The organism is Pseudomonas sp. A0308, from assembly GCF_044218815.1.
Classification (GTDB): domain Bacteria; phylum Pseudomonadota; class Gammaproteobacteria; order Pseudomonadales; family Pseudomonadaceae; genus Aquipseudomonas; species Aquipseudomonas iridis.
Map to the genome: position 1 here is coordinate 2,981,525 of NZ_CP162581.1, position 51,667 is coordinate 3,033,191.

At 58.0% G+C, this 51,667-nt stretch carries 74 protein-coding genes and 1 pseudogene (2 of these 75 cut by a window edge); 23 read left to right on the plus strand and 52 right to left on the minus strand.

Annotation, left to right across the window (positions count from 1 at the left end; all coding sequences use genetic code 11):
* The 36 genes from AB4P92_RS13665 to AB4P92_RS13840 all read right to left on the minus strand — a co-directional run.
* On the minus strand, positions 1–371 hold the beginning of the coding sequence (locus AB4P92_RS13665; protein WP_395599540.1) for a tape measure protein. Its footprint begins 5,653 nt before the window's first position; only the first 371 of its 6,024 coding nucleotides appear in the window; the start codon lies at positions 369–371; its stop codon lies beyond the left edge, outside the window.
* Between the two features lie 67 nt (positions 372–438).
* A complete protein-coding gene (locus AB4P92_RS13670) occupies positions 439–696 on the minus strand; it encodes a hypothetical protein (RefSeq protein WP_395599541.1) in 258 nt (85 codons plus the stop codon).
* Between the two features lie 53 nt (positions 697–749).
* Positions 750–896 carry a hypothetical protein gene (locus AB4P92_RS13675; RefSeq protein ID WP_395599542.1) on the minus strand — a complete coding sequence of 49 codons (147 nt, stop codon included), beginning with the start codon at positions 894–896 and terminating at the stop codon, positions 750–752.
* A 107-nt stretch (positions 897–1,003) separates the two neighbouring features.
* Positions 1,004–1,354, minus strand: a complete 351-nt coding sequence (locus AB4P92_RS13680) for a hypothetical protein (RefSeq protein ID WP_395599543.1) — start codon at positions 1,352–1,354, stop codon at positions 1,004–1,006.
* A 67-nt stretch (positions 1,355–1,421) separates the two neighbouring features.
* On the minus strand, positions 1,422–1,892 hold the full coding sequence (locus AB4P92_RS13685; protein WP_395599544.1) for a phage tail tube protein: 471 nt from the start codon (positions 1,890–1,892) through the stop codon (positions 1,422–1,424).
* 56 nt (positions 1,893–1,948) lie between these two features.
* On the minus strand, positions 1,949–2,332 hold the full coding sequence (locus tag AB4P92_RS13690; RefSeq protein ID WP_395599545.1) for a DUF3168 domain-containing protein: 384 nt from the start codon (positions 2,330–2,332) through the stop codon (positions 1,949–1,951).
* Positions 2,325–2,828 (minus strand): HK97-gp10 family putative phage morphogenesis protein, encoded by a 504-nt coding sequence (locus AB4P92_RS13695; protein ID WP_395599546.1) that lies wholly within the window; start codon positions 2,826–2,828, stop codon positions 2,325–2,327. The genes AB4P92_RS13690 and AB4P92_RS13695 overlap by 8 nt, the downstream gene beginning before the upstream one ends.
* 3 nt (positions 2,829–2,831) lie before the next feature.
* Positions 2,832–3,023: a hypothetical protein gene (locus AB4P92_RS13700; RefSeq protein ID WP_395599547.1), complete on the minus strand. Its 192-nt coding sequence runs from the start codon at positions 3,021–3,023 to the stop codon at positions 2,832–2,834.
* A gap of 11 nt (positions 3,024–3,034) precedes the next feature.
* The gene (locus AB4P92_RS13705) at positions 3,035–3,340 is read right to left on the minus strand and encodes a phage head closure protein (RefSeq protein ID WP_395599548.1); all 306 of its coding nucleotides are present in this window, start codon (positions 3,338–3,340) and stop codon (positions 3,035–3,037) included.
* Between the two features lie 14 nt (positions 3,341–3,354).
* The gene (locus AB4P92_RS13710) at positions 3,355–3,654 is read right to left on the minus strand and encodes a head-tail connector protein (RefSeq protein ID WP_395599549.1); all 300 of its coding nucleotides are present in this window, start codon (positions 3,652–3,654) and stop codon (positions 3,355–3,357) included.
* On the minus strand, positions 3,655–3,873 hold the full coding sequence (locus AB4P92_RS13715; protein ID WP_395599550.1) for a hypothetical protein: 219 nt from the start codon (positions 3,871–3,873) through the stop codon (positions 3,655–3,657).
* 57 nt (positions 3,874–3,930) lie between these two features.
* The gene (locus AB4P92_RS13720; RefSeq protein WP_395599551.1) at positions 3,931–5,136 is read right to left on the minus strand and encodes a phage major capsid protein; all 1,206 of its coding nucleotides are present in this window, start codon (positions 5,134–5,136) and stop codon (positions 3,931–3,933) included.
* On the minus strand, positions 5,133–5,777 hold the full coding sequence (locus tag AB4P92_RS13725; RefSeq protein WP_395599552.1) for an HK97 family phage prohead protease: 645 nt from the start codon (positions 5,775–5,777) through the stop codon (positions 5,133–5,135). Before AB4P92_RS13725 ends, AB4P92_RS13720 begins: the two co-directional genes overlap by 4 nt.
* The gene (locus AB4P92_RS13730; RefSeq protein ID WP_395599553.1) at positions 5,761–6,975 is read right to left on the minus strand and encodes a phage portal protein; all 1,215 of its coding nucleotides are present in this window, start codon (positions 6,973–6,975) and stop codon (positions 5,761–5,763) included. The genes AB4P92_RS13725 and AB4P92_RS13730 overlap by 17 nt, the downstream gene beginning before the upstream one ends.
* 7 nt (positions 6,976–6,982) lie before the next feature.
* Positions 6,983–8,524 carry a terminase large subunit gene (locus AB4P92_RS13735; RefSeq protein WP_395599554.1) on the minus strand — a complete coding sequence of 514 codons (1,542 nt, stop codon included), beginning with the start codon at positions 8,522–8,524 and terminating at the stop codon, positions 6,983–6,985.
* Positions 8,524–9,000, minus strand: coding sequence for a TerS protein (locus tag AB4P92_RS13740; RefSeq protein WP_395599555.1), 477 nt, complete (start codon positions 8,998–9,000; stop codon positions 8,524–8,526). Before AB4P92_RS13740 ends, AB4P92_RS13735 begins: the two co-directional genes overlap by 1 nt.
* A 182-nt stretch (positions 9,001–9,182) precedes the next feature.
* A complete protein-coding gene (locus AB4P92_RS13745; protein ID WP_395599556.1) occupies positions 9,183–9,494 on the minus strand; it encodes an HNH endonuclease in 312 nt (103 codons plus the stop codon).
* Between the two features lie 4 nt (positions 9,495–9,498).
* Positions 9,499–9,672 carry a hypothetical protein gene (locus AB4P92_RS13750; RefSeq protein ID WP_232392819.1) on the minus strand — a complete coding sequence of 58 codons (174 nt, stop codon included), beginning with the start codon at positions 9,670–9,672 and terminating at the stop codon, positions 9,499–9,501.
* On the minus strand, positions 9,665–10,678 hold the full coding sequence (locus AB4P92_RS13755; protein WP_395599557.1) for a hypothetical protein: 1,014 nt from the start codon (positions 10,676–10,678) through the stop codon (positions 9,665–9,667). Before AB4P92_RS13755 ends, AB4P92_RS13750 begins: the two co-directional genes overlap by 8 nt.
* A gap of 185 nt (positions 10,679–10,863) precedes the next feature.
* Positions 10,864–11,232, minus strand: coding sequence for a Gp49 family protein (locus tag AB4P92_RS13760; protein ID WP_395599558.1), 369 nt, complete (start codon positions 11,230–11,232; stop codon positions 10,864–10,866).
* Positions 11,233–11,285: 53 nt separating this feature from the next.
* A complete protein-coding gene (gene lysC, locus AB4P92_RS13765) occupies positions 11,286–11,525 on the minus strand; it encodes an Rz1-like lysis system protein LysC (protein ID WP_395599559.1) in 240 nt (79 codons plus the stop codon).
* Complete coding sequence (locus AB4P92_RS13770) at positions 11,434–11,820, minus strand: hypothetical protein (RefSeq protein WP_395599560.1); 387 nt, start codon at positions 11,818–11,820, stop codon at positions 11,434–11,436. Before AB4P92_RS13770 ends, lysC begins: the two co-directional genes overlap by 92 nt.
* Entirely contained in the window at positions 11,817–12,143 is a 327-nt protein-coding gene (locus AB4P92_RS13775) for a phage holin, lambda family (RefSeq protein ID WP_232392815.1), read from the minus strand. The genes AB4P92_RS13770 and AB4P92_RS13775 overlap by 4 nt, the downstream gene beginning before the upstream one ends.
* Before the next feature lie 196 nt (positions 12,144–12,339).
* Positions 12,340–12,633, minus strand: a complete 294-nt coding sequence (locus AB4P92_RS13780) for a hypothetical protein (protein WP_395599561.1) — start codon at positions 12,631–12,633, stop codon at positions 12,340–12,342.
* Positions 12,634–12,987: 354 nt separating this feature from the next.
* Positions 12,988–13,536, minus strand: a complete 549-nt coding sequence (locus tag AB4P92_RS13785) for a hypothetical protein (RefSeq protein WP_395599562.1) — start codon at positions 13,534–13,536, stop codon at positions 12,988–12,990.
* The gene (locus AB4P92_RS13790; RefSeq protein WP_395599563.1) at positions 13,533–13,832 is read right to left on the minus strand and encodes a hypothetical protein; all 300 of its coding nucleotides are present in this window, start codon (positions 13,830–13,832) and stop codon (positions 13,533–13,535) included. Before AB4P92_RS13790 ends, AB4P92_RS13785 begins: the two co-directional genes overlap by 4 nt.
* On the minus strand, positions 13,829–14,395 hold the full coding sequence (locus AB4P92_RS13795; RefSeq protein ID WP_395599564.1) for a hypothetical protein: 567 nt from the start codon (positions 14,393–14,395) through the stop codon (positions 13,829–13,831). Before AB4P92_RS13795 ends, AB4P92_RS13790 begins: the two co-directional genes overlap by 4 nt.
* Positions 14,392–15,816: a replicative DNA helicase gene (locus AB4P92_RS13800; protein ID WP_395599565.1), complete on the minus strand. Its 1,425-nt coding sequence runs from the start codon at positions 15,814–15,816 to the stop codon at positions 14,392–14,394. Before AB4P92_RS13800 ends, AB4P92_RS13795 begins: the two co-directional genes overlap by 4 nt.
* Positions 15,813–16,634, minus strand: coding sequence for an ATP-binding protein (locus tag AB4P92_RS13805; protein WP_395599566.1), 822 nt, complete (start codon positions 16,632–16,634; stop codon positions 15,813–15,815). The genes AB4P92_RS13800 and AB4P92_RS13805 overlap by 4 nt, the downstream gene beginning before the upstream one ends.
* Entirely contained in the window at positions 16,621–17,394 is a 774-nt protein-coding gene (locus AB4P92_RS13810; protein ID WP_395599567.1) for a hypothetical protein, read from the minus strand. The genes AB4P92_RS13805 and AB4P92_RS13810 overlap by 14 nt, the downstream gene beginning before the upstream one ends.
* Positions 17,391–17,615, minus strand: coding sequence for a hypothetical protein (locus tag AB4P92_RS13815; protein WP_395599672.1), 225 nt, complete (start codon positions 17,613–17,615; stop codon positions 17,391–17,393). The genes AB4P92_RS13810 and AB4P92_RS13815 overlap by 4 nt, the downstream gene beginning before the upstream one ends.
* A 44-nt stretch (positions 17,616–17,659) precedes the next feature.
* Positions 17,660–18,268 (minus strand): hypothetical protein, encoded by a 609-nt coding sequence (locus tag AB4P92_RS13820; protein WP_395599568.1) that lies wholly within the window; start codon positions 18,266–18,268, stop codon positions 17,660–17,662.
* On the minus strand, positions 18,265–18,996 hold the full coding sequence (locus tag AB4P92_RS13825) for a Rha family transcriptional regulator (protein ID WP_395599569.1): 732 nt from the start codon (positions 18,994–18,996) through the stop codon (positions 18,265–18,267). Before AB4P92_RS13825 ends, AB4P92_RS13820 begins: the two co-directional genes overlap by 4 nt.
* Positions 18,993–19,526, minus strand: coding sequence for a hypothetical protein (locus AB4P92_RS13830; RefSeq protein WP_395599570.1), 534 nt, complete (start codon positions 19,524–19,526; stop codon positions 18,993–18,995). The genes AB4P92_RS13825 and AB4P92_RS13830 overlap by 4 nt, the downstream gene beginning before the upstream one ends.
* Positions 19,523–19,852 (minus strand): hypothetical protein, encoded by a 330-nt coding sequence (locus tag AB4P92_RS13835; RefSeq protein ID WP_395599571.1) that lies wholly within the window; start codon positions 19,850–19,852, stop codon positions 19,523–19,525. The genes AB4P92_RS13830 and AB4P92_RS13835 overlap by 4 nt, the downstream gene beginning before the upstream one ends.
* Complete coding sequence (locus AB4P92_RS13840; RefSeq protein WP_395599572.1) at positions 19,849–20,232, minus strand: DUF3077 domain-containing protein; 384 nt, start codon at positions 20,230–20,232, stop codon at positions 19,849–19,851. Before AB4P92_RS13840 ends, AB4P92_RS13835 begins: the two co-directional genes overlap by 4 nt.
* A 171-nt stretch (positions 20,233–20,403) precedes the next feature.
* Between AB4P92_RS13840 and AB4P92_RS13845 the strand changes: the two genes are divergently transcribed.
* On the plus strand, positions 20,404–20,622 hold the full coding sequence (locus AB4P92_RS13845) for a hypothetical protein (protein ID WP_395599573.1): 219 nt from the start codon (positions 20,404–20,406) through the stop codon (positions 20,620–20,622).
* 200 nt (positions 20,623–20,822) lie between these two features.
* Here AB4P92_RS13845 and AB4P92_RS13850 read toward each other — a convergent pair whose 3' ends face one another.
* Positions 20,823–21,116, minus strand: a complete 294-nt coding sequence (locus tag AB4P92_RS13850; RefSeq protein WP_395599574.1) for a Cro/CI family transcriptional regulator — start codon at positions 21,114–21,116, stop codon at positions 20,823–20,825.
* Positions 21,117–21,222: 106 nt separating this feature from the next.
* Between AB4P92_RS13850 and AB4P92_RS13855 the strand changes: the two genes are divergently transcribed.
* From AB4P92_RS13855 to AB4P92_RS13920, 14 genes and pseudogenes are all read left to right on the plus strand, one after another.
* Positions 21,223–22,017 (plus strand): S24 family peptidase, encoded by a 795-nt coding sequence (locus tag AB4P92_RS13855; RefSeq protein ID WP_395599575.1) that lies wholly within the window; start codon positions 21,223–21,225, stop codon positions 22,015–22,017.
* Positions 22,018–22,161: 144 nt separating this feature from the next.
* A complete protein-coding gene (locus AB4P92_RS13860; protein ID WP_395599576.1) occupies positions 22,162–22,536 on the plus strand; it encodes a LuxR C-terminal-related transcriptional regulator in 375 nt (124 codons plus the stop codon).
* A gap of 43 nt (positions 22,537–22,579) precedes the next feature.
* The gene (locus AB4P92_RS13865; protein ID WP_395599577.1) at positions 22,580–22,855 is read left to right on the plus strand and encodes a hypothetical protein; all 276 of its coding nucleotides are present in this window, start codon (positions 22,580–22,582) and stop codon (positions 22,853–22,855) included.
* Positions 22,856–22,932: 77 nt separating this feature from the next.
* Entirely contained in the window at positions 22,933–23,463 is a 531-nt protein-coding gene (locus AB4P92_RS13870) for a Rha family transcriptional regulator (protein WP_395599578.1), read from the plus strand.
* A gap of 139 nt (positions 23,464–23,602) precedes the next feature.
* On the plus strand, positions 23,603–24,037 hold the full coding sequence (locus tag AB4P92_RS13875) for a tellurite resistance TerB family protein (RefSeq protein WP_395599579.1): 435 nt from the start codon (positions 23,603–23,605) through the stop codon (positions 24,035–24,037).
* A gap of 2 nt (positions 24,038–24,039) precedes the next feature.
* A complete protein-coding gene (locus tag AB4P92_RS13880; RefSeq protein WP_395599580.1) occupies positions 24,040–24,201 on the plus strand; it encodes a hypothetical protein in 162 nt (53 codons plus the stop codon).
* Between the two features lie 44 nt (positions 24,202–24,245).
* On the plus strand, positions 24,246–24,962 hold the full coding sequence (locus tag AB4P92_RS13885; RefSeq protein WP_395599581.1) for a hypothetical protein: 717 nt from the start codon (positions 24,246–24,248) through the stop codon (positions 24,960–24,962).
* Positions 24,950–25,228: a hypothetical protein gene (locus tag AB4P92_RS13890; RefSeq protein ID WP_395599582.1), complete on the plus strand. Its 279-nt coding sequence runs from the start codon at positions 24,950–24,952 to the stop codon at positions 25,226–25,228. The genes AB4P92_RS13885 and AB4P92_RS13890 overlap by 13 nt, the downstream gene beginning before the upstream one ends.
* Positions 25,229–25,417: 189 nt before the next feature.
* A complete protein-coding gene (locus AB4P92_RS13895; protein ID WP_395599583.1) occupies positions 25,418–26,197 on the plus strand; it encodes a hypothetical protein in 780 nt (259 codons plus the stop codon).
* Complete coding sequence (locus tag AB4P92_RS13900) at positions 26,181–26,876, plus strand: hypothetical protein (protein WP_395599584.1); 696 nt, start codon at positions 26,181–26,183, stop codon at positions 26,874–26,876. Before AB4P92_RS13895 ends, AB4P92_RS13900 begins: the two co-directional genes overlap by 17 nt.
* The gene (locus tag AB4P92_RS13905; RefSeq protein ID WP_395599585.1) at positions 26,869–27,255 is read left to right on the plus strand and encodes a hypothetical protein; all 387 of its coding nucleotides are present in this window, start codon (positions 26,869–26,871) and stop codon (positions 27,253–27,255) included. Before AB4P92_RS13900 ends, AB4P92_RS13905 begins: the two co-directional genes overlap by 8 nt.
* On the plus strand, positions 27,252–27,458 hold the full coding sequence (locus AB4P92_RS13910; protein ID WP_395599586.1) for a hypothetical protein: 207 nt from the start codon (positions 27,252–27,254) through the stop codon (positions 27,456–27,458). Before AB4P92_RS13905 ends, AB4P92_RS13910 begins: the two co-directional genes overlap by 4 nt.
* Positions 27,455–28,603 carry a tyrosine recombinase XerC gene (xerC, locus tag AB4P92_RS13915; RefSeq protein ID WP_395599587.1) on the plus strand — a complete coding sequence of 383 codons (1,149 nt, stop codon included), beginning with the start codon at positions 27,455–27,457 and terminating at the stop codon, positions 28,601–28,603. Before AB4P92_RS13910 ends, xerC begins: the two co-directional genes overlap by 4 nt.
* 335 nt (positions 28,604–28,938) lie before the next feature.
* A pseudogene (locus AB4P92_RS13920) lies at positions 28,939–29,064 on the plus strand (hypothetical protein); the annotation flags it as partial.
* Positions 29,065–29,108: 44 nt separating this feature from the next.
* On the opposite strand, the gene AB4P92_RS13925 reads toward AB4P92_RS13920, so the two are convergent.
* Both AB4P92_RS13925 and AB4P92_RS13930 read right to left on the minus strand, forming a co-directional pair.
* Positions 29,109–29,789 (minus strand): RES family NAD+ phosphorylase, encoded by a 681-nt coding sequence (locus AB4P92_RS13925; protein WP_395599588.1) that lies wholly within the window; start codon positions 29,787–29,789, stop codon positions 29,109–29,111.
* Entirely contained in the window at positions 29,786–30,196 is a 411-nt protein-coding gene (locus AB4P92_RS13930) for an MbcA/ParS/Xre antitoxin family protein (RefSeq protein WP_042557176.1), read from the minus strand. Before AB4P92_RS13930 ends, AB4P92_RS13925 begins: the two co-directional genes overlap by 4 nt.
* A gap of 333 nt (positions 30,197–30,529) precedes the next feature.
* On the opposite strand from AB4P92_RS13930, the gene AB4P92_RS13935 reads away from it, so the two are divergent.
* Complete coding sequence (locus tag AB4P92_RS13935) at positions 30,530–31,456, plus strand: LysR family transcriptional regulator (protein WP_042557173.1); 927 nt, start codon at positions 30,530–30,532, stop codon at positions 31,454–31,456.
* Here AB4P92_RS13935 and AB4P92_RS13940 read toward each other — a convergent pair.
* The 6 genes from AB4P92_RS13940 to AB4P92_RS13965 form a co-directional block, all read right to left on the minus strand.
* Positions 31,373–31,690 carry an AzlD domain-containing protein gene (locus AB4P92_RS13940; protein WP_047299318.1) on the minus strand — a complete coding sequence of 106 codons (318 nt, stop codon included), beginning with the start codon at positions 31,688–31,690 and terminating at the stop codon, positions 31,373–31,375. The two genes, AB4P92_RS13935 and AB4P92_RS13940, sit on opposite strands and share 84 nt — an antisense overlap.
* Positions 31,669–32,385, minus strand: a complete 717-nt coding sequence (locus AB4P92_RS13945) for an AzlC family ABC transporter permease (RefSeq protein ID WP_042557171.1) — start codon at positions 32,383–32,385, stop codon at positions 31,669–31,671. Before AB4P92_RS13945 ends, AB4P92_RS13940 begins: the two co-directional genes overlap by 22 nt.
* The gene (locus AB4P92_RS13950; RefSeq protein WP_042557170.1) at positions 32,382–32,759 is read right to left on the minus strand and encodes a GNAT family N-acetyltransferase; all 378 of its coding nucleotides are present in this window, start codon (positions 32,757–32,759) and stop codon (positions 32,382–32,384) included. Before AB4P92_RS13950 ends, AB4P92_RS13945 begins: the two co-directional genes overlap by 4 nt.
* 79 nt (positions 32,760–32,838) lie before the next feature.
* Positions 32,839–33,585: a 2OG-Fe dioxygenase family protein gene (locus tag AB4P92_RS13955; protein WP_042557169.1), complete on the minus strand. Its 747-nt coding sequence runs from the start codon at positions 33,583–33,585 to the stop codon at positions 32,839–32,841.
* Positions 33,586–33,817: 232 nt separating this feature from the next.
* A complete protein-coding gene (locus AB4P92_RS13960) occupies positions 33,818–35,122 on the minus strand; it encodes an OprD family porin (protein WP_042557168.1) in 1,305 nt (434 codons plus the stop codon).
* 297 nt (positions 35,123–35,419) lie between these two features.
* Positions 35,420–36,088, minus strand: a complete 669-nt coding sequence (locus tag AB4P92_RS13965; protein ID WP_042557167.1) for a DsbA family protein — start codon at positions 36,086–36,088, stop codon at positions 35,420–35,422.
* A 256-nt stretch (positions 36,089–36,344) separates the two neighbouring features.
* On the opposite strand from AB4P92_RS13965, the gene AB4P92_RS13970 reads away from it, so the two are divergent.
* Positions 36,345–38,438, plus strand: coding sequence for a TonB-dependent receptor (locus AB4P92_RS13970; protein ID WP_395599589.1), 2,094 nt, complete (start codon positions 36,345–36,347; stop codon positions 38,436–38,438).
* A gap of 123 nt (positions 38,439–38,561) precedes the next feature.
* Here AB4P92_RS13970 and AB4P92_RS13975 read toward each other — a convergent pair whose 3' ends face one another.
* The 4 genes from AB4P92_RS13975 to AB4P92_RS13990 all read right to left on the minus strand — a co-directional run bounded on the left by AB4P92_RS13975 (position 38,562) and on the right by AB4P92_RS13990 (position 44,227).
* A complete protein-coding gene (locus AB4P92_RS13975; RefSeq protein ID WP_042557165.1) occupies positions 38,562–38,774 on the minus strand; it encodes a hypothetical protein in 213 nt (70 codons plus the stop codon).
* Between the two features lie 245 nt (positions 38,775–39,019).
* The gene (aguA, locus tag AB4P92_RS13980; protein ID WP_042557164.1) at positions 39,020–40,126 is read right to left on the minus strand and encodes an agmatine deiminase; all 1,107 of its coding nucleotides are present in this window, start codon (positions 40,124–40,126) and stop codon (positions 39,020–39,022) included.
* A 5-nt stretch (positions 40,127–40,131) separates the two neighbouring features.
* On the minus strand, positions 40,132–41,010 hold the full coding sequence (gene aguB / locus AB4P92_RS13985; RefSeq protein ID WP_395599590.1) for an N-carbamoylputrescine amidase: 879 nt from the start codon (positions 41,008–41,010) through the stop codon (positions 40,132–40,134).
* A 304-nt stretch (positions 41,011–41,314) separates the two neighbouring features.
* Complete coding sequence (locus AB4P92_RS13990) at positions 41,315–44,227, minus strand: aminotransferase (protein ID WP_395599591.1); 2,913 nt, start codon at positions 44,225–44,227, stop codon at positions 41,315–41,317.
* 147 nt (positions 44,228–44,374) lie between these two features.
* Between AB4P92_RS13990 and rfbC the strand changes: the two genes are divergently transcribed.
* The 4 genes from rfbC to AB4P92_RS14010 are packed head-to-tail and all read left to right on the plus strand — an operon-like array spanning position 44,375 to position 48,602.
* Complete coding sequence (rfbC, locus tag AB4P92_RS13995; RefSeq protein WP_115146032.1) at positions 44,375–44,920, plus strand: dTDP-4-dehydrorhamnose 3,5-epimerase; 546 nt, start codon at positions 44,375–44,377, stop codon at positions 44,918–44,920.
* A 42-nt stretch (positions 44,921–44,962) separates the two neighbouring features.
* Positions 44,963–46,771: an ATP-binding protein gene (locus AB4P92_RS14000; protein WP_042557160.1), complete on the plus strand. Its 1,809-nt coding sequence runs from the start codon at positions 44,963–44,965 to the stop codon at positions 46,769–46,771.
* Positions 46,768–48,150, plus strand: coding sequence for a sigma-54-dependent transcriptional regulator (locus tag AB4P92_RS14005; RefSeq protein ID WP_395599592.1), 1,383 nt, complete (start codon positions 46,768–46,770; stop codon positions 48,148–48,150). The genes AB4P92_RS14000 and AB4P92_RS14005 overlap by 4 nt, the downstream gene beginning before the upstream one ends.
* The gene (locus AB4P92_RS14010; protein WP_395599593.1) at positions 48,147–48,602 is read left to right on the plus strand and encodes a YiiD C-terminal domain-containing protein; all 456 of its coding nucleotides are present in this window, start codon (positions 48,147–48,149) and stop codon (positions 48,600–48,602) included. The genes AB4P92_RS14005 and AB4P92_RS14010 overlap by 4 nt, the downstream gene beginning before the upstream one ends.
* 85 nt (positions 48,603–48,687) lie before the next feature.
* Here AB4P92_RS14010 and cysQ read toward each other — a convergent pair whose 3' ends face one another.
* Both cysQ and nudE read right to left on the minus strand, forming a co-directional pair.
* Positions 48,688–49,515, minus strand: coding sequence for a 3'(2'),5'-bisphosphate nucleotidase CysQ (gene cysQ / locus AB4P92_RS14015; protein WP_395599594.1), 828 nt, complete (start codon positions 49,513–49,515; stop codon positions 48,688–48,690).
* Positions 49,516–49,526: 11 nt separating this feature from the next.
* Complete coding sequence (nudE, locus tag AB4P92_RS14020; protein ID WP_395599595.1) at positions 49,527–50,093, minus strand: ADP compounds hydrolase NudE; 567 nt, start codon at positions 50,091–50,093, stop codon at positions 49,527–49,529.
* Between the two features lie 88 nt (positions 50,094–50,181).
* Here nudE and yrfG point away from each other — a divergent pair, with 88 nt between their 5' ends.
* Positions 50,182–50,844, plus strand: a complete 663-nt coding sequence (gene yrfG, locus AB4P92_RS14025) for a GMP/IMP nucleotidase (RefSeq protein WP_261736194.1) — start codon at positions 50,182–50,184, stop codon at positions 50,842–50,844.
* A gap of 92 nt (positions 50,845–50,936) precedes the next feature.
* Here the strand turns inward: yrfG and lysM are convergent, their stop codons facing one another.
* Positions 50,937–51,377: a peptidoglycan-binding protein LysM gene (gene lysM / locus AB4P92_RS14030; protein WP_042557154.1), complete on the minus strand. Its 441-nt coding sequence runs from the start codon at positions 51,375–51,377 to the stop codon at positions 50,937–50,939.
* 139 nt (positions 51,378–51,516) lie between these two features.
* On the opposite strand from lysM, the gene AB4P92_RS14035 reads away from it, so the two are divergent.
* On the plus strand, positions 51,517–51,667 hold the 5' end (the start) of the coding sequence (locus tag AB4P92_RS14035) for a LysR family transcriptional regulator (protein WP_042557153.1). The gene runs 737 nt beyond the window's last position; the window shows 151 of its 888 coding nt (coding positions 1–151); the start codon lies at positions 51,517–51,519; its stop codon lies off the right edge, out of view.

A 51,667-nucleotide genomic window follows, 5' to 3' on the forward strand; every position in this document is an offset into this window, starting at 1 on the left:
GCCTCTTCAAGCGGACGGTAGGTGCGGTTTGCAGTTGCAAGTAGGCGTTCTTGAACTGTGTTGTATTCGCCAAAACTTTTGGTAGCCATGCCGATACGGTCGGACATCTGCGAATACGAGTCGGCGGTTTTGATGATGGCGCCGATTGATGCGGCGCCAATGGCTGCAGCCAGCGCGTTTTGTATAAGCCCGCCCGCGCTCTGCGCGCTAGCGCCAGCGCGATCAAACGCGGTATCAATACGGCCAAGACTGGTATCCATTTTACCGGCCGACTGCGCAACCGCCGCCTCGCCTCGGGCGATCTCCTGGCGTAGCTGTGCCGTAGTTGCCTCGATACGAATCAGCATGCCTTGAACGTCGGCGTCAGCCATTTACTTTTCTCCAGGCGAAAAAAATCCCGGACATTTGCCGGGATTCGAAATCGCGAATTCTTATGAATTAAGCCTTTTTGCGGTTGGCCTTATTGGCGGCGTCAGTGATCTTCTTCACCTTTCGCTCCATTTTTTTCCGATCAGCATCAGGCGAGTCAGCTACTTTAGACCAGATGTAAACAGCTGCCAGTATCAGTAAAACAGAGGCCGCTGACACCAGAAACATCTGGCCGGACGATGCAAAGAAGAGAAGCAAATAGCCAAATATACTGGGCGCCAAAATGGCTAAAATAATAATTACGCATACAAGAATTAAAATTTGCACCGGTTGAGTCTCCTACTCGTTTTGCGAGAGTATCGACGTCAAGAGTAAGAACCTCAACCTTTCATCCTGCCCATGGCCGCAACCCGGAAGCCCATCCGAGCCTCCTTGGCCACGGCCTTTCTGTCGATCTTGTCCTTGTCGCCACCGCCGCCGAAGGGGTTCGTGTCAATAAGGAACTGACGCTTCGAATCCCAGGCCATGACGATCTCAACGACGGGCGTGTTCCAGGCTTCGCTCGGGGACCACCCCAGCCAGCCGGTGGCTATGTTGAATAGCTCATCGACAACGCTGAGGTCAGGATCCCGCTTTACTCGTTTCCCGACTCGGCCTGAGCTTCCAGCTCGGCGTCGCTTTTACCGGCAGGGTTCAGGAAACCTTTCAGATACGGGATGACCTGGCTGCCGGCGCTATCGATCCCTTCCTCGAACACGGCTTCCTCGATAGGTGCGGCAGCGTCTTTCTTGGCCAGGTTCACGCCGGTACCGATCGCGATGATGAAAGCGATGCTGGTCAGATTCGCAGTGCCCACCGACTGCATTGCAGGCAAGATCCCGCCAAAGCGGCCTTCAATCGCCTTCATGGCTTTCAGCGTTGGTTTCAGGATGAGGACTTCGTCGCCGAGGGTAACTTCAACGGTGCCGTGGTTAGTCTTGGACATGGATGTTCTCTTATCGAATGGGGTGAGCACGGCGCCGCAGAGATGCGGCGCCGTAGGAGCGGGCTGATTAAACGGCTTCTACTTCGTAGATTTCCGAGTTGATGCCCAGGGTGACGGTACGTTTCAGAACGCCCTCAACGCTGATGCCGGTCTTCTTGTTGCTCATGACCTTGGCGGCGAAGTAGTCGGTCTCGCCGTCCACATAGACAACCTTGATCGGGTAGTCGTAGCGGGACCGATCGAGGAACGCCTCGACCAAAGCCAGCTGGCCCGCATCACCCGCATCGAAGCCGATGGACAGTTCGGACGAGCCAGCATCCGCCAGGCCCTTCAAATGCTTGGCTCGACCTTCAGCCAGACCGGCAAAGGTCACGTCGTTAATGGTATCGCCGTAATCGCCGATGCTTTCCACTTCGCCGACTTCGGTATAGGTCAGCGCGGACAACAGCAAGATCGCGGCTGCGCGGTCTTTCGGCAGATCAGCTAATAGGCGCGGTCCGATATGGATACGCGTGCCAGCGCCGGTACTAATAGACATAAGGAGTCCTCCCAAGGACAGGTGATAAAGCCGCGTGGCGGCGTTGGTTCAGCGGTTTAGTGTTGGGTGACGATTCGGAGGGTGACGCTACCCATGAAGGTAACGCCGTCGGGCTCGCGGTTTGTTTGTTTGCGCTCGACGCGGATCGATACAACCCGACCTGTAGTAAGCGGAAGAGGTCGTTCGTGAGTCGCCGCATCGATCTCGGCCATGAGGCGCTTTACTTCTTCTTGCCCTTTGAAGTCAGACCAAACCGACAAGTAAAAAAATCTGATATCTCGGCGGCTCGCCAATGGATCGTTGTTGGTTGAGATTTCATAATCGAGCGAGACGTACGGAAAATCGGCGTTCATCGGCACGCTGTCGTAGACCGGGCAGGACACTTCCAATTCAAGCCTGTCGAACAGCGCAACCTGCAGCGCAAAGGATGGATCAGCCATTGCCCAGCTCCTCGACAGCGCGCTTCAATGTGTTGCTGACCGCTTGATTGATGCTGGCCAAGATGAACTCCTTGTTCACGTCATAGGCCGGTCGCAGCCAGGGGTGAGCGGGTCTAGCCGGAATATCCGGATACTTTCCGAAGAATGTTGCGCCGTCTGACTTGTTCGTTGGCCGCTTGTTGCGACCGCCAGCCCGCTTGCCTTCGGTGTAACCTTTCGAGCCGCGCTCCACGATCCCTAGATAGAAAAACCGCCGGTTCAACTTCTTCCCTCGAATCCCAACCTGAGCATCCAGTCCGCTCTTCGAGACAAAGGCTGTTAACGCAGCCGCACCCTCACCGGTATCCTTGGGGATCAGCTCTTTCATCGTGGCCAGCAGCTTATCCGCCGCTTCCTGCATGGCAGGCTTGAGCTCGTTGTCGAGTTGGGTGTGGATATTGCGCAGCGTCTTTCTCAGCTTGAAGTCACCCGACATTCTGGATCTGCGCGCAGCCATGGCTTACTCCTTGGCTGCCGCCTTTGGCTTCTTCGGCTTTTCGGTGGCTGGCTGCGGATCCTGCTCAACAGGCACTGGCTCTACCAGCTTGCGATCGATCAAGGACTGAGCATCGCCTGCGCTGACGACAAACTCATCGCCCGCGACCTTGCGACCCATGGGGCCAGAGATACTGGCCAAGGCACGTACTTTCATATGGAGAACCTCTAAGGGTTAGTGACGCTCGAGCACATGAGCCTGAGCATGGCGGGGTCCCGATCAGGCAACGCTGCCACGATCAGATAGGTGCCCCTGGGAGATGCGATACGCATTCCCGCGACTACGTCGGAGCGGTACCGGATTTTAATTTCTGCGGTGACTTTCGCCTCAAGACGGTCCGCCACCGGGGAAGTGCTGCCGCTGGGCGTGGCGATTTCTGCCCAGATTTTGTCAATCTCTACCCAGCCGGCCACGAAACCACCACCCGGGCGTTTAACATCTTGAGACTGCATCAGGGCGCAGCGTTTGTTCATCGGGCCAGCTCTCATCAGAATCGCTTCCTGTACCAGAGGAGCCGGTCGACTGCCAGCGGGACAGCCGTGGAGATCGTTCCGATCACCACCGCCTCACGGTTGGCGTACCAATGGCCGACAAGCAACAGCACGGCCTGCTCAACGTCGGGCGTAAACGCCATCTGTTCCGGGCCGATAGGGACTGTGTCGACCAGCTCGCGGTCGCAATGCATCGCGACGTGAGCTTTGGCAGCCTCGAAGTAACCCGAGATGACCGCGTCCTCTTCATCGCCATCGACCCGGAGGTGCAGCTTTACTCGGGGAAGATCGATCATTTACTTGGTCTCTTTCGAAGCCGCCGGCTTGGTTTCCTTGGGCTTGGCCACTTTCGGCTTGCCATCGTCTTCGACTTCTTCGACCAGCCCTTTACCGATCAGGGTATGAGCATATTCGTCATCGACATCGTCGAATACCTGACCAGCCTTAGCCGCGGTGATCTCAGAGCCCAAAAGCACCGGGTTGCCGACAAAACCCCAAATTACTTTGATTTTCATACTGCCTCCTGAAACGAAAAGGCCGGCACACGGCCGGCCATTCCAACGGTGCGGGTGTTAGGCCGCGACGGTGAACCGGCCTTTGACCAGACCTTCACGGCGGCGAACGCCCAGGCCGAGACGCTCTTCCACCAGAAGCGCGCGCTCGTTCTTGATGAACTGATCATTGATCAGGCCCATCTTGAACAGGAACGACATGCGATCGAACAGCACGGAGGAGCGCGCGAAGTTCGCAACCAGGAACTCGCCACCAGTATCTTCGTCACCCTCATCGACACTGTCGGAGGTGACTACCGGGCGACCCCAGAGTACCGGTGTAACCAGGCCCTGCAGGTTCGCGAACAAGTAGCGGTTCTCGCCATCCTTCTGCAGCTCGATGTTCATCCAGTCGAGCTCGGTCATCACAATCCCGTCAGCGGACAGCATCGACTGCTTGCGAACCTGGTAGATCGCGCGGCGCACCAGGTCGATGGCGGTATCACCTGCCTTCGTCAGTGCCGCGTCGAACACGGTGGCCTGAGTCATCAGCCCGTTCAGGTTCTCGCCGGTGCCATCGCCCTTCAGGATCTGGCGCTCTTCCTCGAGCTTCAGGTCGTAGCGCAGCAGCTCTTGCAGGTAGGCCATCAGCTGAGGAACGTCGTCCAGCGCTTCATCCGTCACGGGCATCCAAACAGCAATTTTCTTAACACGGTCCGTCTGGGTCGTGAAAGTCACGTTGCTGGTCGGCTTCAAGCCGCCTTCTGCCACCGGCGCCGCGCCCCGGGTGTGCAGATTCTCTTTGAAGAAGGTGAAGTTCTGACCGGACACTGGCACGGTAGTCAACAGGTCGCGGATGCGCAGCTCCTGTCGGATCCCAGGCTGAATGACCGGGTCATAGTTCGGCGCAACGATGCCGGCGCTGGTGACCTTCATTTCCTTCATGCTGGCCATGTCGGATTTGGTCACTTCGATATCGGCCAGGGAAACGCTCTTCGCCTGCAACGATTTGTAAGCATCGTCATTTTTCACCAGGTCGATGAAGCTTTTGGCTTCACCCGGCTGGCTACGCAGCTTGATGCCCTTCTCTTCAAGCTTTTGGACCTGCTCGATGACGCGCTCGATCTCGCCCTTCTGGGTTTCGATCTGAGCCTTCATCGTGGCGGAGACGGTGTTGCCCTTCTGCAGCTCATCGGCAACGTTGTCGTATTTCTTCTGAAGACCAGTGAAGCCTTCCTTCAACTGGTTTTCGAGGGAGCTTTTTACTTCTTGAATTGGATCGGTCATGGCGACACCTTAAAAAAATTATCAAAAGTGGTGGAGAGTGATTTCAGCCCATCCACGATCGCCGTGGCCTCAGTTCCACCATCTCGGTGCACTGCGGAGTAGCCGAGCGAGGCGACTGCTGCCGCCTCCTTCTGAGAAAGGCCCATGCGGTCACGCAGGGCTTTCTCGAAATTTCTGATATCCGATTTCACGTCGGTAACCTGCGCCGCGGGATTCATTCCGAACGGCACCAGCGAAGCTTCCCAGAGCTCCGCCTGTTTGATGATCCGCACGCTACGTCCCTCGCGCTCTTCATAGGCCGCGAGGATCGTGTTAAAGCCGATGGACATGCTATCTAGCGTGCCCTCCTTCATCAGCTCGTAAGCGTCACGGGCGTAGCTCACCGCCAGGTTGACCTTGCCCTTGAGATAGAGGCCATGAGTGTCTTGGCTGAACTCAGCAGAGCCAACGAGCCGTGTCAGGTCATGGAACAGCGCCAGCTTCAAACGTCCCGCCCGCGTGGTCTTCACCTTGGTGAACGCACCCGGGAGAATCACGTCATCGCCCAGGTCGATGTTGTTGAACACCGCTGCGTAGCCCTCGAAGTTGCCGAGCTCGTCGCTGGCCTTTACTTCGAAGGGGACTTCAATCTTGCTTAGCATTGGTCTGCATCTCCCACCGGGTGACCCGGTCATACTCTTCGCCAACCATCGGGGGGTCGTTCTCTTTACGGCGAACCTCGTTGATAGACATCCAGCCGGACCCGCCTGAACCACCGAGTGCCGCTTGGTAGTAGGCGGCGCGGGCGACGCTATCTCCCCGCAGCAAGCCCTCAACAACAAACTCAGCGAACTGATTAGTTCCGCTAAAAAGCTTGTCGTTGAGCTCATCTTCAATTGCTTTGATATAGGGGTTGAGGCCGAACCTGACGAACCCGCTTACTTGCTGCTCAAGGTTCGATCCCATGATTGAGGTCTTCCCGGCGCGGTTAGCCAGGTACAACGGAACGCCCCAGATGCCCGCCAGTGCTTCTTCCTGGAACTGCTGCGACTCGATGAACTGACTGTCCTTCTGTGTCATGCCAGCAGGGACGATCTTTGGCCCGCCTTGCAACAGACCCATCTTCCCGATGTCCTCGACGTCACCGTCGCGGATCTTGGGGAATTTTGAGAGGACTTGATTTTGCTGTTCTTCGGTCAGGAACTGATCGTAGATAACGTAGCCACCGGTAAAGCCGCCTTTACGCATGAAACGTGACGACCAACTCTGAGCCGCTTTCGCCAGGCCCATGGCCTCCTTCTGGTACTCAACCGGGGATAAACCGTTTATTCCGTCAGCGCTGAATATCTTGAAGTGCAGCATGAACGCCGGCGACACCGGGAAACGCGGGCCCTTCGGCGGGGTTACCCAGTAGATCAAGTCTTCGTCGGTATCGACTTGAACCGAGTCAGCACTCAGGGGGATAAACCCAATGAAGTCACCATCATCGTTGCGCTCGATCAGCGCATACGCATTCCCGCGAAGCGCCATGTTGACGATGATGGCCTTTAGGAAGTTGAGCATCGTCATGTACGGGTTGGGCTTGGCGAGCAAGCGCGCCGCCCTGGTGTTTCCCCTTGCGAGCACGCGCCCCGTGGGGAGATCGTCGTACAGCTTCAGCGGAAGACCTGAGACCGTTTCGCTCAGAATCTTTACGCACGCCCAGACAATCGGGATGGCCATCGCCTTCTTCGGCGTGATGACCTCGCCGGAGCGCGTCTCCCCGCCAATGTCGGTATTGACCTCGATGTACTGACCTGTTTTTGGATCGTTAAAGCCGAAGAAACTCCAGCTCATCGGGTTGTACCAGCGAGAAGCCATATTGAGCCTATAGAAGTCCGGAATATCCGTTTTGGAGGTAGTCGTCGATGTCGCCTTTGCTCTCATCGATGGTGCCGAGGGTGGCTCCGAAAGCCATCGCGAGAGCGGCCATGCCATCGATCCGACCGGTAGCTTTGTCCTTGGCAAACTTGCGTCCGCCTGCGGGGTCTTTCTGGATGACGGCGTTGGCCGCGCACATGGTCAACACGGGGTTCATGCCGTGCTGCAGTCGACCGTTGAGCAATTCCGATTCCAGCGCGTCTATCGCTGGCGCCATATCCTTGAACCCCTGGCCGTACTCGATCAAAGGGAGGTTCACTCCCTGGGCTTCTGCGTCACGTTTGAATAGGTCGATCCGGTAGCGGTCGAATGCGATCGCCTGAATGTCGCCGCCCAAGTCGTTCAAGATCCGGGCGATGTCCGTTGCCACGAACGCGTAATCGACCGTCGCGCCGGGAGTGGTGATCAGCAGACCCTGCCTGACCCATACGTCGTACGGCTCGCGGTCACGCTTGGCTCGCTCCATCAGCCCGACCTCGGGAGTCCAGAAGAAGGCCCAAGCGCTCCACGCCCCATTGCGTTTTCCGATCACGACAAAAGCTGTGAGGTCGGTTCGGAATGACAGGTCAAGGCCGCCATACAGATCCAACCCGTCAGGGCTGTCAGGCTCATCACCACAGGATTCCCACACCCCCTTCGAGACGAACACCGACACAGTCGAAACTCGCTGATTGAGGCAAAGGTTGCGGAACGTGTTCTCCGACGCCGGCATCCGATTGGCCCGCTCGGCTTGTTTCTCCAGATCGGGCAAGGAACGGAACGTCCCAAGCGCTGGGTTGGCTGCTCGCCACGCCACCGGATCAGTCAACTTGCAGTCTTTGGGAGCCTCGTAAACATGGCTGACGATGTGCGGATCCTTGGACCGGGCCGCGTCGTCGAGCCAGATGCTGAGCAGGTCGCCGTCCTGCGCGGCTTGGGTGCTGATCGCAATGAGCAGCGGAGCGTCGTGCGCGCCCTGGGCGGTGGTGATCGCGTCGATGAAATCGTCTTGAGGCCCGCGCACCTGGCCGACCTCGTCGAGAATGGCGAGTATTGGCGACAGGCCGTGAGTCGTTTTACCTTCGGCGGCGAGCGCTTTGTACTCAACATTGAGAGGCGTCCCGAGCAGCTTCTTGCCGCTCGGATTGATGTGCACCAGCGCCTGAAGGTCAGGGTTCAGGTTGATCATCTTCACAGCAAGGTTGAAAACAATCCCCGCCTGCTCCCGGCTCATGGCGCCGGAAACGATCTGCGAGTTCTGTACAGCCTCGGGGCCAACCAGGTGAACGAGTAGGATTCCTGCGATCAGACCGGTCTTGCCATTCTTGCGCGCGATGCTCAAGTACGCAGTGCTGGTGCCTACCGGGTTGTCATAGATCGCAAGGATGAAATCCTTTTGGAATGGGTCGAGCACCAACGGCTTGCCGATGTGCTTGCCCTCAGGAACCCGGCAATACTTTTCGATGAAGGCAATGACTCGCTGGCCGCGTGTGCGGCTGCTCGCGGCCATCAGTGAACGGCTCGGGGGATTAGATCATCGTCATCCTGCTCTTCGATCACCCGTTCAGCCTGTCGCTGCTTGGTCGCTTTCTTGCCCTGGTCTCTCGATTCACCCTGTGTAGCGTGTGCGTGAACCTGCAATGTTCTGCTCAGCGTCACCGCTCGGCGGCTCAGCGTCTCCAGCAGACTGTGCTTCGGATTAATCACTTGAGTTTCTCTGGCGTTGAGGATCACGTCGCCCTCAACGTCAATCTCTTTCTGTAAGCGCTCAATGTCTGCCAGGCAGCGAGAAAGGTTAGCGGCTAGGATCAGGTCGTTATCTGTCCAGCTCTCTCGCGTACGCGCGCGCACAACAGAGTCCCAGAAGGGCTTGTCGTCTTTACGAAGGTGTACGAAGCTCGGGACCTTGATCGGGCCAGCTGCGGCAGCCTGCATCGCCGCGACTGCCGCCGTCGCGCTATCGGAGCGGGTTCGCTTGGCTGCCATTCGATTTCTCTATGCTTCGGGATGTGGTTTTTCGAGGTTTTTCCGGGTTACGGATACAGAAGAGGGTCGAGGGCGGTCCTATCCAACGAGAACCTCTATCATTTGACCGCCCCCTCTATCAGGCTGGTCTCCTCGATTGATTTTCTATATCGTCGGTTGACCCGAGCAATAGCCCAGCCCTATCACCGGTTCCAGTGGTGATTCGGGTCGACCGGCATGCCTGACGTGTCGTGACCGACCAAGTAGCCCGACTTTTCCTGTCGCTGCTTAACCGAGTTGTGACAGGAAGCGCACAACGACTGCAGATTCTCACCATCGAAGAACAGAACCTCGTCGCCCTTGTGGGGCTTGATGTGGTCGACGGTGTCAGCCGCCTCAACCGTGCCCAGTGCCCTACAGAACCGGCAGGTTGGTTCCGCCTGAAGCTGATGCCATCGCAACCTGTACCAACGCTTAGTCTTGTACAGGTGATGCCATGGGGAGTTGGTAGCCATGCCGTCACGCTTCTGCAGCGATCTTCATCACCGCCATGAGTGCGCCGACCAGCGCCTTATCGGATCGCGCTGCAATCGCGGTCACTTCAGCTGCCGCGTTGATGACTTCGGTCTGCTCTTCCGCTGACATCTCGCTGACCATGCCCTTTAGCTGGTAGTACTCGGCCTTGTCATTCATCAGCAGTCACCCGCTTCAGCTGCTCAGCCAGCAGCGCATCAAGGTGGCGGCTCAACTTAACCGCCAGCTCGCCTTCAGACTCGGCAACCAAGCGCACCGATTGATCGATGGCCTGCTCCAATGGATCAAGGAAGCTGACTGCCTCACCCTGGACAGCTTCCACTGACTGGGCTTCGGCCACCTCGGGCTTGGCATGCGGGTCACGCACAGATGCGGTGCCCTCTCCAATCTTCAGAGCGCGGAACACTTGCTCGCCCTGTATGTACTGATCGTCGACCAGGGCAACAGCCCCGGCATTGATCAGCTTGGCAACCAAGCGCATCGCCTGAAGTTGAACGGCGTTCGGTATGAAGCGATTGCTTATAGGGCCCACCTTCAACTCATCCCGCAGCTGGGCGGTGGTCGTCTCGACACGGGCCAGCATGCCCTGAACACCATCGCCGGGTGGCAGGCCTGCACTATCCCAGCGGTACAGCAGAGCGCTGGTGTCCTCCCCGCGCTTACGGGTCAGCGCGATTTCGTTACGCAGCTTGGCAATGTCATCACCCAACTGCTCAAGAGTGACGGCGCCGGTAGATAGCCGATGAAGCCAGTAGCTCTTGCGCGCCTCATAGCTACGACGCAGACGGTCGTTGATCTTGGCCGTCGGACCAGCCACCTCAAGATCCGGACCATTCTCCCCGCGCCCGCAAAGGGCGCTCGGTACGAACGTCGGGATGTTCGACTTACCCGCGGCACGCAGTCCTATCTTGATCTCACCGGCAGTTGCCTTGCGTTCAGTCAGAACGGAGCCTTCATGCCAGTAGCCCTGATGGGCTAGCTCGACCGTCGCGGTCCGTACCCCATCGTCTCTTTCGAACGTGGCAACAGCGATCTGTATACCGAGCTTCTGTCCCGACGCATCCACCAGATGCAGACCGTTGTCGAAAGTTCGCAGGTAGACGGGCGACTCATCAATGCTTAGGGCGATTACAGCGATCTCATCCCTGGTAATGGGCTGAGTCATTGCACTCTCTGTACGGGCTAACGGGTTACGAAACGGTGGACGATGGTTGCTCATGAGTGCTCACTCTACTGTGGCTTCAGGCCAGATACAGCGAACGAATGCCAGTGCTCCGGCATGGTCGTGGTCTTCCGGCATGATCATTGGGAAAGGTGGGTAACCTGGCACGGCAACAAGCCATGACTTCTTCACTGCGCAGCGTGCAAACGCTCTGTCAGTTCGTAACCCATCAGCGGCCAGATCTTCTGCTCGGCGTTCTGGCGGGCGATCTTGCGACCGATCTCGGCGTCGAAGTTCTCCGGGCTGGCGCATGCACTCTCGCCAGTCACGGTGAAGCCATTGCGCAGGACCAAGACGCAGAAGGTCAGTTGATCAAGCTGCGAATGCGCACCAGTCAGGCGAGTCAGTTCATCCTGATAATGAAAAGCAGCCTGAACCCCGTTTCCAGCAGTGAAGTAATACTCGCCAGCGATGTTCGCCTGCAGGTCAGCCGGCGTGATGCGCGGCGCTGTCAGGCCCTTCGCTTGAATCTCTTGCTCAATTGTCTTGTCGTTCATACCAATCTCCAATGTCGCGACACAATTTGCTGATGCGCGAAACGTGTCGCGGATTACCTGCTCTGGCTTCGCTTGATCTGGGCGTCGACCTGGTCGGCGCAGGTGTCGAGCAGGTTGATGGCCTGGTCCTTCAACTGCCACACGTCGCCGTTGTCGCGCAGGTCTGTCTGCGCCTCGTCAACCCGCTCGCACGGGACCAGCTCAGGGGGTTCGAGTCTTACTGCTGTTGTCTTGGTTACCACTGCCGGCTTTCCCGCGCAGGCCGTCAGGCAAAGGCTGAGCAGCCCAATCACGAACAGGCTTGCTGTTGCGCTTGAGGTCTTCAAAGTTCTTCTCCGCCTTTCGGGCTTTGGCCTGGCTGGCCTTGAGACGGCCGTTCAGGTCCTTGAGATAGTCAGCGTTGCGCTGGGCTTCTGCTCGCAGCGTGGTGATGGTTGCCTGGCTCTCGGTATTGGCCGCGATGGCGTCGTTCTTACTATCGGTTTCGATCTGCATCTCGCCGCGCAGTGCGATGACGCGAGACTGCTGGATACCGATGAGCAAGATCCCTACCAGGGCGATGATGATTGCAGCAGCGAAGGCCTTCATGCGGCATCCACCTTGCGACCGAGGAATCTGATGATCAGGTCTCGGATCGCTGTGACACCGATGAAGCCAATAGCACCACCAGCTGCAACGGAAAGGCTCGGCGGCCATTCCATCCATTCAATGATGCTGCTGGCAGAAAGGCTGAGAGCCCCACAAATCAGCGCCTCGAAGACGATCCGCCATTTGTTTGGCTCTTTGGCTTCGTAAAGCACGCGCAACAAAGTAATGGTGGAGGCCATTATCGCGCCCTGCCAAAGCGGCGTGGAAAGGACCAGCCAGACCTGCGCCCAGAAGTCAGGATTTTTCTCAGGCATCTTGGACATCCGGCAGTCCTCCCTTTCGGGGAGTAAGTAAATCCGGCTCCATCAGCACTCCCAGCTCAGAGCGATGGGTGTGGTGGAGCCGAAATGATTGGACTTGATACATCCGGGAAAGCATCCACTCGGGTAGCAGCTTTCCTCGGAGGTACAAAAAAGCCCGGCGCATATGTCCGGGCTTTTCAATCGCAACCAGCCGTGGTCAGGCTGGTGCTAGACCTTCATATTCTTCAATGCCCGGCTTGGCCGAGGTCATCACGAAGTGATTGCTGGATGCGCGCAGGTTTGAAGCGAGACCTCCATCAGTCGACTGGCTACCCGTTCGCCACATGGCAAGCGTCAGCTCCAGTCGCTGCATGGCGACATCTTGCGGCTCGGTCATTGCTGCCAGGTGGTAGCTGACGGCTCGCAGTGGTTCCGCGAACGCAGCCGGAGAGAAACAGGCCATGCAGGCGGCAAATGCCAGCCCTAGATACATCGTTAAACGCCTCATCATTCAGCATCCCTCTCAGGGTTGGTTGTTACAGGAAACGAAAAAGGCCCACCGATATGGCGAGCCTTTGAAATAGGTTGAGGATCTTTCTCCCCTGTCCATCAACGCTGCCCATGAGGTTTTGGAGCAAGGGCACGCTGACTGCCGGTGTTGATCGCACCACCGCACTAACCGGCGAATCGGTGTCCAGACATTCCCCGAGGGGCCACTCTGGCAATGGTCATCAACAAAAACATGGACGTAAAAAAGCCCGGACATCGCATTTCTGCGGCCGGGCTTAAAAGTTGTTTCTGTGCGGGGCATCTCAAAGACGCAGAACCGCAATGTGGGAAACTATATTCTCATTTTCTCAGCCAATCAAGCAGCTTCGGCGATGAGTTGCGCTTCGTCCAAAACTACCCAGGCCGACGCTATGGCCGCATCCCTTTCAGCGTCCAGCCACTTACGTAGATCTGACCTCCAGCGGTACAGCGTTTTTTCCGGCGTAGGTGTCTCGGCATTATCCCAGGTGTGCAGCACCATGAATGATTCCGGGATGCGCGGTGTTGCCCAGGCCGTGACGCACTTGGTCCTGAACAAGTGATGCGCTTTGCCTGGTGCAGACCGGGCTAGTTCCATGATGGCCGTTACCCGTTGCTGCTGGGTCGACCCATCGAGGTTGACCATGAAGTGCGCGACCAGCACCGCCCAGTGATGCTTGGACAGAACGCGGCGCAGTACTGCCCTCGTCATGCTGTCCTGAGTGAGCTGGTCGAACTTGTCCAGAGGGCAGGGATTCTCGGCTTTGATCGGCTCCCAGTTCGCAGCCTGGCACTTGTTCTGCCAGCCCGCCCCCTTGTGCAGCGATATCGAGTCCACGTTCATTGCTCGCATGATGGCGTGCTCCGCCGATCTGTAAACACTCATGCTGCCCTCCGGATACGGCGTGGTGGCGGATCGTTATCGAGGCCGAGCAAGTCACGCAACAACCGATCGGCAATCTTGTTCTTCGCATTGCCCTCGGCAACCCAGCGCCGAAAATAGTCATCAAAGGTGATCTCGATCCGGGTTGCGTGCCAGCTTGCCACCGCGTCGATTAGGCATGCCAGCGCAGCAGCGCCACCGAGCCGTTCTAGCGAAAGTCCATCAGCTGCAATCTTCAGGAACGTGCGCTCGTACTCCTGAAGGCTCTTACGCGGCAGCGCCGCAGATAATCGACTCATAACGCGGCACTCCACACATGCAAATATTCTTCGGGGTTGACGTCCTTGCGGGCTTGGATCGATACGGCGCGGGACCATGCTCGGTATGCATCAGCGGGCGAGTTTCCAGCGCCAGCCCAAGGATGACCGTCGGCAATGCACCAGAAGGTGCCGCGAGCACCGTGAATCCTCACCTTGGGCAATGCGCCGAACTGGCGAGGACGCATCACCGCCAGCGGGGCGAGCGCCTTCCAGATGATTTTCTGCTCAGGCTCGCTATACGGGATCCGCTTGTGTCCGTCCCACTCGCCGACGCCACGCTCCTCGTTCCCGCACCACAACAAGAAACCAGTGGGGATGTGCTTCAGATAATGCCCTGCCGGATTCATTTGCCAGTCTTCGGGGAATTCGCGCAGAGACGCCGCAATGCGCTCGGCCTCTGGGTACTTTGGCTCTGGAACCACGATGGCACCCAGCGGCAGGATCATGTTGCCGTTCGGCGCTACGACTGGTATCGCATGAGGGTTGTCGTCTTCGGGTACCGCGGTGATGCGCCGGCCTTTCAGCCATTCAAAAAGTCTCATCGGGCTTTCCCCTTGTGCGTGCTGGCATATGGGCGACCCATCTCGACCTCCTCTTCTGATGGGTATGGGTTGCCGATAAGCTCGACAAAACGGTGATAGGCGCCTTGGTGTTGGACGCGGCAGGAGCCGGTAGGGCCATGGCGGTTTTTGTCGACAATCAGCTCTGTGACGCCAGCCTTCCCGGCATCGGATTCACCGTCGCGATGCACCAGGATCACGACGTCGGCGTCGGCCTCAATCTGACCGGAGTCGCGCAGATCGCTTTTGGTCGGGCGCTTATTGGGCCTGTTACTCGGCCCGCGATTGAGTTGCGCCAGCACCACAATGGGTACCGCCAATTCCTTCGCCAGCCGTTTTAGGCCTTTACTAATCTCGGTAACCACCTCATACCGGCTCGACGAGTTGTTTTCGCCATTCACCAAGCCGATGTAATCCAGCGCGACGAACGCAAGGCCGTGCTCCCGCTTCACCGTCCGGCAGATCTGGCGAATGTCCCGTAGCGTGAGGGATGAGTCGTCACACAGAATGAGCGGAGCATCCATCAACTTGTTCACCGCCAATGTCAGGCCAGGCCAATCACTGTCAGCCATGGAATGGCCTTCACTGATGTGCTTTAACTGGACGCTACCGACCGAGGCCAGCGACCTGTTCGTCAGCTCCACGTCGGTCATTTCCAAGGAGAACACCAACGCGGGCTGCTTTTTGACCATCGCCACGCGTTCGGCGATGCCCAGACCCAGCGTCGTCTTGCCGCTACCGGGTGTGCCAGCCACTACCACCACATGACCGGGGCAAATGCCCGGGATGAATTCATCCAGCGAAGGCAGCCCAGTATCGAACCCAAGGCTTTCGGTCCGGTTGAATCGGCGATCCACTGCGTCGATTGCCTCGGGAATAACGTCCTTGATGAAGCGATACCGGCGGCGCGAGTCAAGCCCTTCCGCCTCAAGTGAAACCCAAGCTTGCTGGCCCTGGCTCATAACCTCGTCAAGGGGCTCGCCGTCGATCAAGCGCTGGCTCATGATTCTCGCGGCGGCGATAACCCGACGCGCCACGGATCGCTGCTTGATGATCCTGCCGTACTCATCAAAGTTCGCCGCGCTGGGAGTGTTCTTCACAAGCAGCCCTGCAGCCGCCAGAGAGCTCTGCCCGTCAGCCAGGCGGGGGCGAGCCTCGCAAATCGTCACAACGTCGACTGCGCGGCCTCTCGAGCGAAGCCCTGATACAACCTCGAACAATTCTGCGCAGGCGGGGTGGTGGAAATCCTCGGCGGAAAGTTTTCCAACAGCATCATCAATCAGATCGGGGTGCTGAATCATGCTGCCGATAAGGGCGTATTCCGCCTCATGGCTGTAGAGCGCAGAGTCGGGAACATCCAGGTACGACGCCGGGGAATCAGCAACTTCCAGGTACTCCATCATTCGGAATCTCCCGAGCGTGCCGACTTCCAAGTAAACGGCGCCAGCAGACCACCATTTTCACGCAGTCGGTCAGCGGCGCGGGGGCCGATGAAGCTGTGCAAATCCTCCGGTTTCTGATTACTCACCAGGATGGTCGGCTTGATCAACTGGTATCTGCGGTCGATCGCCTCGTGCAGCAGGCTGGGCGTGAAGTCCTTACCCGCCCGCACAGAATGAACGCCGACTTCATCGATGACCAAGAGGTCGACAGAGGCCAGCTCGTTGATCAGGTCTGTCTTGGACGGTCCTGAGTTGCTGCGGAAGCTGTCGGTTACCGCTTGGGTGATCGACTCCGCGGTGACGATCAGACCGGAAAATCCTTGGTTTCGGACAATGCACTGCAGGATCGCGCAGGCCAGGTGCGTCTTGCCGGTACCGATCTCGCCCATCAGCATCAGGGCGCGGCCGGCGTTAAGGTGATCCTCGAACCCCTCGGCATACTTCCGGCAGATGTTCAGCGCGCGCTGCTTGGCCTTGTCGTCGCCAGTGACATAGCTATCCAGGCTGCACTTGCGAAAGCGCGGCGTGATGCCGGTGGCAATGAGATCCTGATTCCAGCGCTCCTCAGCAACTTCCCTCACCGCCCGCAGATGCTCCTCGAGCTCCTTGGGCGTGTTGTACAACGCTTGCCAGCGGCATGCTGGGCAAACATTAAGCCTCCACGTTCCGTCGAACTGCTCGACGTGAGACTGCTTGAATGCGTTGTGCCCGGGAACGCCGCAATACTTTTCATGGGTTCCAGCCAGTTCCGGCGCCAGGATGAATTTAGAAACGGTCATTGGGGTACATCTCCTGGGTGTGGGTTGGCACGCTGAGGACGGCGCTCTGGCGGTTGCCCGCCTTTCCAGCGGCGCCGGTCAAAACCTTCTCAGGGAACAGGCCGGTCCAGCCGTTGCTGATGGACTGGTTGATCACTACGTCCGGGCTGTGATGACCTTCAAGCGTTTTTGCCTGCTTGGCGCAGGTGGTGGCTGTCAGAGGCTTGCGGATTTCCATGCGGTGCTGGCACCAGTCAGCCCAAGTCCTCTCGGACACGTTTGCAGGCTTGGCAGTCAAAGGATCGAATTTTTGAGATTTCTTAGCCCCCGAGGGAGCTTTAGCGACCGTTGGTTTACTCTGTGATTGAGTAGAAGAATCCTTTATTAAGTAGCTGTCGGTTTCCCCACAGTTCGGAAAACCCACACTACGGTCAACCGAAGTGTGGGAAACCTGTAGGTTCGGTTCGTAATGCACGATCACTCGGCGACCAAGCACTTTTCCGGTGCCTTCCTCGCGCATGGTTTCATGCGTAACCAGCCCGATTTCCTTCAGGTACCCCATGGCCTTCGAGTAGCGATCTCGGCCGATAGAGAACCGGTCTTGCAGGTACGAGCCGATCACTTTCCAGTCACTGGACCGGGTTTGCAGGAAAATCCAGATGGCCAGCGCGTCAGGGTTGACGATCATGGCTACCACGTCATTGCTGACCGAGGCATACGGTGCCTGCTTGGCGTAAAGGATGGTTGGCGTGGCCTTTTCCACGTTCACTGGCCTGGTCATAGGTCGAGCTCCTGGCAGACGCGGCGCACGAAGTCGTCATAATTTTCACTCATGACGAAGCCCTGACCTTCCAAAGCTTCGCGGTATGCCTTCGCCGACCCGTACAGCACCCACCGCTCGCGCTCTGGCAGATTGGCGAACGAGGCATAGCTCGGCCATGGGCCGGCGATTATCGGAGCTGCAGCTACTGCGCGAAGATCTAATGCCCACACTGGCGCCATGGCTGCGAGCGCGATCCCGATGCTGTAAGGGTGTAAACGACGGATCATTGGAGCGTCTCCCCATTCGGATTGGAGATCAGGGCAACGATCTGGCCCATGTCCTTGAGCGAGCCGCCTGACAGGCGCAAAACAAGTACGCGCAGCGCTGTGTTGGCGTTGAGCATGCCGACTGAGATATTCCAGGCGATGTCGTCATCGATCCGCCTGTGAGCCGATTCGGAGAAACCGATCTGCGCCTCATCGGTGTCGTTGTAGGCCATCGCTGCCAAGGTCAGGTTGTCGAACTGATGGAAGTAAGGTTCTTCAAACCTGACCAGGCGCTCCACTTTGGACGAGCCCAGACTGATTGACTCTGGCTCGGCGTCGGAAAACAAAGCGGTGCGCAAGTTCTCAATTCGCTTTTCAGCGATGAGCTTTGCGTCCTCTCCGGTTTCGCGCTGGAACAAGACTTTCAGCGCCCAATAAGCCTCGATAAACGTGACATAGGTGTCGTCCTGGTACTGGATGACCCCGCCCTCATCGACAAACTCAAGAGCGTCCTTCATGACTTCAAAACACTTGAGCATCAGCGGGCCGCTGGCGAACTTCTCGAAGTGCGCCTGATCGATGGTTTCCATTGGCAGGTCTGCTGCCGGATTGGATGTTTTGCTCATGACTTCACCTTCTCGACCAGACGGAACCGGCCCTCAAAATATGGGTGGCTCGCCTGGGTGGCGGTTTCCATGGTGGATTCGCTGACGAAACGCTTGAATGCAGCGGTGACGAGCGTCTTCGCCCACACCATGTACTGACTGCCCAGCGCCTCTTCGTGGCCGTTGCGCACCATCCCCGCAGGGTTTGGGAGATGTGGCCAGTCCTTCAGAACGTAATCGACTACTGCGCCGGATAGGCCATAGCGCTTGTTCATCTCGGCCTTCACGCCGGTCAGCGACAAACAGTTCGATGGCCGGTGATCCCACACATGGAAACGCTCCATGTTTTCGACCTTCTGCTCGATGCGGTCCAGGCCGATCTGCTGCTCTGCCTGCTGACGCTCCAAGCTGACGAGAATGTTCGCGCTTGCGGCGATCATTTCGGCCTGGGTCATGGGGCGCGAGGCCTCGTCTTCCAGCAACTGCCACCGATCTACCAGAGCGGCGGTGAACTCAGGACTGAGCTGGGCAACGACGATGAAGCTGTCGCGTTTGCAAACCTGATAGACAGAAACGCTTTGTCCGAGGTGATTTTTAACTTCCCCCATTGGGGGGAGTTGAATGATTCCTCGTTCCGCAAGGCGTTCGATTGATTGCTTGACCTTGTCGTGACGAGATCCGACCAGATCGGCGATCTCTTGAGAGGACATCGTGACGGCGCCGCCGCCTTGGAATTTGGCGATGGTCATTTGGCAGTCCTCGCCTTGATCGCAGCCATGAGCGAGGCGTCATCGCGAAGAAGATTCTCGTTCGCCTGCTCGACAAATTTCTGGGGTGAGATGGCGTCAAAGCTTGACCCCAACTGCAGTGCTGCGGCGTCCAGCCAGTAGGAAAGCTCGCTGAGAAAACCAACACGTTGTCCGCTAACCGAGGAAGCTTCATCTTCCGTGAGCGGCTTCTTCGCAGCCAAGCTCGTCAACATTGAGTTGAGCAACGAACTGGTAAACCCCATCGGGTTGTCACGCTGATCGCGGACGTACTTGAGATAAAGTCGACCCATCGCCCGCCCTACCTCTATGCCGCCATGGAAGCCCCCGGTCATTGGCACATCCCAGCATGAGCAGTGCTTGCCATGGTCTTTCCCAACAAACGGCAGACGATCCCAAGCTTTATCTTGGTCAGCATGAATGCGAAGGCCGATCCGCTTACTCTTCGGCAACGGACGTTTTGATTTAGGAATGGATTTGCGTGCGGGATTTGCAGTGGCGATCGGGCTCATCGAGCTACCTCCCCACTACGTTTTACGTCGTCAATACCCGGACGCTGCCCAACGACCCCATACGAAGCGCCAAGATGGCGGTGCTTCCAGCAGAAATTACCGCTGAATGTGCGGATCTGCTCCAGGTGTCGTGCGATCTCGCAAGCCAGCTCATTGCTGTAACCGCCCAGAGCCGGCACCACGAGGGTGAGGAGGATTTTATCGAGGCGCTGCATCTCTTCCCGGGCGAAGTTCATCGAGCACATATCACGAGCATCGATGACTGCCTCGCGAAGGATCTCACCCTCGATAACATCGGGATCAATGACTGACAGTGAAGTATTCATGGCCGAGCCTCCTGCGAAGTTCGCGACACGATTTGCGGATTAGGGTTTTGTGTCGCGTACTCGCCAGGCATTGCATGAGGCTTTTCCCCCATTTCAACGCTTACTACGGATGCTGTTACCAAGGCCTGACTTGCCAGGGCGAGAAAACGCATTGCAACAGCGTCATTAACGCCCGGATCTCGATCAATACAGGACGTAGCAATGTGCGCTAACGCCCCGAGCAAACCGGTTGCCATGTTGAGCGCTTCATCTACGGCAATCCCGGCATTCACCGCAAACGGCTGGCGGTTTTCGCCATCCACGATAGTGAAGTCCGTGGCCATAGTTAGAAGGGGGTGTTGCATCCGGTTATGTACGGTGGTATTTTTTGGGCGTGACATATCGTTCTCCCGAACGAAGATTTAAAGAAAGCCCCTGCAAGGGCTGGTTAGAAAGGCTCGCGACTGCGGGCCTTTTTGTTGCCTGCGATTTAGCCAGACCGCAAATGGGTGCCGGGCCAAGCCGTGCTATCGTTTTGATTCCACTCGAAACGACGGTCACGGAGACCTGGCATGAAAAAGATCAAAGAGCTGTGGAAGCGCTGGAAGGTGAAGCATTGGGACCAGAGCGTGTATACGTACGACGGCGGCGACTTCGGAATGCTTGGCTTCAACAGCCCGCCGTTGAGAGCGTTCTGGGATAAGCACGGCGCCAAAATCAAGAAGGCGATCATCTGGTTATTCCTTCTGGTCGCTGGCGGAGTCATCACCAAGCTTCTTGGTCTGGCTTAATTTCCCCGCCCTCACAGCTTGGGCAGCATCGTCAAGAAAGCGCAGGCGGTCCTCGTCTGAAGTGTCCGAATCGAAGCTCACATGAGTTACCGGGAACGTCGCGACGGCCGAGCGCTGGTAACTCGCAACCAACAGTCCGGCTACAAAGCCGAATGCGCTGGCGCCGAAAGCGCTGCAGCCGAAGATCAGTGCGCTGGAAATCACTGGGGGCCTCCGGTGCTGGATGGATTACCAGCCATGTACAGGGTCTGTCCGATAAGCCCAATCTGACCCACAATTTGTTCAGCGTCGGGGCGAGCTTTCTCGCTCGACCCGCCGGAAGGGAACCCTTTGAGCTCAATCGCAGTAAACGAACCTGAAGGTTCTTCTGTTACAAAGATGATTCGGCCCGTTTTCAAAGCCTTGCAAATGGCTGCTTGGCTCGCACCCAGAGATTTAGCGGCTTCCTCTTGGCTTCGTCCCTGGACGAAAGAGCTCAGTGGTATTGGCGTCATACGCTCACCTTAAATGGCTTATGACACAAAAGATAACCTGCGGTGCTAGATATGTAAACACCGGCGGTCCTTTGCATTTTAAAACCTGGGGTCTTAGGCTTCCAACATGAAAAAACGAGAACTTACCCCCGTCGAGATGGAGGAATGCCAGGCGCTCAAGGCAATCTATCTTGCGAAAAAAAAGCAGCTAGGGCTTAGCCAAGAGAAATTGGCGGAGGCATTCGGAATGACACAGACCGGCGTTTCCATGTACCTAAACGGAAAAAATGCCCTCAATGTCATGACGGCCGCTAAGTTTTCTAGCCTGCTGCAGGAACCAATTTCATCCTTTAGCCCGAGGATCGCCGCGACGGTTGAAAAACTTGCGAAGATCAACGTCGCGACCGAAGCAGTACCTGTCGAATCCAACGCCGTGCACTTAGGAGACATGTCCGTCTGGGAGGATGGCGACAGCCTCGATGAGGACGACTGCGAGGTTCCCTATTATGCCGAGGTAGAGTTTGCCGGAGGCCCGGGAATGACTGAAGTCATTGAGGTTGCTGATAGAAAGCTTCGTTTCAGTAACGCTACTTTACGCGCGGCGGGCGTCGACTGTCGTAGCGCTGCGTGCGCCAGAGTCAAAGGCAAAAGTATGGAGCGACTGATTTTGGATGGCGCGGCCATTGGTTTTGATCGGTCCAGTACCGCTATATTCGACGGCGAGATATACGCGTTCAATCAGGAGGGCATGCTACGAGTGAAGTATCTATATCGTATGCCAGGCGGCGCCGTCCGGATCCGCAGCGAAAATTCTGATGAGTACCCTGACGAGATTATGAGCGCAGAGACTTTCCATTCGGAGGTTAGGATGCTTGGGCGTGTTTTCTGGTGGAGCACGGTTCGGAGGGCTCCAAGGTTCTGAATCAACTTGAGCATGATAATCCCGGTCGAGCTGGGATTTTTTTTGCCTTAAGAAAAATATAAAACCGCAGGTGTTGACGCGCATTAAAACCGCTGGTACTTTTACGTTATTGAAATTCAACACCGCGGCGCAGGGGATGGGGGCATGGATATCGTAATCGGCAACTGGAAAGGCGCATACGGAGAAAAGTTCTCCCAGCGTGAGCTGGAGGCTGTATTGCATTGTGCAAATAACCTGACCGTGAAGCAGGTCGCACAAAAGATGAAAATTTCCCCGGACACCGTCACCAAGCGCTTGATGAGCGCAAAATTCAAAATCGGCGTTTCGAGCATTCGAGCCCTTGTGCTTGAAGCTTTTAAACGGCAACTCATCAGCCCGCTACTGATCGCGCTCTGCGCGATTCTTGTCGGCCAGTCCGCTACCAGCGATAACCCTTTGAGCCGTATCCGCAAGCCCGGCGAGCGCCGCGCCGAAATTCGTCTGACTGTTCGGCGGGCAGAAGGCTACGCAATCGCTTAATCAGCGGCGAGCCATCCATGAACTTTAGAGGCGGGATCTAACCTTGATCAATCTGACTATCGCGATCAGTTCCGAAACGCATCAGCCGACCGCGCCAAGCCTTCCTGTTGAGCGCGCTCCAGCGAAGCTGACCACACTCAAAGAGTTGGCTGACAAGATCAAAATGGACCGGAGCGCAGCAAGACGCTACGTGCTGCGCCTGGGTGTTGAGCCTAAGCGCGCGAGGACGGCATCGAGCGGCTACCAGGAAGCGCTGGTGTTCACTGCCGATCAGGTCAGCCGGATCGTCCAGGCCAGAACGGCAGACGGTTACTGCTGATCGAGCTCATCAGAACAGTGGCAATGCCAGCGACAGGAGGTCGCGTTTCACGACCCCATATAGCGGAGACAAATAGCATGACCGATCTGATTTTGACTGAAGATGATTATCGTCAGATGGTGCAGCCCCAAGAGGGGAAGCCAACAACGGACTCGCTAAAGGTTGGGATGAAGTTTGGCAAGCGCCATGACAATGTTCTCCAATCCATCGACAGGCTTAAGTGTTCGGATAAGTTCCGTCTCCTCAATTTTCAGGAGACGGTCATCTGGCGTGAAAACCCGAGCGGTGGCGAACCCATCAAAAGCCGCAGCTTTAATATGTCCAAAGACGGATTCATGTTTCTGGTTATGGGGCTTACTGGTGCGAAGGCGGGAGTCTGGAAAGAGGCTTTCATCGAGGCGTTCAACTGGATGGCCGAAGAACTGAAGACCCGCAACCTTTCATATGAGCAGCGCCGCAACCATTTGATGGCTGAATATCAGCAAGAGAAAGGCTTGGCGAGTTTCGCCGGAAAGACTATGCGGCGCTGGCAACTTAAGAAGCCGATGATCGAGGGTAAGTTGATGGCAATTGACCACGACGGGCAACACATCCTGCAACTTCATTAAATAGCTACAGAGGGTTAAGCGGTTTCAAACGGCTAAACCTCTCACGAAATACTGAAATTCTTAAACAACGCCAACTTATGTGGCACGCCACCGGCTTGCCTGAAAAAAGATTCACCCACCAACCCAAAAGGAAATACCTATGTTCGGCAAAATATTCGGCAAGAAAACCGGCCAAGCACGCGCAGTAGTTGCGAAGTTGGCCAACCGCGATCTGATGGAAGCGGTCGTCTACGGCAGCATCTACGTGGCCGCTGCTGACGGCGAGCTGGAGGATAGCGAGCTGGCCAAGGTCGAAACCATCCTCAGCAACAACCCCGCGCTCCAGGGCTTTGGCGCGGAGCTGTCCAACACCATCGACCGCGCCAAGACCGACTTCAAGTCAGGTGCTCGAATCCTGCGGCAGAACGCCGAGAAAGAACTGGGCGATCTGGCGCACTCCCCGGCTGAAGCGCTGACCGTCCTCAACGTCATGCTGACCGTCGCCGAGGCTGACGGCGAGATCGAGCCGGCAGAAATGACCGCCCTCGAGCGCAGCGCAAAACTGCTCGGCCTCAACCTGAAAGACCACCTGTAACCATGTTGGCCGCACTCGGGCGGAAAGCTCGTTCGCTGGCAGCCTTCGGGCTTGCTGGTGGCGTTGTCTTCGTCGACTCGGCCAGCCGCATCTTTTCAATGGTGGGTGACCTGGTGCTGGTCGCCCTGCTGTTGATCGTGCTGATGGTCCGCAAGTCCAAATAATCAATCTCAAGGGTGGCGGTCAGCGCCACCACGGAGAACATTCAATGCACGTTACAACCGAGCTTACTGTCGTGTTGAAGGCCCGCGAAGGCGAGCACATTGGGGATCTGGTCCCTTTCCTTAAGCCAGGCTGCACTGTCCAGGTCGGGCGCTCCGGCGCGGTCGTCTCGGGCGTGTCGTGTGGGGACAAGATCGCTCACTCCGAGTGCCTGGAAAATCAGATTGTCCTCGCCGAGTCGGCAATGCGCCGCGGAGTCGTTCTGCACGACCAAGATCATCTGCCGGCCTTGACCCGCGTCCTGTCGCATATCCCAAAGATGTATTTGGAAGTGGCCGACATCATCCGCCAGGAAGCTATCAACGACGGATCGGATCCGGCAGAAGCGGATGAAGCAGCAGGCCAGGCCATCCGCGTACTCGTGACGTTCAAGCAGCGTCTGGAGCGAATGCTGGGGCCCGATCTGTTATCCACCGGAACTGCTAACTACCGCGATTCCGGTAGTTTAAATACGGAAAATCCAGTAGTTGCCGAAACACCGTATTGCGAAGTGCGCGCCACGAATATTGATGAATGGATTCGCACGGTGCAGAACGCCAAGCGCTATGAGTTTCTGCGTGACCGTCGCAGGGTGCAAGACATGGACACCGATCTCTGCGCAGCACGCGAGGAAAAATGCTTCTTCGGCGCTGAGCTGGATACCGAAATCGATAACGGGATTCGCCTTGCTCGCCTTGAGGAGATGCATTCATGCGCGGACTGATCGCAATCGCCATCCTGCTAATCGTTGGCCAGGTCAGCGCCAGCGAGCAGGTCATCAGCGTCCAGCACGACAGCCAGCGCGGCGTCACCTGCTGGATCTTGAACAACACCGGCATCAGCTGCCTGCCGGACTCGCTCCTACAGCAGGCCACCACCACCGCCACCCCAGAAGACGAGGCGGGCCGGGCCTCTCAGGCCAGTTACGGTGCAGAAAACGGGTCGTTGACCGCCACCCCGCTCCCAACGAAAAAGGGGTTCCAGCTATGACCGTCAATACGGCAGCCGGGACAAGGCTGCACATAGGGAATGACCTTAGCAAGCTAGGGGATCGCCTGATCCGTTTCGGTCAAGCACTCCAAAACCCTGACACCACCGTCGGGCAATTGATGAGCTTGGCCAGCTCCTGCGGTATCGCGTTGAAGCTGAGGGCTGTGGCAGATAGCGGGGATCGTGACGATGAATAACCACGATGATCTGAAAAGGCTGGCGACTGCCGCTACCCAGGGTAAGTGGGTCGGGGATGGGGACTACCACAACGAACACGGCAATCTCCTCTATAGCTACGTTGCACATGAGCGCGGAGGCCGAGTCGCTAAGGCTATAGCCAACTGCCTGGTCAGCGACGACGGGTGCCGAGCAAACGCAGCGTACATCGCAGCCGCGAATCCAACGGTAGTGCTGGGGTTGATTGCCGCGATCGAGGAACTGTCAAAGCGTCTTGAGATAGACCCGCGCCATAGCATCGACGGGATTGATGCAAGGGACGCGACCATCAAGGGCTTAGATGGTCTGGCCGACGAACTAAGGGCGGTGAACTCCAGGCTGCGGGCTGATGCTGAGCTTATCGGGACGAACCGGGCAAAAATTGCCGGAGAGCTAAGCAGGCTTCGCGCGAAGCATGACGACTTCTCAACCGGGCCCGATACCGAGGACGCGCCATATCTGTTCGCCCTGGCAAACGACCGGATGGGTTGCACGCTCGATATTGACGGTCAGCCATACCACTACGTCGAGGATTCGCGGGTTGAGAGCCTTTTGCTGGATGCCGGTCGCTATCGCATGGCGAGAGCCCTTGCGTGTGGCTACACCTCCGAGCGCGGACAGACGATAGTTGTCGAGCTGCCGAGGCCGGACATCATCGCTTCCGCAGAAGGCTCCGATGAGCTGCTGGATGCCGCCATCGACGCCTACATCGATGATCATCCGATGGAGGCGCGCCATGCAAATGAAGCCTGAACACTCCCTGCGCCTGAACCAGCTCTTGGATCTACCGCACCTGACAATGCGAAGCCAATTGATCCTGGCTCGGCGCCTCGCTCGCAACGCGCACACAGAGCGCAATCTGACCCGCGCTTTCTTTCGCGAGGAAGTTGCAAAAGCCAAAGCTGGCCTTCCCTTTACCAAGGACCGGCTGGCCAAGGTCAAGGCAGTCCGGGATGAGGCGCGCGAGTCATACAGGGCTGGCCTGATGGAAATAGGCTCCTGGCTCTATGAGAACGACGCCGCCCTGACGAAGCAGTACGGCTTCGATGGCATCTGCGATCTGCTGGAGGTCAATCCGGTGCACCGCGCCGACGTGGTCAAGTACGCAGACGACATGGGCCGTGCGATATCCGCAATTGCTTTCGTATCCGGTCTTGAAGAAAGCGCCAGCCAGCAATCCGGCAGGCGCCCTGCCGACTCAAAGGAGGGCCCGCTGTTTTTCGTTTTCCTCGAAATGATGATGAAAGCCATGGTGGAGAATCGCGCAGCGATGCCTGACCCGTTCGCACCCGGTGGTCCCTTCCATGGCGTACCGAGTTACCACCTGCAGCCCGACGGCACCATGGCGCGCAAGAGCGCTTCGCTGGTTGTGCACAGTCCGGACGGCACCAGCCGGGTAATTGAGCGGAAGGTGGAGAAGAACAATGGCTAAGACAGTTTTCCATGCCAAGAAGGACGGCGTTCAGTTTTTCATGAACACCGAATCGTCGTCTCCAACCACCAGGCACCGGAACCGCTATCGGCTGTTCAAGACCGAGAACTTCGGGCGCGACAAGTCCGGTTGGGTCCAGGTCGGCTCAATGATTGGCCAGGCATTGATCGCCATCGAGAGCGAGGCGCAACGTTTCGAGGCCTGCAACGAGGCGTTCAACAGCAAACGGCCGCACCAATACGTCGACCGCTCCACTATTCGTGGCGCGCCAGGAAAGTGGGAGGGTGAAGCGTTTCCGGCCCGAGTGACGCGCGGCAATGTCGCGACACAAAACGCGAACGATGAAATCGTGTCGCGACCTGGAGGCGGACAGATATGAGCGCAGCTAGAGTTCTTGAGTTCGAGGAGTTGCAGCGGATCACCGGCTATACGCGGCGCGCTGATGTCGAGAGGATGTTGCGCGGAGAAGGGATAAGGATATTCCCGGGAAGGAAAGGGCCTTGGACTACTGTCGACCTAGTTAATCAGGCTGGCGGGCTCAAGCCGATCGATCAAGAAAAGTATGACGCGGATATCGTATGAAGCGAGGAAGGAAGCGCCAGCACAACCCGAACATCCCTGGGCATATTGACCAGGCGGCTCTGCCGCGATCGGTGTATTTCGACCACCGCGGCGCGGGGTGCTGGTACATCCTGTATTTCAATGAGGCCGGCCGCAGACAGCGGCAAAACCTGTGCGCGGGCAATGTGACGCTTTCAGAATTGCACCGACTCATCGAGGAGCGCAACGGCGTAGACCGCGACAGCCTCCAGTATCTGTGCGACGAATTCCACAAGAGCGACCAGTTCAAAGTCCTCAGTCCCAAAACCCATGATGACTACGTCTACTCCCGCGATGTCCTTCTGGCGTTTCCCACAAAGCTGGGCAAGCCCCTTGGCGAACTGGCGGTGCTCAAGTTCACGCCCGCCCTGGTGCAGCGGATCATCGACAAGATCGCCCAAGAGGGTAAGCCATCAAAAGCCGCTCACGCCCTGCGCTATCTGCGCCGCGTGATGCAGTGGGGCCGTAACCGAGGGTTCGTGAAAGACAACCCGGCGAAGGGCATCGAGTCGCCGAAAGAACGCAAGCAGCGCCGCCTGCCCGACGATACGGTCATGGTCAATCTGATTAAATTCGCAAAGCATCAAGGCCTGCTCGGGAGCGGCCAGCCTGGCGCATGCTCACCTTACCTGTGGTACGTGATGGAGATCGGCTATCTATGCCGGCTGCGCGGTATCGAGACGATCACGCTCACCGACGAGAATGAACTTGCCGAAGGCGTGCTCACCAACCGCCGCAAAGGCAGCCGGGACAATATCGTCCGCTGGACGCCTCGACTCCGCGCGGCATGGGACGCGGCCAAATCCGTGAGGTCGGAAACATGGGAGCGCAAGCGCGTGCCAGTTCCGATCCGAGCAGACCAGCGCTTCCTGATAATCTCCGCCACCGGCCGGCAGTTGTCGAAGTCCGGTCTTGATACAGCCTTCCAGCGGCTGATAGTCCAGGCGATCGACAAGGGAGTCCTCACGGAGGAGCAGCGTTTCGGGATGCACGACTTCAAGCGCAAGGGCATCACCGACACGGTGGGCACCCGGGCGGACAAGCAACAAGCCTCTGGGCACAAAGACGAATCCATGATGGACGTCTATGACATGAGCGTGCCAACAGTGAACCCTTCGGCAGAGTGAGCAACTGATTAATCTGAAACAGCTCGCTGAGTTATCCACAGGCGAAAGGTAGAGAAACGCTGGTCAAAACCCCAGTCTTTTCCGCGTACATCAAAGGCGATCTTGCCAGCAAAATATGGGTTAAACCCATATAACAAGCGTACAAAAGAACGGCTAGGAGCTAGATCAATACTGACTAAGCGGTCTGACTTGTAATCAGTAGGTCCCGGGTTCGACTCCTGGTGCCGGCACCATACAAAACGAAGCCCCTGCAGAAATGCAGGGGCTTTGTTGTTTCTGGCGTGTTTATATTTTTGGCGCACCGTCTTCAGTAACAATAGACCCTCACTGCGGACTCTTCAGTCTCTCGCGATCCTTGCCCTCACGCTTATGCCTCGCAATATTCACAAGAATTGAGCAGGGCGCTAATCGATGATGTGGTGAAAGTAATGGACGCGCCGCCAGGTAAGCCGTTGATGTAAATCACCCGCGTGAAGCCCTCGTAGATACGAGGGCTTCACGCGTTTCAGACCTGACTGATCTCCAACACAAACGAAATTCTCCTCTGGCTCGCGCTCCAAACATATCTCAGATGTTTGCCCTGCTTGGGAATCGAAACTGCCGGTGGCCGGAACGCGGCGACGCATTCGTGTCCGGCTAAGCGAACGCTGTTGTAAAGCAAACCCCAGGATTGGGCCTCACGTAGCTGCCGGGCAAATGCCTGAGAAGGACCGTAGGCATCGGGATCAGGATTGTGCAGGTTCGGATAGTCATGGCGAATGTCGTGCAGCGGTTTGACGACTCGGTTGACGTAGGTGCGCATGGTCAATTCGAGGTCTGCTTCGTTGGTGGTTGCGAGAAAGCGTTCCTGGTGATAGCAGGTTTCGGCGATAGCCGCGGCCTGGCTGCTGGCGGCGTAGTAAACGCCGAAGGTGCCGTCGGTGAAGCGGCTGCTTTTGCCGATGTGCGTGAACGCAGCCATCACCGGGGTCGATCCGGGGCCTGAGAGCCGGTCTTCCGGGCGCACCCGATCAAGGACTCCCGCCTGGGCGATCAGACGATCGTTGGTCAGCGCTTCGAGGGCGTAGGCAATTTCCAGGTCTTCGGGGTCGAGCACGTCTTCGAACAGCGCAATTGGCGGGAAGCTGCTGTTAACGATCCGGTAGGCACGCGGCCAATGCGGATCAGCCAGCGCTGGCGCGCTCAACCGCGCACTCCATCGAGATAGCGTCGTACATCGGCGATATCGACCACGCGTCCGGCCAACATGTAGTCCAGAGCGGTTTGCCCATTAAACGGCGCGGCAGTGTTCGGGCTGCTGACCCACGTATAAGCGCGTTCGCGGCTGTTGCTGAAGATGATGCTCAACGCCTTGTGAATGCCCATCAGGTAGGAGATGCGCTCAAGGGTGTCGTGGGGTAGGCGAACGTTTGGCGGCAGGTGTTTGTACTTGTAGAACGTGGTGTTGCCGACACCGCCGAGCAATGTGCGTTGCTGCTCGGCGTTGCAGCCCCAGCGCTCCATGAGGTTGAAGAAAAACTTCAGCGCGACGCGGCCTGCTTCGGGGGCGTCGAGTTGTTCGCGCGGGTTGAGGGCTGGGGTTGAGGTGGGCATGACCGCCTCCATTGATAGCTGACATGACTTCAAGACTAGTACAGATACGGATTTTTGCTCTCATTTAATCCGTACACGTATTTTTTCACTCCTCTATCAAGAATGTTAAAAACGCCGCGAATTTTTATTTCCAGTGAGTATTTTTTGACCCTAATCACCCCCGAGTCATCAAAAACCCCGATCCTGTGTCAGCCTCCAGCCATCGGCGGGGACATCAATTCGCTACTAAACCCGCGACAACTATGCTCAGGTGCAGGAATATAGCCGGCATATGACGCCGGACCGGTCGTCTCGTAAACAACAATACCCAGCCCACTTCAGAGGGCATTACCCATGGATAGCAGAACCTTACGCAACCTCATGCGCATCGTGCAGACCGGCTCGTTGTCGGCCGCAGCCGAGCATTCGTGCCTGACCGTGCAGGCATTGGCCGCGCAGTTGAACAAGGTCGAAGAGCAGTTCGGTTTCCGCTTGTTTCGTCGCTCCAACAAAGGGCTGACGCTGACGCCGCAAGGCACCGAGCTGACGCCTTATATGGACAGAGTGCTGATTGCCACGCGACAGATGGAAGAAAAAGTCGAGGCGCTCAAAGTGCCGGGGCAACGCACGTTGAAGGTTGCGTTGAACAACACGTTGTCGCCTGACTTCAATCGGCGAATGATCGGACGCCTGATTGAGGTGTTTCCCGATTATCAGATGGAATTCAGCTACGCCGAGTCGATGGAAAACCTCAGCAAGCTGAAAAATGAAGACTTTGACCTCGGGGTGCTGATCGGCCCGCAGCGTCCGGGTTTGCCAAGCATTGTCCTGCCGGATGTACAGGTGCAGGTGGTCGGCGCGCATTGTGGGCAGGAGAATGATCCGCTGACGTTGCTGGGCAACAAGTTTCAGGTGCGTCCTGCGGAAGATTGTCCGTATTCCCACAGCTTCTTGCGCTTTCTCGACGCCGGGCTGGGCAATCACGAGAACGGTCAACGCATGGTCTATTCCTGCAGCGAGACCCTTACGCTATCGCTGATCACGCAGATGGATGCAGTAGGCATGGTCTCCCGCGAGGCCGCGCAGAAGAACGGCCTGACGATCTTCCCCGGTTTCGAGGACTTCCTTGAGGTGCGGCTGGCGATCAACAACCCGGACCTGTCGAACCAGGCATTGAGCGACGTGGTCGATCTGCCGTTACATGAACGAGCCGAGCGCAATGTACGCAGCCGTCCCAACCGCCACACTGAGAAAGAGGTTTTTGCTGAAATACGCACATAACAACGTCGGAATCGCAGCATAGAACTCCGGGCGGTCGAGCTGTATGTGCTGATCCTTGATCAACAAGGGAGTCAGGCTGATCGCAGCCACGATCGCCACTGGCAGGTATTCCAGCGCGCGCGCGATAAACGGCGGCCAGTGATCGGTGTTGATCTGCAAGGGCAATGCCCGTGGCAGGAAGGTCACGGCCATCATCAGCGCGACCACCAGAATCAGGAACGTTTGGTCAGGCATACACCCACTCCGCAGCCCACAAACGTGGCGATAAACACATTAAACGGCGAGCTGCCGACCAGGCTCAGTGCTCCCATGCAAACCACAGCAGCCGCGGCGGCGATGAGTTTGTTGCGGGTGTTGCACAGCGAAACCAGCACGTAGAGCATCATCGCCGTCAGTGCGTAATCGAGCTGATATTTGATCAAGTGCGCCGCGTACTGGGCACAGACCGCGCCGAGCAGGCCACCGAGCACCCACGAGGTGTGGCAGAACAGGTTGAAGCCAATCAGATAACGCACGTTGACCGGCGCGCCGGTGCCGAGTTTTACGCTGTGGAAAGCAAAGGATTCGTCGGTCAGGCCACCGGCGTAGCACCATCGCTCCATGCGACTGAGCCCTAACGCACGCAGGGCTTTTGCCATGTACACCGACATCAACATGTGCCGCGCATTGATCAGGAATGTGGTCAGCACAATGGTGGTCAGCGAAGCACCGCTGGAGATCAGCGCCAAAGCAGCAAATTGCGAAGCGCCGGCATACACGAACAAGCACATCGCCACGGGCAGCCAAATTGGCAGGCCCGCATTGACGGCCATCAAGCCGAACACGAACGCCACCGTGAAATACCCGGCGACCACCGGGCTGGCTTCGGCAAATGTACGCGACGGCTGATGGTTGACCATCAGCGGCGCACTGCCGGACGTTTCATTCATAGATCCCTCTCAAATGTCCGTTCGCCGTGAGGCTCGCAAAAACCCTGGGCAGCCCAAAAACGCTTGCCCGCGAGGTTAGCATCGTCGACGAACAGAAACATCCGCAACACGCCGACACGTTTCATGTCGCACGATGCCGCTTCAACCAGACGTTGACCGACGCCCTGGCTGCGATAGAGCGGACTGACCGCCAGATGATTGATCGTACCGCGACTGCCGAGCATCCCGCCCAGCACCGCTCCTACGATCTCGCCGGCCACGTCGAAGGCCAGAAAGGCCGTGGTGGTTTTCTGGATCAATACGCCGCGCAGGCACTTGGCGTCCTGCCATTCGCAGAAGGACACTTCGTCGAACTGGCGGAAGAAGCGCTCCATGCGCTGCGCATCCTTGGCCGTGGCGCGCCGCAGCAGCACCGGCGTCGAGCACTCGACGCCGTCGATTGGGGTGATCTGATTAGCGAACAATGTCGAAAGCGGTCCCGGGCCGCGAGAAGGAAATCGCCAGAATCTGCCGGTACGCCATGGCATGGGTGTGCGAGTTGCGCGCCGGGGTCACGTAGTGGCGCATGTCGCGGTCGAGGAAGTAGGTGGTATCGAGAATTTCCTGGTAAGTGGTCGACGCCAGTTGATGCTCGTGGATGTCGTACAAACGACTCTCTGCACCCTCGACATTGTTGCGGCCCCAGAAGTGCACGCCGCTGAACGGATAACCGTCGCAATGAATCCCTTCGGGGGTAATTTCCAGCTGTTTGCCGGGTTTGATCTCGATGCGAATTTGATGGATCTGGCACTGCCAGATTTCATCGTGCAGCTCTTCCGGCAACACGCTTTTGTACACCTCAAAGTCGGTGTCGATCAGGCTGCGCATCACCGGCGACGAAATCACCTCATCGGAAAAGTCCTGGAAGTGCCGGACCAGACCGCCGACATAGGCGTTGTTTTCCTTGGACTGCACGTACGCGCGATGTTCGAGCTGTTTCAGTTCGCGAGTCTTGGGGTTGTACTCAAAATCGCTGTAACGACGGAAGCGCATGCCGGCTTCGGCCTGACCGTAGTAACTGTCAGGCTCCATGTTTTCCCAACTTTTGGTCAGTCTGACGAAGTCGGCGAAATGACCGTAGAGATTGAAGTCACCACCCTGGACGTTGACGTATTTGTCGCGCCGTAGCGATTCGCCCACTTCTCTATTCAAAACGATCATTACCAAATTCTCCGCTGCATTGAGCGGCCTAATCTATTAGGTGCAGAATTTGCGTCCATGAGAAAGAATTTCAGGCATTTAAAGCGTTGTTTGAAACGGGGTTTGAAGCGACTGAAAAACAACTTTTACATGACAAAAACACGGGTTTTTTCCGGTTTTTACTAAAAAACCGTCGAAAAAAAACCCCGAAACAGTCGGGGTTTTTTTCAAACTTTTTACACCTGATCGGTCATCAGAAGATGTTGATCGGGTAGTCCACGAATACACGCAGCTCGTTGCCGCTGACGTTGTACTCGCTGGATTTCTGCGAAACACGCAGGATCGAGCTGCGCAGTTTCACGCTCAGGTCTTTGGCCGGGCCACTTTGCACGACGTACTTGAACTGGTTGAAGATTTCGCGCTCGGTGCCGCCTTCGCTGGTGGACGTGGTGATGTTGTCGCCACGCACGTAAGCGAAGTTGTAGCTCAGACCCGGTACGCCGAATGCGCCGAAGTCCAGACCGTAACCCAGCTGCCAGCTGCGTTCGTCTTCAGCGTTGAAGTCGGACCAGTAGGAGTTGGCCAGGTAGATGGTGTTGCCACCGTCGCCAACGCGTTGTTGATCCTTCTGATAGCCGCCGTAGGCGTAGCCCAGGTTGCTGTCGCCGGTGGAGCGCTGGTGCGCCACGGTGAACGAGTGCGGGCCAGTGGCGAAAGTCGCTGCCAGGCTCCAGATCTTGTTGTCCTGACCAGTAACGATGCTTTTGCCCGGAACGGTGTTTTCGCGAACGTAGGAGCTATCCAGTTTGGTGCGATAGCCGTTGAAGTCCAGGGTCAGCGACTGATCCTTGTTGAACGGCAACACGTAGTTGGCGTTCACGTATTGTTTCTTCAATACGTCTTCAACGTCGGAAGCGTACAGCGCACCTTTGAAGTGCTCTGTGAACTGGTAGCTACCGCCTAAAACGTTGATCGACTTCAGACCACCGCTGTCACGGCCTTCATCGCTCTTGCGCGATTCGGCGGTGAAACGACCGGCGTTCAGTTCCAGGCCTTTGATCTCTCTGGAAGTGATCAAGGTACCGGTGTAGCTTTCCGGCAGCAGGCGGGAGTTGTCGTAGTTCAGCACCGGCAGGGCCGGCATCTGGTCGCCGTAGGTCAGCACGGTGTTGGAGAAGCGGAATTTCACCGCCGCGCCGGCCTTCGCTATGTCATGGTTCGCGCGACCGTCATTTTCTTGCTTGAAGAAGTCGATACCACCGGCGCCGCTACGGCCCTTGCCGCCATCCAGACGCAGTGCGTACAGACCGAAAGCGTCCACGCCGACACCAATGGTGCCTTGGGTGAAACCGGACGAGAACGTACCGATGGCCGCTTGGCCCCACTCGGCTTTATCGTCGTTACCGTCTTTGTAATCACGATTGATGTAGGCATTACGCAGCAGTACTTTGAGGCTGCTGTCTTCTTGAAAACCCTTGGATTCGGCCTGGTCGTTAGCCATGGCCTGTGTAGCGCTCAACATCCCCAGAGCGATCAGGCTGATTCGCTTGTTCAACATTTTATTTTCCTTATTTCGGGTTGAAACGCGCTGTGTCGAACGGCTGAAACGGCGCTATTGCGCTCTTTTTTCACCCCGAAACAAAAAGGCCCGCCCACGACAAAGTCGTGGCGGGCCTTCTTATTATTTTTGAGTCATGGCGGTTGGCCACAGGCGTTGGGCCGAATCGTAGCCGCGCCCTTAACATTGTGTCAATTTCAAGAATCGTCTTTAAATAGGCGAAAATCGTCTAAGAAACGTAAATTTCCCGCTCACTCCTTGCACGGAAATGCGTTAAGCCAGTGAATCCCGCGCGCTTCAAGCACAACCGTCAAGACCACAAAACGCAGAAGACTCTCCAGTACCATCGCTGCGAATCGCCTGACCTAACCAATCGGCAAAGGCCTGCGGCTTGCCCAGCCAAGGGCTGATATCGATAAGCGTGTAGTGGCCGTCATGTTCCAGCGCGAGCGTCGGGAATCCCTGCCCGCCCAACTGAGCCAGCAGTGCGCGACTGGCTTTTATATGTTGCTCGGTATCCACGGATTTAAACGCGGGCTGAAAGATTTCCTCGGCGTAGCCCAAGTCGCTTGCGAGCTCCAGAAGGACAGATTCATCAGCAATCCGCCGCCCTTCCAGGTAATGCGCAGCCTGCAAACGCCCGAGCACTTCCAGACCACGGCCGTCGATTGCCTCTGCCGCCAAAACGGCAGCGATCGGTGGTGTCGAGTCAAAGACGGCCGTGTGATCGCGCAGCAAGCCGTCGAAATACGCTTCGCCAAAAGGCTGCCCGGTGTATTCGGCAATGCGCCGATCGTGGGGCATGACGTAATTGCGCAACTGCGGTGAAACGCTTTGGCGGTTGGCGCCGCTCATCATCCCGCCCGCATGAGCACTCACCGGCAGCACGAGTTGCGCCGCTTCCACCAGCGGTTTGGCGCCATAACACCAACCGCACAATGGGTCGTAAATGTAGTGAAGGATCATCAGAAAACTCCGGCATAAATGTGGGAAAAGTTCATGCCGGCAGACTAGTACTCAAGCCAATGCGGAAAAACGCCGGAATGGCTTTCAGACTGTTTCGTGAATCGGGCGAATTGTCCGAACGGTCAGGTTGTATCGAGACCGACACAAATTGAAACAATCACGCAAGGGAACTTTTCAGGAATAATTAACGGAAGCAAATGCAAAGCATTACCATTCACGCGTTTGATTCTTCCCAACCTTCCGGATGCGCTTTTCAATGCCTGCCCCGTTCCGTCTCACGCCCGTCACCCTTGGGCTTTCTGCCTTTCTGTCCAGCGGTTTTGCCTACTCCGCGACCGAATTACCCGCCACCGCCATCAGCGCTGAAACGCAAGCCGATGATCCGCGGGTAAAGATCAGCAACACCGCGACCCGCACCTCGACCCCGGTGCGTTATGTGCCCCAGGCCATTGATTCGATCAAAACTTCGAATGTCGCCAATTACGGTACCAACAACATCGGCGATGCCCTGAGTGGCATGCCCAACGTCAGCAGCAGCGCCGACACCCGCTTCGACAGTTTGCGTATCCGCGGCTTCGACGCCAGCAACGACTTCTATCTGGACGGCATTCGCGACGACAGCCAATACAAGCGCGACTTGCACAATATCGAACGCGTCGAAGTGCTCAAAGGCCCAGCGGCCGTGTTGTACGGCCGCGGCAGCCAAGGCGGGATCGTCAACCGCGTGAGCAAAGCGCCTGAGGCCGGCCGCCGCTCGACCATCGAAGCACAGGGCGGTAGCGAAGATCTGCGCAGCCTGTACGCCGACCTCAGCACCGACCCGAGTGAGAACATCAGCCTGCGCCTGAACATGGGCAACATGGATGAAAACAGCTTTCGCGATGGCGTCAGCGGTAACCGCCAACTGTTCGCACCCTCGATGAGCTGGCAACTGACGCCCGACCTGAACTGGCTGGTGCAGTACGAATACAGCCGCTACAACCGCACCCCCGATCGCGGTATTCCGGGCGCGAATGGCCGGCCGGCCGATGTCGGTCGCGACACGACCTACGGCAACGATCACGACTTCATCGACGACAAGTCGCAATCGCTGCGCTCCAGACTCACTTACGAAATCAATGACAACTGGCAACTGCGCCAGACCCTCGGCGTATTCAAGCTCGACAGCGATTTCGACAACACCTACCTCACCGGTTACACGCCCGCGACCAACAAGGTCACGCGCCAGCACTGGCAGCAGGATCTGACCACCCGCAACGTCTACAACACCGTCGAACTGGAGGGTGGTTTCGATACGTTTGGCCTTGAGCATCGTTTGCTGACCGGTATCGAAATCGGCAGCCAGCGCCGCGATCCGACGTTGTACAACGCCGCCACCGGCAGAACGCCAGGCGCGCAGCCGGTGCCAGCGCTCGACCTGTTCAACCCGAACCGCGATCTGCGTCACACCGGCGCCATGCAGGTCTCCAGCAGCAGCCACACCGAAGTCGAAAGCCGTGCGCTCTTCGTGCAGGATCAACTGCGTCTGAACGATCAATGGCAATTGCTTGGCGGATTGCGCTACGACACGTTTGATATCGAGTCGACCAACAAGCTGCGCAACATGACCGAAGATCGCGACAGCCACAGCACCAGCCCGCGCGTGGGCCTGGTCTGGACGCCGCTGCAGAATCACTCCTTCTACGCGTCGTGGTCGAAGACCTTCTCGCCAGTGGGCGGTGGCCTGATCGGCATCACGCCGGGGGCGGCCGGCAACACCAACGACCTGAGCCCCGAACTGACCAAGCAGAAAGAAATCGGCGTGAAGAGCGACTGGCTCGATGATCGCCTCAGCACAACGCTGGCGATCTATGACCTGGAGCTCTACAACCGTCGCACCACCGATCCCAATGATCCGACCCTGACGGTGATGTCCGGTCTGCAACGCTCGCGCGGGATCGAACTGACTGCTACCGGCAACATCGTCGGCAACTGGTACGTGCGCGGTGGCGTCGGTATGCAGGATGCGAAGATCGAGAAGGACAACAACGGCCTGGCAGGCAAGCGCATCAACAACGTCGCCAAGCACAACGGCAGTCTGTTCCTGACCTGGAAACCGGAGATGGGCTGGTACGGCGAAACCGGCCTGACCCTGGTCGGCCAGCGTTATGCCGATAACGCCAACACCACCGTGCTGCCGGGCTATGGCCGTTGGGATGCGCTGGTCGGTTATCGCTTCAAGGACTGGGATTTGCGTACGGCGTTGAACAACATCACCGATCGCGAGTATTACGCTTCGGCGACCAGCGCCGCGCAGATCATGCCGGGGGCGCCGCGTAGCGTGGTGATGACGGGGACCTATTCCTTCTAATCACCTTGAACCCTGTAGGAACGAGCCTGCTCGCTCCCACATTGAATGGGTATGTACAAAATAACCGTGCAAAAAAAAGCGCCGCCATCCCGGCAGCGCTTTCACCAATCCCTGTTGTTTTTCTTATCCTTCCATCACAGCCCACAACGCTTCCAGTTCGTCCTCGCTGAAAAGGTCAGCGGGATAGCGCTCGATCATCATCCGGCGCGGATCAGGTACCCTGATCTGACGCGTTCCATTGGACCTCAAAAAGTGCGCGACCATCTGGAGCGATTCGCCGTTTACGGCCATGGGATGCAACGTCCGCTCGCTGACTACGTTCACTTCGGCGTTCATTTCAGCGCTCTCTCCCCGTTCGTGAGCGGCTACGTTATCCAAGGTTTATGACAGAACTGTTGAAGTTCCCCTCCCTCCCTAGTGCACCGGTACAAATACAAGAGCTGTGCCAAGGTTTGCGATTTGTCGACAAGCGGATACAAAGAGGCCCGCAGTCCTGTCGGGCTGCGGGCCTCTTTGCGCACATAGCGAACTAATCATTGCTCGGCTGATTTGTTAATCAGCTCAAGCTGTTACGACTCAACTCACTCTTTGTGCGGCGCTGGCTGCTGTTGGGTAAGGCAGTGAATATTGCCGCCACCCAGTAACAGTTCGCGGCCCGGCACCATCACCACTTCGTGCTGCGGAAACAGGTTCTGCAGAATTTCACGGGCCGGGGCATCCATTGGATCGTCGAAGCTCGGGGCGATGATGCCGCCGTTGACGATCAGGAAGTTCACGTAGGAACCGGCCAGACGCACGCTCGGATTACGCTCCTGCGAGCCATCCACCGGATCGACGCCAGCGCACTCTTCTTCGGTCGCATAAAGCGGCCCCGGAATCGGCATCTTGTGCACCGTGAACGGGCGACCCTTGGCATCAGTGCTGTTTTGCAGCACGTTCATTGCCGCCTGGCAGCGCGGGTAGTTCGGGTCTTGTGGATCATCGGTCCACGCCAGCAACACTTCACCCGGACGCACGTAGCAGCAGAAGTTATCCACATGGCCGTCGGTTTCGTCGTTGAACAAACCGTCCGGCAGCCAAATGATTTTATCCACAGCCAGATTGTCGCTCAGCACCGCTTCGATCTCTTCGCGCCCCAGATGCGGGTTGCGATTGCGGTTGAGCAGGCATTCTTCGGTGGTGATCAACGTGCCTTCGCCATCGACGTGAATCGAGCCGCCTTCAAGCACAAAACCTTCAGTGCGATAGCGCGGGCTGCGCTCGATCTCGAGGATCTTGCCGCCAACCTGCGAATCGCGATTCCACGGCGCGTACAGACCACCGTCGAAGCCGCCCCAGGCGTTGAAGTCCCAGTTCACACCGCGCACTTCGCCGTTGTTATTGATAACGAATGTCGGGCCGCTGTCGCGTACCCAGGCGTCATCGCTGGACATCTCGACCACGCGGATATTCGGCACGTCGAGGCGCGCGCGGGCGTTTTCGTACTGGCCGGCGGACACGGCAACGGTCACTGGCTCGAAACGGGCGATGGCTTTGGCCACCGCCGCGTGTGCGGCCTGCGCCGGTTTGCCGCCCAGACGCCAGTTGTCCGGGCGCTCGGGCCAGATCATCCAGGTCTGGGTTTGTGGCGCCCACTCGGCCGGCATATGGAAGCCGTCGGCGCGTGGGGTACTTTTCAATGTGGTCATCGGGATCAGGACTCCAGGGAACCGTCGAGGGTTTTCAACGCGCCGTACAGATTCGGCCGGCGGTCGCGGAATGAACCCCACGCGCTGCGAATATGTTCCAGCTCGTCGAGGTTGAAAGTGTGCACAAGAATACCTTCTTCGGTTTTATTCAGCTCCTGCACTTTTTCGCCGAACTGGTCGGCGATGAACGATGAGCCGTAAAAGGTGATGTCGTAGCCGTCCTGTTCTTCGTTGCCGATACGGTTGCTGGCGATCAAGGGCATCAGGTTTGCGCCGGCATGCCCCTGCTGCACGCGCTGCCAGTGATCGCGCGACGAAATGCTGTTGTCGTGCGGCTCGCTGCCGATCGCGGTTGGATAGAACAGGATTTCCGCGCCTTGCAGGGCCATGCTGCGTGCAGCTTCCGGGAACCACTGATCCCAGCAGATGCCCACGCCGATTTTCGCGTAACGGGTGTTCCACACCTTGAAGCCGGTATCGCCCGGGTTGAAGTAGTACTTCTCGTGGTAACCCGGGCCATCCGGAATGTGGCTTTTACGATAAATCCCGAGATTGCTGCCATCGGCATCGATGATCGCGATGCTGTTAAACCGCGTACGCCCGGCCAGCTCGTAGAAGCTGATCGGCAACACCACTTGCAGTTCTTTGGCGATTTTCTGGAAATGCTTGATTGCGACGTTTTCTTCAACCGTCGTGGCCAGTTGCAGATAGTCCGGGTTGGGCTTCTGGCAGAAGTACGGCGCTTCGAACAATTCCTGGATCAGGATGATCTGCGCACCTTTGGCTGCGGCTTCACGCACCAGTCTTTCGGCAGTTTCGAGGTTGGCTTCCAGATCCCAGGAACAGGCCATCTGAGTGGCGGCGACGGTAACGGTACGGCTCATGAATCATCTCCGGGCAATTGCTTTGAAGGTCGAGGATTCGACCGAAGAGAAAAAACGCACGCACCGGATAGCCATCGCCATGCCGGAGCAATGGCGACTTTATAGCCGATAAATATCGGCTATAAAAGCTATAAAATTGTATTTCGTCTAAATTGACCAGATTAATACCGATACAAATCGAACTTAAAACCCAAAAAAATGTGGGAGCGAGCCTGCGCGAGAACGCGGTGTGTCAGTCACTGAAAAGGTCGACTGACACACCGCGTTCTCGCGCAGGCTCGCTCCCACGGCGGATTTGCAGGGTTTACAAACCTTCGGCAAGCACCTGATCGAGCATGTCGACGAAGAAATCCACACTCTGACGCGAGGTCACCATCGGCGGTTTGATCTTGAGAATGTTCAGGTCATCGCCGGTCGGCTGCATGAAAATCCCCAGCTCGCGCAGGCGATCACACAGCAACGTCGTCTCTTCAGTCGCCGGCTCCAGCGTCTCGCGATGACGGATCAGTTCCACGCCCAGATAGAAACCGGACCCATGCACCGCACCGACCAGCGGATGTTTATCGATCAACGCTTCGAGCCGCGCCTTGAAATGGTCACCGACTACCTGAGCGTTCTCCCAGAGCTTTTCTTCCTCCATCACATCCAGCACGGCCATGCCGATCTGGCAGCTCACCGGACTGCCGCCGGCCGACGAGAAGAAGTAACCCTCGGCCTCCAGGGCCTCGGCGATTTCCCGGCGCGTGATTACCGCACCCAGTGGCTGACCGTTGCCCATGCCTTTGGCCATGGTGATGATGTCCGGCACCACGCCCTGCTCTTCGACACCCCAGAAGAAATGGCCCATGCGCCCGTATCCAACCTGCACTTCGTCGGCAATACACACACCGCCCTGCGCGCGGACCAGCGCATACACCTGCTTCAAGTAACCCGGCGGCAGCGATATACCCCCGGCATTGCCGTACACCGGCTCGCAGATGAACCCGGCCAATTGGCGTTTCTGCTCGGCGATTTTTTCCAGATGATGTTCGACGCTGCGCACGTAGTCCGGCGCCGAATCGAGGCCGCGGAATTCGCCACGATACGTGTTCGGTGCCGGCACCGGATGCACCCAGTCCGGACGGCTTTCGAGGGCTTTCGGGTTGTCGGCGATCGAGGTCGACACCGCATCGGCGCCGATCGTCCAGCCGTGATAAGCCTCAAGCACGCTGATCATGTCGCGACCGCCGCTGTAGGCCCACGCCAGACGAATCGCCAGGTCATTGGCTTCGCTGCCGCTGTTGACCAGAAACACCCGATCCATTCCTTCCGGCGCCAGTTTCAGCAAACGCTCGGAAAACTCGGCCACCGCTGCATAGTTGAACCGCGAGTTGGTATTGAGCAGCGACCACTGACGGGCCGCGACCGCCGCCATGCGCGGATGGCCGTGACCGAGCACCGCCACGTTGTTGAGCATGTCGAGGTAGGAACGGCCCTGCATGTCGATCAGGTGATTGCGCCAGCCGCGTTCGATGCGTGGCGGATCGACGTAATAATGTTTTTGCGTGCGGGCGAAACTGGCATCGCGGCGTTCGAGCAACGTTTGCCAATCCAGCTCCGGTTCGGCATCGCAGGCAAGTCCCAGAAAAGCAGCCGGTGACGGGCACAACGACTGCCACGCGGGTGCATGGGACGGCGTACAGAACAGCGGCGCATCCAGATCTGCGCCGCGAATCAGTTGCACGCTCAACGGTCCGCTGACCGATCCCAGCACCTGACCTTTGACCAGCGCCGCGCCACTGTGCAGCGTTGGCGCCACACCCCACAGCCGAACGCTGAGCTGCGGGCCGTCCAGTTGCAGTGCCCCGTCTGCCTTTTGATGCAACACGCCGGCAAACGGCGCTTCCACCGCAGTGCCATTCGGCACGCGCAACTCGACGTGCAGCGGGAAGGTATCCGGTTCATCAGCACTGTCCGGGCGGGTGCGTGACAAACGGTACTGACCATAACGGCTCGCCGCCAGACCATGAGCGGCGGCGGCTTCGTTCAGCAGGCGTTGGTCAATGCCCTCCTGCTCCCAGTTGCCGGCCTCGAAATGCGGGCTGAGTACACCGAGATCAATCAGCGCAAATTCGCGCCCGACCAGCTCTGGCAACAACGGCGCGAAACCTTCGCTGTTGATTGCCGGCAATGTCTGACCCACCGCACTGAGAATCGCCGCCTCCATCAACGCCAACGGCACTGATGTGGCGACGCGGAAAATCTCCCACTCGTGACTGAGGTTGTCGCGGCTGTAGGTGTTATCCGGATCGATACTGACTTGTTGTTCGCCGCTGAGCACCAGCACCGCTGCACGGGCGACGATCAGCGGCCATAACGCTTGCAGCTCTTCATGTTGCAGCGGATTGACCGCGTGATAGGCCTGAACCGCCGGCAGAATCACAAACGGATCGCCACCGGCATGGTGCAGTAACGCCGCGCAGGTCACTGACAGATCGGTGATACGCCAGGTGCGCACCAGATCGCCGAAGTCGATGACACCCTGCAATTGCCAGTGGCGCTGCGCGTCACGCTGCCAGACCACGTTGTCATCGGTGATGTCCATGTGGATCGCCTGCACCGGCAGTTTTTCCAGCAACGGCTGCAAACGGCGCTCGGCCTGCCTGGCGACGTCGGCGATCAACGTGCGTTGCTGCTCGTCCTTGATCACCGGTAGCAAGTGGGCGATCAATGCGCTGGCGTGGCGTGCATCCCACTGCAACGTACGCTCCAGACCCGCATGGTCGAACCCGGCCAAGGCCAGGTCCATCTCGCCGCAAAGCCGACCAAATCCGGCGACCACTGCGTGGCCCAGGTGATCGAGGTGCGTCAGCGGCTGGCCTTCGATGTAATCCAGCAGCCGCACATGGACGGCCTCACCGTCGACCTCAAGCGACAGCAAATCCTCACCGTTATTGGCCGCAATCACCCGCGGCACATGCACATCAGAATGCTCGGCCAGATACTTGAGGCCGGCATGTTGGGCCTGCAACTCTACAAGGGCGTAGTCGCCCCGACAGATTTTCAGCACAAACCGCCCGCGCGCACTGTCAACGCGGTAGTTGAGATCCTGCTGGCTGCCAAGGGCCTGCAACGTGCCGCTGAGCCCGTAATGCTCGGCCAGCCATTGCAGGGCCTGCGCCTCGCTGACTTGCGGGCTGGGCAGACTGGCGCGATGAATCAACGTGTCGAGCGACATGAAACGACCCCTGAAATTTTATTAGGCGCTTATATCGCCATTGCTTCTGGCAAGACGCAACCCCTGATTTTGTTTATTCGAGCCCTCGCATCCGGCGGCACTTTGCGCAAGAATGTCGCCCGTCCACACTTATCTATGGAAACCCCCATGAATGTAATCACCACCGATTTGCCAGGTGTTCTGATCATCGAACCGAAGGTGTTTGGTGACGAGCGCGGTTTCTTTTACGAGAGCTTCAACGCCAAGGCGTTCCAGGACGCGACCGGTCTGGATACCCAATTCGTGCAAGACAACCATTCGCGCTCACAGAAGGGCGTGCTGCGTGGCCTGCATTACCAACTGGAAAACACCCAAGGTAAACTGGTGCGCGTCACTGTCGGTGAAGTACTTGATGTGGCCGTGGACATTCGCCGCAGCTCGCCACACTTCGGCAAGTCGGTAGCGGTGCGCCTGTCGGCTGAGAATCATCGTCAGCTGTGGGTGCCGGAAGGTTTCGCTCATGGTTTCGTGGTATTGAGCGAGTTCGCCGAGTTCCTCTACAAGACCACTAACTACTACGACCCCTCGTCCGAGCGCAGCATTCGCTGGGATGACCCTGATCTTGGCATCGACTGGCAACTGGACGAAGCACCAAAGTTGTCAGCGAAAGATCAGGCGGCAGTGTTGCTCAAGGACGCTGACGTCTTTTCCTGAGGCCGGGCATAATGCGCCTGTCACTACAGGCGCATCCGGCATATGAAACCACCTCTCCCCCGCAGCCCCCGCTGGCGCAGCCTCGCCCTGCTGGCATTGTGTCTGGCGCCACTGCTGTGGCCGCTGGAACATCTGGCCGAGCGCTATTACCGCAGCGAACTGGCCGGACAGAACCGCCAGACCCTCGACCTGTACGTCGCCAACCTGCTGGGCACCCTGCACCGCTATGAAGTATTGCCGCAGATCCTCGGCGACCTGCCAGCCCTGCGCGCCGTGCTCGGAGCGCCGGACGATGGCGTCACCCAAGGCAACGCCAATCGTCTGTTGAAAAACATCTCGGCCCAAACCGGTGCCGAAGTGATGTACCTGATGGACACCTCCGGGCAAACACTGGCGGCGTCGAATTGGGACAAACACGACAGCTTCGTCGGCCGTAATTTCTCCTTCCGCCCGTATTTCAGTGAAGCCATGGCCGGGCGTCTTGGACGGTTCTTCGGTCTCGGCACCACGTCGGCCAAACGCGGTTACTTCTTCGCCGCTGCCGTGCGCAACGGTGAAAAAATCATCGGCGTCCTGGTGATCAAGGTCGATCTCGATCACACCGAAAGCCTGTGGGGCAAAACGCCGGAACAACTGCTGGTGACCGACAACAACGGCGTGGTCATCCTCACGTCACGCCCGGAATGGCGCTTTCGCTCGACCCGCGTCTTGAGCGATGCCGAGCGCTTGGCGATTACGGCGATCCAGCCCTACCCGACCCGCGAACCCCGGCCGCTGAATCTCAACACCGACGCCTGGCTGACACAAACCCACGACATCGCCGAAACCGGCTGGAGCGTCAGCATCCTCGCGCCGCGCACGCTGATCGACCGGCCGGTGCGCACGGTGGTCGCCATCGGCGGCGCCACGCTGTTGGTGGTGATGTTGCTGGTGGGTCTGATGATGCAGCGCAGCCGCCACTATCTGGAACGCATCGCCTTCGAAGCCAAGGCGCGGCGGGAACTGGAAGGCCGGGTCGCCGAACGCACCAGCGACCTAGAAGGCCTCAACCGTCGTCTGAAGCAGGAAGTGCTGGAGCGTGAACAGGCGCAGCAGGAATTGGTGCGCGCTCAGGACGATCTGGTACAAGCCGGCAAATTGTCGGCGCTGGGCACGATGTCGGCGAGCATCAGCCATGAACTCAATCAGCCTCTCGCGGCGATCCGCAGCTACGCAGAAAACGCCGAAGTGTTGCTCGATCATCAACGCACCGAAGAGGCGCGCGGCAACCTCAAGCTGATCAGCGAGTTGACCGGGCGCATGGCTTCGATCATCGCCCATCTGCGCGCCTTCGCCCGCCGCGATCGGCACGCCCCGGAAAGCGTTGCCCTGCAACCGGCGCTGGATGATGCGCTGGCCTTGCTGGCCAAACGTCGACGGAGCATGGAAGTCGAGTTGATCCGCGACCTGCCCGCCGCCACCTTGTGGGTCGAGGCCGGGGAAACCCGCCTGCGCCAAGTGCTCGGCAATCTGCTCGCCAACGCCCTCGACGCCCTCACCGAAAAAGGCCCGCCGCGCAAACTGTGGCTGAGTGCCGAATCCACGGCCGATGGCGTCAACCTGTACATTCGCGACAACGGTCCGGGTTTCTGCATGGAAGCCCTCGGCCGCGCCAGCGAGCCTTTCTACACGACCAAGACGCGCACCCAGGGTCTGGGTCTGGGCCTGGCGATTTGTGAAACCCTGATGCGCGCCTTCGGTGGTGAACTGTCGTTCGCCAACCACAAGCAAGGTGGCGCCTTGATAACCCTGCGGCTGCGTGCCGGTGCGCCCGGGGTCAGCCTGCAACCGTCCGAGGATCGAAGTGCATGACCATCGACAATCGCATTCAGGTGGTGTTGATCGACGACGATCCGCACCTGCGTCAGGCCTTGGGCCAGACACTGGATCTGGCCGGGCTGAAAATCCTGCCGCTGTCCGAAGCCAAGGGCCTGGCCGGACAACTGGAACGCGACTGGCCGGGTGTGGTTGTCAGTGACATCCGCATGCCGGGCATGGACGGTCTGGAATTATTGAGCGAACTGCACGCTCAGGACCCCGAGCTGCCCGTGCTGCTGATCACCGGCCACGGCGATGTGCCGCTCGCCGTGCAGGCGATGCGCGCCGGAGCATACGACTTCCTTGAGAAACCCTTCGCCAGCGACGCCCTGCTCGACAGCGTGCGCCGCGCGCTGGCCCTGCGCCGCCTGGTGCTGGACAACCGCAGCCTGCGTCTGGCCCTCAGCGATCGCAACGAATTGAGCACGCGACTGGTCGGCCATTCGCAGCCGATGCTGCGCCTGCGCGAGCAGATCGGCGCGCTGGCGGCGACCCGGGCTGACGTGCTGATCCTCGGCGAAACCGGCGCTGGCAAAGAGGTTGTGGCCCGTGCGCTGCATGACCTGTCGAGCCGTCGCAACGGGCCGTTTGTGGCGATCAATGCCGGCGCGCTGGCCGAATCGGTGGTGGAAAGCGAGCTGTTCGGCCATGAGCCGGGCGCGTTCACCGGCGCGCAAAAACGCCGTATCGGCAAGTTCGAATTCGCCAACGGCGGCACCTTGTTCCTCGATGAAATCGAAAGCATGAGCCTGGATGTGCAAGTGAAACTGCTGCGCATGCTGCAGGAACGAGTCGTCGAACGCCTGGGCGGCAATCAACTGATCCCGCTGGATATCCGCGTCATCGCCGCCACCAAGGAAGACCTGCGCCAGGCTGCCGATCAGGGCCGTTTCCGTGCAGATTTGTATTACCGCCTCAATGTCGCGCCGCTGCGCATTCCGCCGCTACGCGAGCGTGGCGAAGATGCGTTGATGCTGTTCCAGTATTACGCCGATGAAGCCAGCGCCCGCCACGGCTTGCCCCCCCACGAACTGCAACCGGCGCAGCGCGCCCTGCTACTGCGCCATACCTGGCCGGGTAACGTGCGAGAGTTGCAAAACGCGGCCGAACGCTTTGCGCTGGGCCTTGAACTGGCGCTGGATAACAGCGGCGACGAGGGCGGCGGCGCCACAGTCCAAATCACTGGCGGCGGGCTCAGCGAGCAAGTGGAAAACTTCGAGAAATCGTTGATCGCCGCCGAACTGGCGCGCACCCACAGCTCGGTACGCAGTCTTGCCGAAGCACTGGGCATACCGCGCAAGACCCTGCACGACAAACTGCGCAAACACGGCCTCAACTTCGGCGACAACAGCCATGGGGAGGAGAACGAATGAACCCGGACACTCACTATCTGGAGTCGGTGCTGCATCGCGATATTCCCCTGACCCGGGACATGGGCATCAAGGTACTCGACTGGCAGGCTCAGCAATTGAGTCTGCATTTGCCTTTGGAGCCCAACGTCAATCACAAAAGCACCATGTTCGGCGGCAGCCTCTATTGCGGCGCGGTGCTGGCGGGTTGGGGCTGGTTGCATTTGCGCTTGAAGGAAGAAGGGATCATCGACGGCCACATCGTGATTCAGGAAGGGCAGATCAGTTATCCGCTGCCAGTGACGGGGGATGCGACAGCCATTTGCCCGGCGCCGGATGCGACGGTGTGGAAGAAATTTCTGGCGATGTATCAGCGTCACGGGCGGGCGCGGTTGACGCTGAATACGCGGATCGTCAATGCCGGGAGTGATGAGGATGCGGTGACGTTTAGCGGGCAGTACGTGTTGCACCGCTAAAGCAAAAGATCGCAGCCTCCGGCAGCTCCTACAGGGAAATGCGAAATCCTGTGTAGGAGCTGCCGCAGGCTGCGATCTTTTGCTATTAACCTCGGGCCAACTCCAACAACCTCGTCCGCCACGCCGCCTTCGCTGGCAGCGCCAGAAAGAACTCATTCAGCAACGATTCCCGCGCCGGATAACAGAACGCTTCGCCCTGCAAATCCAGCACCTCACCGCCCGCCCCTTCCAGCACGCCTTGGGCGGCCGCCGTGTCCCACTGCGAAGTCGGCGCCAGTCGCGGATAGCAATCCGCCGCCCCTTCGGCCAACAGGCAAAACTTCAACGAACTGCCGATATTGGCCAATTGCAGCTCACCCAGGCTCGCGCTCAACCCGGCCAGCAGGCGCTCCTGCTCGGGACTGGAATGCCGACGACTGGCTACTACGGTGAACGCTTCGCCCGGCCCCGGCACGTCACGCACCTGAATCGCAACCGGAGTACCGCCCTCGTCACAGCGCCAGGCACCGAGCCCGGCACCCCCAACGTAGTAACGACCGTTGGTCGGCATCGACACCACACCGAATACCACGCGACCGTTTTCGATCAACGCAATATTGACGGTGAATTCCTCACTGCCGCTGATGAACTCCTTGGTGCCATCCAGCGGATCTACCAGCCACCAACGCTGCCAGCCGGCGCGTATGCTCTGCGCGATACTCGCGTCCTCTTCGGACAGCACCGGAATACTCGGATCCAGCGCGATCAATCCATCCACAATCACGTGGTGCGCGGCCAGATCTGCAACGGTCACAGGTGATTCATCTGACTTGGCGGTGACTTCAACGCCTGACCGCCAGAACGGCAAAATTGCCTCGCCAGCCTTCAACGCCAGCGCAATCACTGGCGCCATCAACGGATGGGGAAAGTTCATCAATTGCTCACTCATAGTTGAAAGGCACCGCGCTGGCTCAGCAAATCACGCGCCAGGTACAACGCCGCCAAGGCACGCCCTTCGGTGAATTGCGGATTCAACGCCAGCGCCGACAGTTCGCGCAGGTTGACCTTGTCGACCCGCATCGGCTCAGGCTCGTCGCCATCCAGACGTTCTTCGTACAGCTCGGTGGCCAGCACCACCTGAATCTTCTGGCTCATGTAACCGGGTGACAGCGACAGTTCAGTCAGATGCTCCAGTTGCCGCGCGCCAAAACCGGCCTCTTCCTTAAGCTCACGCTCGGCCGCTGCCAGCACGTCTTCACCGGGTTCGATAAGGCCTTTGGGCAGGGACAATTCGTACTCGTCAGTACCGCCGCAATATTCCTCGACCAACACAGCGTGCTCGGCATCGAGCATTGCCACGATCATCACCGCGCCGTATCCGGCACCCTTGCCCACCAGACGCTCATAGGTGCGTTCCACACCGTTGGAAAAACGCAGCTTGAGCTCTTCGACGCAAAACAGGCGACTGGTGGCGACGATCTCGCGGGCAAGTACGGTGGGTTTCTGGCGCATGCAAAGCTCCTTGGCGTGAACGCGCTACTATAACGCGGCTTTCCCGATTGTTTACGTCGGATATCTTTCTACCGCTCGAGACGTTGCCATGCCTTCATTACCCTGGTCCGACATCGATACCGTTCTTCTGGACATGGACGGCACGCTGCTGGATTTGCACTTCGACAACCATTTCTGGCTGGAACACCTGCCCCAGCGCTACGCCGAACTGCACGGGGTCAGCCGCGCCATGGCCGAGATGGAGTTGCAGCCGTTGTTCGAGCGCCATGCCGGTCAGTTGCAGTGGTACTGCCTGGATTTCTGGAGCAGCGAACTGAAATTGTCAGTGCGTGAGTTGAAGCAAGAGACCGCGCACCTGATCGCCTTGCGCACCGACGCCGACACCTTTCTTGAAGCGATAAAACGCGCCGGCAAACGGGTGATCATGATCACCAATGCGCACCGTGATTCGCTGTCGTTGAAGCTGGAGCGGATTGAACTGGCGCCCTATTTCGAGCGATTGATCAGCTCGCATGACTACGGTTTTCCGAAGGAAAATCCGCAATTCTGGGATGCGTTGCAGGCCGATATAGATTTTGATCCGGCGCGCAGTCTGTTTATTGACGACACCTTGCCCATTCTGCGCAGTGCGCGGGATTTTGGCGTGGCGCACTTGTTGGCCATCAAGGAACCGGACAGCCGCAAAGGCCCGAAGGACACGGCCGAATTTGTCGCAGTTGAAGACTACCGCGACCTGATCACAGGCCTCTGATACCGAGTTGCCCTATTCGCGAGCAGGCTCGCTCCCACATTGAAACGCATCCAATGTGGAAGCGAGCCTGCTCGCGAAAGCGTTATCCGCAATTACTCAGGAATACGCAGTGTCTGCCCTGGGTAGATCTTGTTCACATCTTTGAGCATCGGTTTGTTGGCTTCGAAGATTTTTTGATACTTGTTGGCATCGCCGTAAACGCGCAGGGAAATTGCACTCAGCGTGTCACCCGACTTGACCACCACAAACTGCGCAGCAGTCACTACCGGGCCGGTCACAGTGATCTGGTCATCAACGCTGCCCACACCTTCAATATTGCCCACCGCCAGCAGAATTTTCTCTTTCTCTTCCTGACTCGCCACTTCGCCGGTAACCGTGACCTTGTCGCCGTCCACAGTCGCCTGAACGTTCGGATTGCCCAAGCCAACCTTGCTGATGTGTTCCTTCAATTGCTCACCGGCATTGGCATTGCCCGGGGTCAGCAGATCGATCAGTTTCTCACCGGCTTCTTTCACAAAGCTAAAAAGACTCATAGCGCACACTCCTTGATTTGGGTTCCAGACGTCAAAGCCTAGACCACCAATGACAACCCCGGTTCCAAGCCGACCAATGACCCTGTCACCCCACAAGCGTTAGAATCGCCCACCCCCGCAAACACCCTTCGGAGCGAAGATGGACATCAAGCAGCTGAAATTCCTCATCGCCCTCGACGAAACCCGTCACTTCGGCCAGGCCGCTGCGCGTTGTCACATTACGCAACCGACGCTGTCGATGCGCCTGCGTAGCCTCGAAGAAGAACTCGACCTGCCGCTGGTCAACCGCG

Excerpts from the sequence above, each read along its gene's own strand:
- AB4P92_RS13675 (WP_395599542.1), bottom strand. The coding sequence starts at position 896 with ATGGCCTGGGATTCGAAGCGTCAGTTCCTTATTGACACGAACCCCTTC.
- AB4P92_RS13680 (WP_395599543.1), bottom strand. The coding sequence starts at position 1,354 with ATGTCCAAGACTAACCACGGCACCGTTGAAGTTACCCTCGGCGACGAA.
- AB4P92_RS13685 (WP_395599544.1), bottom strand. The coding sequence starts at position 1,892 with ATGTCTATTAGTACCGGCGCTGGCACGCGTATCCATATCGGACCGCGC.
- AB4P92_RS13690 (WP_395599545.1), bottom strand. The coding sequence starts at position 2,332 with ATGGCTGATCCATCCTTTGCGCTGCAGGTTGCGCTGTTCGACAGGCTT.
- AB4P92_RS13695 (WP_395599546.1), bottom strand. The coding sequence starts at position 2,828 with ATGGCTGCGCGCAGATCCAGAATGTCGGGTGACTTCAAGCTGAGAAAG.
- AB4P92_RS13700 (WP_395599547.1), bottom strand. The coding sequence starts at position 3,023 with ATGAAAGTACGTGCCTTGGCCAGTATCTCTGGCCCCATGGGTCGCAAG.
- AB4P92_RS13705 (WP_395599548.1), bottom strand. The coding sequence starts at position 3,340 with ATGAACAAACGCTGCGCCCTGATGCAGTCTCAAGATGTTAAACGCCCG.
- AB4P92_RS13710 (WP_395599549.1), bottom strand. The coding sequence starts at position 3,654 with ATGATCGATCTTCCCCGAGTAAAGCTGCACCTCCGGGTCGATGGCGAT.
- AB4P92_RS13715 (WP_395599550.1), bottom strand. The coding sequence starts at position 3,873 with ATGAAAATCAAAGTAATTTGGGGTTTTGTCGGCAACCCGGTGCTTTTG.
- AB4P92_RS13720 (WP_395599551.1), bottom strand. The coding sequence starts at position 5,136 with ATGACCGATCCAATTCAAGAAGTAAAAAGCTCCCTCGAAAACCAGTTG.
- AB4P92_RS13725 (WP_395599552.1), bottom strand. The coding sequence starts at position 5,777 with ATGCTAAGCAAGATTGAAGTCCCCTTCGAAGTAAAGGCCAGCGACGAG.
- AB4P92_RS13730 (WP_395599553.1), bottom strand. The coding sequence starts at position 6,975 with ATGGCTTCTCGCTGGTACAACCCGATGAGCTGGAGTTTCTTCGGCTTT.
- AB4P92_RS13735 (WP_395599554.1), bottom strand. The coding sequence starts at position 8,524 with ATGGCCGCGAGCAGCCGCACACGCGGCCAGCGAGTCATTGCCTTCATC.
- AB4P92_RS13740 (WP_395599555.1), bottom strand. The coding sequence starts at position 9,000 with ATGGCAGCCAAGCGAACCCGCTCCGATAGCGCGACGGCGGCAGTCGCG.
- AB4P92_RS13745 (WP_395599556.1), bottom strand. The coding sequence starts at position 9,494 with ATGGCTACCAACTCCCCATGGCATCACCTGTACAAGACTAAGCGTTGG.
- AB4P92_RS13750 (WP_232392819.1), bottom strand. The coding sequence starts at position 9,672 with ATGAATGACAAGGCCGAGTACTACCAGCTAAAGGGCATGGTCAGCGAG.
- AB4P92_RS13755 (WP_395599557.1), bottom strand. The coding sequence starts at position 10,678 with ATGACTCAGCCCATTACCAGGGATGAGATCGCTGTAATCGCCCTAAGC.
- AB4P92_RS13760 (WP_395599558.1), bottom strand. The coding sequence starts at position 11,232 with ATGAACGACAAGACAATTGAGCAAGAGATTCAAGCGAAGGGCCTGACA.
- AB4P92_RS13770 (WP_395599560.1), bottom strand. The coding sequence starts at position 11,820 with ATGAAGGCCTTCGCTGCTGCAATCATCATCGCCCTGGTAGGGATCTTG.
- AB4P92_RS13775 (WP_232392815.1), bottom strand. The coding sequence starts at position 12,143 with ATGTCCAAGATGCCTGAGAAAAATCCTGACTTCTGGGCGCAGGTCTGG.
- AB4P92_RS13780 (WP_395599561.1), bottom strand. The coding sequence starts at position 12,633 with ATGATGAGGCGTTTAACGATGTATCTAGGGCTGGCATTTGCCGCCTGC.
- AB4P92_RS13785 (WP_395599562.1), bottom strand. The coding sequence starts at position 13,536 with ATGAGTGTTTACAGATCGGCGGAGCACGCCATCATGCGAGCAATGAAC.
- AB4P92_RS13790 (WP_395599563.1), bottom strand. The coding sequence starts at position 13,832 with ATGAGTCGATTATCTGCGGCGCTGCCGCGTAAGAGCCTTCAGGAGTAC.
- AB4P92_RS13795 (WP_395599564.1), bottom strand. The coding sequence starts at position 14,395 with ATGAGACTTTTTGAATGGCTGAAAGGCCGGCGCATCACCGCGGTACCC.
- AB4P92_RS13800 (WP_395599565.1), bottom strand. The coding sequence starts at position 15,816 with ATGATGGAGTACCTGGAAGTTGCTGATTCCCCGGCGTCGTACCTGGAT.
- AB4P92_RS13805 (WP_395599566.1), bottom strand. The coding sequence starts at position 16,634 with ATGACCGTTTCTAAATTCATCCTGGCGCCGGAACTGGCTGGAACCCAT.
- AB4P92_RS13810 (WP_395599567.1), bottom strand. The coding sequence starts at position 17,394 with ATGACCAGGCCAGTGAACGTGGAAAAGGCCACGCCAACCATCCTTTAC.
- AB4P92_RS13815 (WP_395599672.1), bottom strand. The coding sequence starts at position 17,615 with ATGGCGCCAGTGTGGGCATTAGATCTTCGCGCAGTAGCTGCAGCTCCG.
- AB4P92_RS13820 (WP_395599568.1), bottom strand. The coding sequence starts at position 18,268 with ATGAGCAAAACATCCAATCCGGCAGCAGACCTGCCAATGGAAACCATC.
- AB4P92_RS13825 (WP_395599569.1), bottom strand. The coding sequence starts at position 18,996 with ATGACCATCGCCAAATTCCAAGGCGGCGGCGCCGTCACGATGTCCTCT.
- AB4P92_RS13830 (WP_395599570.1), bottom strand. The coding sequence starts at position 19,526 with ATGAGCCCGATCGCCACTGCAAATCCCGCACGCAAATCCATTCCTAAA.
- AB4P92_RS13835 (WP_395599571.1), bottom strand. The coding sequence starts at position 19,852 with ATGAATACTTCACTGTCAGTCATTGATCCCGATGTTATCGAGGGTGAG.
- AB4P92_RS13840 (WP_395599572.1), bottom strand. The coding sequence starts at position 20,232 with ATGTCACGCCCAAAAAATACCACCGTACATAACCGGATGCAACACCCC.
- AB4P92_RS13845 (WP_395599573.1), top strand. The coding sequence starts at position 20,404 with ATGAAAAAGATCAAAGAGCTGTGGAAGCGCTGGAAGGTGAAGCATTGG.
- AB4P92_RS13850 (WP_395599574.1), bottom strand. The coding sequence starts at position 21,116 with ATGACGCCAATACCACTGAGCTCTTTCGTCCAGGGACGAAGCCAAGAG.
- AB4P92_RS13855 (WP_395599575.1), top strand. The coding sequence starts at position 21,223 with ATGAAAAAACGAGAACTTACCCCCGTCGAGATGGAGGAATGCCAGGCG.
- AB4P92_RS13860 (WP_395599576.1), top strand. The coding sequence starts at position 22,162 with ATGGATATCGTAATCGGCAACTGGAAAGGCGCATACGGAGAAAAGTTC.
- AB4P92_RS13870 (WP_395599578.1), top strand. The coding sequence starts at position 22,933 with ATGACCGATCTGATTTTGACTGAAGATGATTATCGTCAGATGGTGCAG.
- AB4P92_RS13875 (WP_395599579.1), top strand. The coding sequence starts at position 23,603 with ATGTTCGGCAAAATATTCGGCAAGAAAACCGGCCAAGCACGCGCAGTA.
- AB4P92_RS13880 (WP_395599580.1), top strand. The coding sequence starts at position 24,040 with ATGTTGGCCGCACTCGGGCGGAAAGCTCGTTCGCTGGCAGCCTTCGGG.
- AB4P92_RS13885 (WP_395599581.1), top strand. The coding sequence starts at position 24,246 with ATGCACGTTACAACCGAGCTTACTGTCGTGTTGAAGGCCCGCGAAGGC.
- AB4P92_RS13890 (WP_395599582.1), top strand. The coding sequence starts at position 24,950 with ATGCGCGGACTGATCGCAATCGCCATCCTGCTAATCGTTGGCCAGGTC.
- AB4P92_RS13895 (WP_395599583.1), top strand. The coding sequence starts at position 25,418 with ATGAATAACCACGATGATCTGAAAAGGCTGGCGACTGCCGCTACCCAG.
- AB4P92_RS13900 (WP_395599584.1), top strand. The coding sequence starts at position 26,181 with ATGCAAATGAAGCCTGAACACTCCCTGCGCCTGAACCAGCTCTTGGAT.
- AB4P92_RS13905 (WP_395599585.1), top strand. The coding sequence starts at position 26,869 with ATGGCTAAGACAGTTTTCCATGCCAAGAAGGACGGCGTTCAGTTTTTC.
- AB4P92_RS13910 (WP_395599586.1), top strand. The coding sequence starts at position 27,252 with ATGAGCGCAGCTAGAGTTCTTGAGTTCGAGGAGTTGCAGCGGATCACC.
- xerC (WP_395599587.1), top strand. The coding sequence starts at position 27,455 with ATGAAGCGAGGAAGGAAGCGCCAGCACAACCCGAACATCCCTGGGCAT.
- AB4P92_RS13930 (WP_042557176.1), bottom strand. The coding sequence starts at position 30,196 with ATGCCCACCTCAACCCCAGCCCTCAACCCGCGCGAACAACTCGACGCC.
- AB4P92_RS13935 (WP_042557173.1), top strand. The coding sequence starts at position 30,530 with ATGGATAGCAGAACCTTACGCAACCTCATGCGCATCGTGCAGACCGGC.
- AB4P92_RS13940 (WP_047299318.1), bottom strand. The coding sequence starts at position 31,690 with ATGCCTGACCAAACGTTCCTGATTCTGGTGGTCGCGCTGATGATGGCC.
- AB4P92_RS13945 (WP_042557171.1), bottom strand. The coding sequence starts at position 32,385 with ATGAATGAAACGTCCGGCAGTGCGCCGCTGATGGTCAACCATCAGCCG.
- AB4P92_RS13950 (WP_042557170.1), bottom strand. The coding sequence starts at position 32,759 with ATGGAGCGCTTCTTCCGCCAGTTCGACGAAGTGTCCTTCTGCGAATGG.
- AB4P92_RS13955 (WP_042557169.1), bottom strand. The coding sequence starts at position 33,585 with ATGATCGTTTTGAATAGAGAAGTGGGCGAATCGCTACGGCGCGACAAA.
- AB4P92_RS13960 (WP_042557168.1), bottom strand. The coding sequence starts at position 35,122 with ATGTTGAACAAGCGAATCAGCCTGATCGCTCTGGGGATGTTGAGCGCT.
- AB4P92_RS13965 (WP_042557167.1), bottom strand. The coding sequence starts at position 36,088 with ATGATCCTTCACTACATTTACGACCCATTGTGCGGTTGGTGTTATGGC.
- AB4P92_RS13970 (WP_395599589.1), top strand. The coding sequence starts at position 36,345 with ATGCCTGCCCCGTTCCGTCTCACGCCCGTCACCCTTGGGCTTTCTGCC.
- AB4P92_RS13975 (WP_042557165.1), bottom strand. The coding sequence starts at position 38,774 with ATGAACGCCGAAGTGAACGTAGTCAGCGAGCGGACGTTGCATCCCATG.
- aguA (WP_042557164.1), bottom strand. The coding sequence starts at position 40,126 with ATGACCACATTGAAAAGTACCCCACGCGCCGACGGCTTCCATATGCCG.
- aguB (WP_395599590.1), bottom strand. The coding sequence starts at position 41,010 with ATGAGCCGTACCGTTACCGTCGCCGCCACTCAGATGGCCTGTTCCTGG.
- AB4P92_RS13990 (WP_395599591.1), bottom strand. The coding sequence starts at position 44,227 with ATGTCGCTCGACACGTTGATTCATCGCGCCAGTCTGCCCAGCCCGCAA.
- rfbC (WP_115146032.1), top strand. The coding sequence starts at position 44,375 with ATGAATGTAATCACCACCGATTTGCCAGGTGTTCTGATCATCGAACCG.
- AB4P92_RS14000 (WP_042557160.1), top strand. The coding sequence starts at position 44,963 with ATGAAACCACCTCTCCCCCGCAGCCCCCGCTGGCGCAGCCTCGCCCTG.
- AB4P92_RS14005 (WP_395599592.1), top strand. The coding sequence starts at position 46,768 with ATGACCATCGACAATCGCATTCAGGTGGTGTTGATCGACGACGATCCG.
- AB4P92_RS14010 (WP_395599593.1), top strand. The coding sequence starts at position 48,147 with ATGAACCCGGACACTCACTATCTGGAGTCGGTGCTGCATCGCGATATT.
- cysQ (WP_395599594.1), bottom strand. The coding sequence starts at position 49,515 with ATGAACTTTCCCCATCCGTTGATGGCGCCAGTGATTGCGCTGGCGTTG.
- nudE (WP_395599595.1), bottom strand. The coding sequence starts at position 50,093 with ATGCGCCAGAAACCCACCGTACTTGCCCGCGAGATCGTCGCCACCAGT.
- yrfG (WP_261736194.1), top strand. The coding sequence starts at position 50,182 with ATGCCTTCATTACCCTGGTCCGACATCGATACCGTTCTTCTGGACATG.
- lysM (WP_042557154.1), bottom strand. The coding sequence starts at position 51,377 with ATGAGTCTTTTTAGCTTTGTGAAAGAAGCCGGTGAGAAACTGATCGAT.